Consider the following 57,671-nt stretch of genomic DNA (forward strand, 5'->3'; position numbering starts at 1 on the left):
GGCTATTCAGGTTATTAATGCTGTTGGTGCGTATATACAGCGTATGCAGCCCGGGCATTGCACCCGGAAACGAGAGCGTAACGGTATCATTATAGCTTTGCGTATTGGGCGGAAAAGTATAGGTATAATGCGTGCTGTTCAATGAATCAAGAAAATAATCAAAAGCCGTGATAATAGGTTTGGCATAGTTATTGTTGCCCGATGTAAGGAAAAACTGTTTGGATTGAGACGTACTCCAGTCACCGCTTGTATCCTTGAACCGGAAAAAAACGGTATGTACCCCAAGGCTCAGCGAAGTTGTATTGAGATGAAAAACATCATCGACGGCGGCGGCAGGCGTAATCGCTACATAGGTAGCGTTACCCGGCCCCGGGTCGGTATCGAAGGCGTATTCCATGCCCTGTATCTGCTGTGCTTTGCTTCCTAAAGCCCAACATATACAAAGGATGGCTAAAAATATTCTTTGCATAATCGTTCGTTTTATTTAGGAAATGTTTACTGGTTGGCTTTTGCCTTGATGTGCACATCAATACCGTAGCCGGTAGTACCAATGGTTGGCATCTGGATAAAGGAAATGTTCGGTATGATGCTTAGCCCTGAAATAGAGTAGGGGCTGCCGCCGCCGTACATGCCGCAATTACTGCCGCCAACACCGGCACCCAGCGCAGGGCTTCCTGCCTTATCCTGACAGATGTAATCGTAGGCATAGGCGGTACTGCCCCAATGTTGAAATAAATTTGTAACCGCCGCATTGTTGACAGCACCATTGGTCGTATTAAAGGAGGAATCGTACATAACGTTATTTGTCATGCTGATAGTAGCGTAACTTCCGCCTACATTTGTAGCGAAATCACTGGTAGCAGGGGAGTTTAGCTTGTTGGCTATAATATTGTTCCTTACAATGAGCTCTGCCTGTGCTGTGCTGCTTGAAGAACCGCAATAAAAAGCGGTGGAGGAACTACTGTTAGTGCCGTTGTTCCATAAAAGAGTATTGAATTCTGCCGTTACGGAGCTAAGATTCGGAAAACTGCCTGAAGATGCATTATAAACATCTATGAAATAACCATAGTTGCTCTTTTCTATCAGGTTGTTGTTGATGGTTATACCGGTAGAATAATCAATATCAATAACACCGGAAGTATTGGCATTTTGAATCTGGCATTTGTTGATGGTATTGTTGTTGCTGCGAAGCAACTTGATACCTAACTGGCAAAAATTACTCTGGAAAAGAATGTTGTTTACGGTGTCAAAATTTACCTGGGTGCCAAAATGCATACCGGAAATGATGGCTCCCGCAGCACCGGCTTTAATGGTAAAGTCAGCAACGGAGGCGCTCAGTCCGTCGGCTTGCGTATGCGGAGCCGGATTTTGGTTCAGGTTATAGCCAGGCCCCAGCAATACTATCTGCTTGTCGAGCACAACGGTTCCGTAAGAAGTGCCGGAACCCTGCACCAATAATACGGCACCTGTAGGTACAGTATTGATAGCGGTCTGCAGGTTGTCGAAATTGGCGGCATAATTACTATTGTTATTTACCGTAAATATCTGGGCAGAGGCACCTATGCTAAGCATTAATGAAGCAACAATGCATGTTAATTTCTTTTGCATAAAAATATGTTTTTGAAGGGATTAAAAATGAATAATATCTGGAATCAAAAGTACCGGCACGGTTCATTCTGTGCAATAAAGCATATGCGTTATTTTTTTATAATCTACATGCATTATTTTTGCATGAAAGGTATTGCTGATGCGGATATATTGGACCTTAATATTAAGTTGTGTATTGACTATTAGTTTTGGGCAAACGAGTAAGTTGAACGGCCTGAAGAAAGCGCTGAAAGAAACATCTGATGCCCGCCGGCAGGCAGTTTTATTGAACGACATATGCCGGCAGCATTATTCCATTCCCTCCGGTCAGCTGTTGCATTATTCTGACAGGCTTAAAATGCTAAGTAGCACACAGGCTATGGACTCTTTCGGGATGTATGCGGATTATTACAGAGCGCTCTATTATACCGGACAAGGCATGTCGGATTCAGCACTGGCCATTATTGGCCAATATGCTAAAACAAAAGGCTTGACGCAACAATTGTTTTTTGATTTCGAAGCACTTAAGTTTGATAATTACCGGCTGAAAGACAGGCAAGAGGCTGCATTCAGGCAGGCATTATATCTGTTGAATCTGGCAGGGAAAAGCAATATCGCCGGCCAGAAAATAACGGCAGCCTTAAGCACGGCCATTCAATATCGCTATTTGAATGTACAGGAAAGCTACTTAAGCAATTTATATAAAGCGGCTTTTGTGGGCGGAAATATAGATGCTTATCCCGCGGAAAAAGCGGAAGCCAATATATTCAAATGGCTGGCTGTTTATTACGATGAACATGAGGTAATTCCTGATTCCTTTAATTTTTATCTTGATAAAGCCATTGAGGTAGCCCTTAAGTCAGAAAATCTTGCATCACTCGCGCAGGCTTACAACTGGCGTGCCAATACTTTGGTGCGGCGGTTTGAGACCAAAGTGGCCGAACCTTATATTTATAAAAGTGATAGCTTATTTACATTACTGGACGACAGAAGATACGACCATCAACGCTTTCTGTTGAAATATGATTATTATCAGGTTACCAACCGTATAGATAAGGCTATAGCTCTGGCCAAAGCCGAAATAGAAAAGGAGCGGAGGCGGCCTACGGGAAGGCTGGCGAGACTTTATAATACATTACGTATTACTTACGATGAACAAAACGATGATAAGAACCATGCCGCTTATGCCGATTCGCTGATTTATGCACTGGTCGACAGATATGAAGAAACAAGCGCTGCTGAACGCGCTGATTATGAAGCACAATACAAGACTAAGGAAAGAGAATTAGCATTGATACAAAGCCGGCTGAATGCAGCCCGGGAAAAAAATATACGTTACCTGTACATGGCTGTTTTTACAATTGTGGTTTTTATAGCGTTGTTTTCATTCTTTAATTATAAAAAGCAACAAAAGAAACGGCTGGCTAATTTACTGAATGCAGAAGCTCTGGAGAAAGAAGCTGCAATACAACAAGCCAAAGAGAAGGAGCGCAACCGCATCAGCAAAGAACTGCATGATAATATCGGTGCACAGCTAAGCTATATCCGCAGTAATATCAATTTTCTGAAAGAAGCCCCGGCCGGTTTAAGTAACGAAACAAAGCTTGATTTTCTTGATAAAATTGAAAGCACCAGCCAAACAGCTATTTCGGACCTAAGAGAAACGATTTGGGTGCTGCATAAAGACTTCGTTCATTTTGAAGAGTTGGCGGATAAATTGAAGGCACATATTGAAAGGCGGTTAGACAAAAATATCAGCTTAACGGTAGAAGAAGATATCGCATGCCAATGGCAGATGAGTTCGGTAGCCGCCTTGAACATACTGCGTATTTTTCAGGAGGCATTGACTAACACGCTTAAATATGCACAGGCAAGGGAAATTATTCTGACCATCATTTCTCCAAAACCTGAAATATTTGAAATCAGGTTGAGGGATGATGGTATAGGTTTTGTAAGCCAAAACAATCAAAAAAAGAATCATTATGGCTTATCGAATATGCAGGAAAGGGCACAGGATTTTAAATATATTTTCAATATAGAATCAGTACCGGATAACGGAACGGAAGTTATTTTAACAAGCTAAAACTTTATCTATGAACTTGAAAATTGCCATAGTGGACGATAACAGGCGCAATCGTTATTCGCTTGCAGAACAGTTAAGAATCAGCGCAGGGATAGCAGTAATATTGCAGGCCGGGGATGGCGGCGATTATTTGGAACAAATGAAGGTACTGGAACCGGAACAATATCCCGATGTAGTGTTGATGGATATAGAAATGCCGGGCATGAATGGCATTGATACAGTAAGAAATAGTAAAACGCTTTATCCTTCTGTAAAATACCTGATGCTCACTGTATTTGATGACGATGACAAAATATTTGAAGCTATCCGTGCCGGTGCCAATGGCTACCTGCTTAAGGATGAAAAACCAATGGCCATTATTGAATGTATTCAACAATTAGCCGAACTGGATGCGGCTCCTATGAGTCCTTCCATTGCACGTAAAACCCTTGCGTTATTGTCGCAGGCTACCTTAGTTACTTCTGTTGATAAACCGGCTTCTGTGCAGCTATTATCCGAAAGAGAATTGGAGGTATTGAAACAAATGGCTATAGGCAAAGATTATAAACAAATTGCAGCAACCTTATTCTTAAGCACCCATACCATTCGAAAGCATATTGCTAATATTTATGAAAAATTACACGTTACTTCAAAAATACAGGCCGTCAATATTGCACAAAAAAATAATTGGGTTTAGTGCCTGAAAGCTGTATTGTTGAAATTTTGTTCATCGCCTTCTCGCCGGAATAACACATATGTGTTATTGTACCAATTACAATAACAGAATAGTTTTGACCTGATTATTTATTAAAATAAAATTCAGGGTTATGAAACATTTTTATCTGTTATTGTTTTTCTTGTTAGCAGGAGCTGGCTTTTTTACTGCAAGCGGCGCGCCTGTAAACGATGATTGTTCCGGTGCACTGCCCTTAACTATGAATGTTGAGGTTACCGACAATACGCTTACCGCTACTGCTTCCGTACCTGTACCCGCCTGTGGCACTGCAAATGCAGATGTTTGGTATAGCTTCCAGGCTCCCGTGTCCGATTTATATCTCATTGCAAAAGACGTAAGTGCAGGCTCGGTTTCTGTTTATTCCGGCAGCTGTGCCGGGCTTTCCCTCCTGCAGTGCAAACCTCTGTCAGGCTATTCTGCAACTCCGATCTCCCTCACAGGATTATCTGTCGGCAATACTTATTTTGTCCGTATTGTTTCGTCTTATTCATTTTCGTTGCAACTAAAAGAACAGAATATCATAACATCGATGCAAAGCGGTAATTGGAACGATGCTTCCACTTGGGTTGGGGGCGTTGTTCCTTCTTTGGTAGATACAGCAATAATTGCCGGAAATCATACTGTAACAATTGCGGCCACTGCTGAAGCAGGAAAGGTTATCGTTCAGGCAAATGGTAATATTACGCTCAATGATTTTCTTGTTGTACATGATTCTTTGAATAATATGGGAACAATCAATGGTGGAGGGCACATTGGTTTTGGTGGTTTTGGAGATACGGGGCCTGTTTGCTTTTTAAACTCCGGAAATGTGAATCTGAATGCTGCTACAGGTGACCCCGGCATATCGGTTTACAGTACCGGAGGATTGAAGATATTGCTGGATGATATTACAGGTGTGAATAATTTCAACATCAAAACTATTTATCCCGACAATGGTTCGGTTACCGTAAAGAACCGGAATACGGATGTTGCAACTTTACAGGTACATCGTATCAATAAAAATTCTTTTGACGATGTGCCGGTGAACTTCGTGCTGGAGGATGCCGTTAAGCTGAAAATTTCAGGAAATATTACATTCAATCAGGGGATGAGCAGCTTTATAGATACTTTTTCTGTTGCGCCTACGTCATCAATTATTTTTTCCGGTTATGATAATCAATACCTTACAGTTACCAATGGTGTTTTTATAAATACAGGGACGCTTAAAACGGAGTTATCCGATACATTATTCATAAAAATGACAAACCCGCCGGGCGCCAATCCTGTATTGGCCGATTCATTATTTGAAATCTCCGAATATTCGGTAGTGAGCTTTGACAATGAAAATCTATATCAATGCAGGAATATTACTTATTATAATGATGGATTGCAATACGCCAAGGTACTGTTGAATAACAGCGACCTGAAAGTTTTACAAAATTCGGTAATAAACCAGTTTAGCCTGGTTGGGGGCGGTGGCGGAGGTTTTATTCCTTTTAATTTGTTCTACACAAACGGCAGCGGAGGCCTGATTCGTTATGTAACCAACACGCCTGTTGACTATCCTGTTTATACATCCATGGAAAAGCCGGCAACAGTAAAAATCACTAATTCAGGCACCGGAGATTGGATAAAAGTTATTGCAAGAGACAGTTGCCGCACAAACGGAACTTCGGGCCCGGCCATCACGGATAGCGTAGTTAATCAAACCTGGCATATAACAGAAGCAGTCAATGGTGGCTCGAATCTTACCCTGGCTTTCTATTGGTCTGCCGGCAATCATACTGCCGGCTTTAATACTTCTCAATGCGCAATAAGCCATTATACAAATGGCGCCTGGGATGTTTCTCCGGCATTGGTGATGGCCAACTACGATAATGCAACAGGGTGGTATTACGTTTCAAGAAACAATATCACTTCGCTTTCGCCGTTCAGGGTAAGTTCGGCCACGAGTGTTCCTTTGCCTTTGACAAGTATGAAACTTACAGCAGCAGCGGTAAGTAATTCAGAAATAAGTTTAGCAACAGAGGTTATAACAGATAAAGATATAATTGTAGTACTGGAGTATTTATCGGCCGGGAAATGGCAGGACCTGACTACTTTGCAGTTTAGTACAATGAACCGCCAATTCACCTATTTTCATAATGGGCTCAACAAAGGAAATCATCAATATCGTTTGCATGCCATTGATAACAGAGGTGCATCACATTACAGCCATATTGCTTCCGTAAACTTGCCGGGTAGTAACGACGGAGCATTACGGGTTTATCCTAATCCGGCACATACAATGCTTTTCTTTAGTTGTCCGGCAATACCTGATGAAATTAAATGGATTACAGTAACTGACCTGAGTGGTAAAACTATTGCGGAATGTAATAATTGTACTTCATTTGAAGTAGCAAAATGGCCTGCAGGTATTTATTTTCTGAGTGTGGAAGATAAATATGGTATTTCGAAGATTAAGTTTGTTGTAAGCAAATGATAGTGCCATTTTTATGAAATCGTTTGAAGTAAACAAAAAAGCCCTCGCATTGCTGCAAGGGCTTTCTTATTATAATAATATTTCTAAACTATTTAAACTGAGGAACCAGGCCATGAGCTAAAGCTACCATTTTGTTCAAACCGTCTTCAGGTAAGTTTCCTTTCTTGAATTCAGCTAACAATTCCGGCATTTTAGTTTCCATTTCAGTCATGAATGCATCTTCAAATGCTTTGATTTTCTTAACCGGAACTTCTCTTAAAAGATTATTAGTTCCTAAATAAATCATTGCAACTTGCTTTTCAACAGAATATGGATTGAACTGTGCTTGCTTAAGGATTTCCACGTTACGTGCACCTTTATCAATTACAGTTTTTGTAGCAGCATCCAAATCACCACCGAATTTAGAGAATGCTTCCATTTCCCGGTACAATGCCTGATCCAGTTTCAAAGTACCAGATACTTTCTTCATGGATTTGATTTGCGCACTACCACCCACACGGCTAACGGAGATACCTACGTTAATTGCCGGACGGATACCTGCGTTAAATAAGTTACCTTCTAGGAATATCTGACCATCCGTGATGGAGATTACGTTGGTTGGAATATATGCAGAAACGTCACCCGCTTGTGTTTCAATAATAGGCAATGCTGTTAAAGAACCACCGCCTTTTACCATGTGCTTGATACTTTCCGGTAAATCGTTCATGTTCTTAACAATCGCATCGTTATTGATAACTTTCGCAGCACGCTCCAGTAAACGGCTGTGCAAGTAGAATACGTCACCAGGATAAGCCTCACGACCCGGAGGACGACGAAGCAACAATGATACCTCACGATAAGCTACGGCTTGCTTAGACAAATCATCATAAACAACCAATGCAGGACGTCCTGTATCACGGAAGAATTCACCAATTGCAGCGCCCGCAAATGGTGCGTAGAATTGCAATGGAGCAGGGTCAGCAGCAGAAGCACACACGATAGTTGTGTAAGCCATTGCACCGTTTTCTTCCAAAACTTTCATTACGTTCGCAACAGTAGAAGCTTTCTGACCGATTGCTACATAGATACAATATACCGGTTTGCCGGCAGCGTAAAATTCTTTTTGGTTGATGATGGCATCAATACAAATAGCTGTTTTACCGGTACCACGGTCACCGATAACCAACTCACGTTGACCACGGCCGATTGGAATCATGGCATCGATTGATTTGATACCTGTTTGCAATGGTTCTTTTACCGGCTCACGGAACAATACACCCGGAGCTTTACGCTCGATAGGCATTTCATACAATTCACCTTTGATTGGACCTTTACCGTCGATAGGCTCGCCTAATGTGTTTACCACACGGCCAACCATACCTTCACCTACCATGATAGATGCGATATTACCGGTACGACGAACTTTTGAACCTTCTTTGATAGAAGCACTTTCACCCATCAATACCACACCCACGTTATCTTCTTCAAGGTTTAACGCGATAGCTTTTGTACCATCTTCAAATTGAACAAGCTCACCTTGACGTACACCGCCTAAGCCGTAAACGCGGGCAATACCATCACCCACTTGCAGTACAGTTCCTACTTCCTCTAAATCGGCAGAGCCGTTAAAGTTGCTTAACTGTTGGCGCAAAATCGCCGATATTTCATCCGGTTTGATCTCAACCATTTTCTATGAGAATTAAAAAGTAAAATGAATGTTTTGTATTTTCTGTTTTCTTTGGATTTGACAACTTTTGAAAAGTTGTCAAATCTTTATGTGGCTGATTAAATCTCAGCAACATACAAATTTTTCGTGAATTGATTTTTGATATCGTTCAAATCCCTTCTGATGCTTGCATCAAACAATTTGTCGCCAACTTCCAGAGTGAAACCGCCGATAAGGTCAGCATCAACTTTAGTATCCAATTCAATATGGCCGTCTTTTACAGAAGCAGCCACTTTTTCTTTAATGCTGTTTTTAAGCGATTCATCAATTGCAACTGCTGTAGTTAACTGAACCGACTTGATATTTTTAAGCACTTTATATTGCATGGAGAAAGTATCTGCAATCTCCGGCAAATAAAATTCACGGCCTTTATTAATCAATAAAGACATGAATGCCATTGTAACATTTTGAACTTTTCCATCCAGTATTGCATGAAGCACCGCTGCTTTTTTGTCAGCCTTTACTACCGGGCTTTTAAGCATCAAAACAAAGTCCTGATTACCTGAACAAATTTGCTGCATTAACTCCATATCACCTTTAACAGCTTCAAGAACATTTTGCTCCTGAGCTATATCTATAAGTGATTTTGCATAACGGGATGCGAGACGTGGGTTTTGCATTTTAAATTATTGTGATTAGTGATTAGTTGTTAGTGGTTAGTCGATTGATAAAATTATTTTCACTAATTACTATCAACTATCGACTGTCAACTATTTACTAATTAAGTTTAATTTCTTCAGCCAACATCTGAACATAATTGTGTTGTTCACCCTGGTTAGCCAATTGTTTACGTAAGATTTTTTCAGCAACTTCTACAGCCAGTTTGCCAATTTCGTTTTTCACCTCAGTCATGGCAGCATTTTTAGAACGCTCAATCTGGTTGCGCGTATCTTCCATGATTTTATTGGCTTCCACTTTTGCTTGTTCTTTAGCCTCGTTGATGATTTTATCTTTTGTTTCTTTCGCTTCTTTAAGCATCATAGTACGTTCTTCACGAGCCTGCATCAACAAACTTTCGTTCTGACTTTGCATAAGCTTCATTTCTGCTTTTACTTTTTCTGCAGATGCAATGCTTTCAGCGATACCGCTTTCACGCTCTTGTAATGTTTTTACAATCGGACCCCAGGCAAATTTTTTCAGGATGAAAAGAACTACGAGGAACGCTATTAATGTCCAAAAGAATAAACCGAAATCAGGAATAAGCAAGCCCATTGCTATTAAAATTTTGAATTGTTAATTTTAAAATGGCGGATAATTCTATCCTATAAATATTATTGACAGTGACAACACTAACAATGACATAAAATCAATTTGAATAATAGCGTTCTCGGCCCTTTGCGTTGAACGCTATTATTATTTCCTTTCGTATCGAAAAATTATTTCAATACAACAGCAAGCAAACCAGCGATTACACCGAAAAGTGCAACCCCTTCTACGAATGCTGCAGTAAGGATCATGTTAGAACGGATATCACCGGCAGCTTCTGGTTGGCGAGCGATAGACTCAACCGCACCTTTACCGATTTGACCGATACCAACACCAGCTGCTAAAGCTGCAATACCAGCACCAATTGCACCAAGACCAGTTCCAAGACCGTCTGCTGCCAACATAACAGTGTTCAATAGAGACATTGTATATATATTTAAAAATGAAAAAACTGATTAATAAAATTCAAAAGGCAAAAATAAATCTCAAACTCAATTCACTTTTCTGCCAAACATATCTAATATCTAACGTCTGACTACTAATATCTAACCTTAAGCAACTATAGTATCTTCAGAAACATTGTATTCCTGACCGGTTTCTGGATTGTGAGCATGATAACCATGTTCGTGTTCGTCATGATGATGTGCTTCCTCAATTGCCTGACCGATAAATACTGCCGCAAGGTTGGTAAAAATGAATGCCTGAATAGCACCTACCAATAATTCAAGGCAGAACATGAAAATGGTGAACGCCATTGACACCGGAACAAATCCCCAACCAGCTACTGTACTTAATGCACCGAATATGAATATCATTGAAACTACGCTCAGTATGATGATGTGGCCTGCCAGAATATTGGCAAAAAGACGTATCATCAATGCTACCGGCTTAATAAACAGGGAAATAATTTCAATTGGGACCAATAACAATTTGATACCGAAAGGAACGCCCGGCGGATTGAATAAGTGTCCCCAGAAATGTTTGTTACCACTAAATAATATAACGATGAAAGAAATCAGGGATAAGGCTGCAGTTACTGCGATATTACCTGTAAAGTTTGCGCCGCCAGGAATAAGACCTAAAAGGTTATTAATCCAGATAAAGAAGAATAAGGTTAATAGCAATGGCATGTAGCGCATATATTTTTTACCCAGATTTGGTTTTGCTACCTCATCACGAACAAAAATAATAACAGGCTCAATTGCATTCTGAAAACCTGACGGGGCTTTCATTACGCCGTTCTTTTTATACTTATTGGCTATACTAATCATAATGACCAATAAAAGAATTACAGAAATAAGCATGGATGCTACATTCTTTGTAATAGATAAATCGTGGTATTGAGCGTTGGCAATAATGTTATCATTTGCATCAACCGGAACAATTTTACCGATCATTTCATTTGGTAAACTGTGTTCAGTCGCATAATGTTTTTCAATTAATCTGTAACCATTATAGGGTACATGGCCGTGTTCAAATTTGTCAGAAAGGAAACACGAAATCCCCTTGCCGTTTTCGTAAATAATAACAGGAAGTGGAGTAGCGTAAGCGTGACCGTCAATATCGAACCAATGCCATGAATGGTTATCGCCTATGTGGCCAAATATTACTTCCGATGCGTCAAATCCCTTTTTTTCTTCACCGTTTTCATGTCCATGCTCTTCCTGAGCAAAAACGCTGAAAGTGGCTACCATTAAGAATAAGACGGCAAATAATCGTTTACATATAGTTAACACAGCACTGAAATTTTGCGCAAAGGTAGGGATTAAAAGTTTAAAAAAAAGTTTCTGCTGAAAATTCAGGATAAATTTGCGTGTTTTTTTTATTCACCTTTTAAAAGTATCCTATTCAATAATTTAATGGATTATTATTTCATTAAATTTATGCTTTAAATATAGAATGGCAAAGGGGTTGTATCGTTTTAAGATAAATAAGTTGCTCATTCTGCCGCTGATTTAATACGACTGATACAGTTTAAAAGAGCAGGATATTTCGTTTTTGGAAAATAATGGAAGGAATACAAGTTCTTTCCGCTTTTTAATCAACAGATTTCTAATTTGTATAAAATATTTTTACCTTTGCCTGTTTTTGCAAACAGATATTTTAATCTGTCTGCATTGCATTGTATTAAAATTTTGTTTAAAATCACATGAATTACGAGGAAATAACGAATCGCATTAATGATTTTTTAGTGGAAGATTTTGAGGTGGATGCATCTGCTATAACCCCTGAAGCAACATTAAAAGAAACACTTGATTTAGATAGTCTGGACTATATTGATTTGATTGTCGCCATTGAAAGTAATTTCGGTTTTAAGGTTAAACCCGAAGATTTTCAGGGAATGGTAACAATCAAAGATTTTTATGACTATGTAGCCAACAGGCTTCAAACCAAAATTTCTGCATAGAGATGTCCGCCTGGAATGGTCAATCTAAAGGTAATCGGTTAGGTTATTCCATATTTATATTCTTACTTAAATATGCCGGCGTAGGTCCGGCATATTTTTTATTGCGGTTTGTTGCCCAATATTACATTTGGTTTGTGCCTAAAGCTACCAAACCTTTGTACGAACTGTATCAAAGTCATCTTCATTTTTCACGTAAGCAATCAAAAAGACTTGTCAGGAAAAATATCCTGATTTTCGGGCAGACGCTTATTGATAAAATTGTGGTGATGAGTGGTTTGAAACATTCTTTTACTGTTGAAAGAACGGGTGGGCATTATCTGAATGAATTGGCAGATGCTGGCAATGGCGGCATTCTCGTAAGCGCGCACCTGGGAAATTATGAGCTGGCAGGGCATTTATTACAGCGATTAAACTCAACTATAAATATTGTGATGTATGATGGCGAAGCTGAAGCTATCAAAGAATATCTTAATAAAGTTACCGGCCCGAAAACCTTCAATATTATTTTTATAAAAGAGGACCTTTCCCATATTTACGAAATGTCTGCCGCTCTTCGCCGCAACGAATTTATTTGTATTCATGCCGACAGGTTTATTAAAGGCAATCGTACTATTGAACATAATTTTTTAGGTGCCAATGCACATTTCCCTTTAGGCCCGTTTATGCTGGCATCAAAACTGAAAGCGCCTGTTTGTTTTGTTTTTGCAGTCAAGCAAAGTAAATACCGTTACCATTTTTATGGTTATTCTCCTAAAACTTATGAAGGACGCGGAGATACGGGTGCCCAAAGTATGTTGAAAGATTATGTACATTGCCTTGAAGAGAAAGTAAAAGAATATCCCGAACAATGGTTTAACTATTATGATTTTTGGGAGAAGCCGAAGTAATCCGGGGGATTATAATAACTTTATCTTCCATAAAATTGAAGCATGGAATATATACCGCAAGCCGCTCCGTTTGAAATGATCGATACATTGGTTATAGCTAATGAAACGATGTCTGTAACTCAATTTACCATTCGGGAAGGCCATCTTTTTGTAAATAATAATCACTTTTCAGAACCGGGTTTAATTGAAAATATGGCACAGACTGCTGCTGCAGGAACAGGTTTTTATGCAGCTCAGAATGAGTTACAACCACCCGTTGGGTTTATCGGTGCCATTAAGAATTTTGAAGTTACTCAATTGCCAAAAATCGGCGATACCATCCGGACTACGACAGAAGTCTTGCATACAGTAATGAATGCAACAATTGTTCAGGGTATTATTCATTTAAATGATGAAAAAATAGCTGAAGCTGAGTTCAAAATTTTTCTGGAGAACTGAGCATTGTTTGTCTATAGTCGCAATCTAAAAAGAGATGAAAGAATCAATATGGAAAACTCTGGCCGAAGAACTTAACGGAAGTTATATTCAAAGACAATATGATCATTCTGACAAAGCAATTATTAGCTTTGACAAATTTCACATAATATTTGACAACTATACATTTTACAGAACAGTTAATTTGGCAACCTTAGAAGCAACTTATACAAGAATTGTTTGTCCGTTCACTTCAAATGGCAATTTTAAATTTCAAATTTACCGTAAAAACTTTTTGGATATAATCGGTAAGCTATTTGGGTTACAAGATATAGTGACAGGTCATGAAGAATTCGATAAAGAATTTATAATCAAATCTAATGATGACTACAAAGTATCAGAATTTTTGAATGATTCTGAGCTTCTTGAATTAATCAGGAAACATGGACGTTTTCACATAGAGATTTCAGATCAGAAAGAAATTTGGGGAGAAAAGCTTCCGGAAAGTAATTATGAACTCTCCTTTTATCTTAAAGGAAAATTAAATTCAATTGAAACTCTCATACAGTTATACTTAATTTTTACTAAGTTGATTACTCAATTATCAAAAGTTGAAATAATTAATCCGGTTAATGAATAATACAGAGTGTTAGACGGAACATTTTTTTAAGTTGATTTCCCGATTAAATAAGTAGATTTATTCTCTTTAAATAAAAATACATTGCAAAATATAGTAGCTGTCAGTCATGCCATTTTAAGCCCTCTGGGCATCAGTTCACAGCAATGTTTCGAACAGGTAAAACAGCAGGCTGGCGCAATAAAAGAATATCAGGACTCCTCCATATCGAAAGAATCTTTTTTTGCTTCCAGATTATCTACGGATGTCTGGATGATGTTACAAGCCCGTTTTGGAGGCGGCAAACAATTGCTCAGCCCATTTGAGCAGATGTGTATTTATGTGATAGAGGAAGCTCTTTCAAAATGTAATATTGATGTCAGAAGTAAAGATTGTGTGTTGATTTTATCTTCTACAAAAGGGAATATTGAATGGCTGGGCGAGCAAAGTGACGAACGTATTTCGTTACAGCATTCCGCAAAACTAATTAATGATCACTTCGGAATGAAAACAAAGCCGATTGTGGTTTCCAATGCCTGCATTTCAGGTTCTTTGGCTTTGATTACAGCAGCCAGAATGATTGAAGCCGGCAAATTTAAAAGGGCTATTGTTGTTGGTTGTGACAGACTCAATTCTTTTGTTTTCTCCGGGTTTAAATCTTTTAAAGCTTTGGCAGAACGGGCATGTAAGCCTTTTGATAAAAACAGGACAGGTATAAACCTGGGGGAAGCAGCGGCAGCCATTGTCTTGTCAAATGAAATTACCGATATAGAAGAACAGCCGCTGGGATATCTTTCGGGTGGAGGTGTAACAAATGACGCCAACCATCTTTCCGGTCCGTCAAGGACAGGTGCTGAGTTGTCGGAGGCGATAAACAGGGCCATGAAAGAATCGGGTATTAATGCTGCGGATATTGGAATGATATCGGCGCATGGAACAGCAACTGTTTTTAATGATGAAATGGAAGCAAAAGCGCTGCATCTTTCGGGAATGGGTAATGTGCCGTTACATAGCCTGAAAAGCTATGTGGGGCATACTTTGGGCGCTGCGGGTATTATAGAATCTATCATTGCCTGTATGGCTATGAATAAGGATTTACTCCCGGCTTCTTTAGGCTTTGATGAAGCTGGTGTTTCTGAAAAGATAAATGTAACCAATAGATTGCAAAGCCAATCTTCCGGATATGTTTTAAAAACAGCTTCGGGCTTTGGTGGCTGTAATGCCGCTTTAATTTGGAAGAAATATTAGTCGATATTAATTATGGAAAAGAAAAAGATTGTTATTCTTACCGGTGCCGGAATGAGTGCAGAAAGCGGTTTGCGTACTTTCAGAGATGGTGATGGCTTATGGGAAGAACATCATATAGAGGATGTTGCGACTCCTGAAGCCTGGCAAAAGGACAGAAGTCTGGTACAGCGTTTTTATAATGAACGCAGAAAGTCTGTCTTGCAGGCGCAACCTAATGACGGACATAAAGGGCTTGCATTGCTGGAACAGCGTTATGACGTACATATTGTCACACAAAATATTGATGATCTTCATGAACGTGCCGGTAGTACAAAAGTGATGCATCTGCATGGTGAGATATTGACGATGAGAAGTGAAAAAGATCGGCACAGTATTTATCCGATAACAGAAGATATTAAAGAAGATGCAAAAGCTGTGGATGGCAGTTATTTAAGGCCCAATATTGTTTGGTTTGGCGAAGAAGTACCTATGATCGAAAAAGCGATTCCACTGATGGAAGCGGCAGATATTTTTATATTAGTCGGTTCTTCATTGGCAGTTTATCCTGCGGCGGGATTATTGCATTATGTGGATGCATCTGTTCCAAAATATATTATTGACAAGAAGATTCCCAAGGTGTCTATACAAAATGTGATTCCGATTGAAAAGCCTGCTACAGAAGGCGTTGCGGAGTTATTGAAAATATTGATGCCGTAGTCCTGCAATTTTTCTGAACGTATATTTGATATAATATTAGCTTTGTTTTCAAACAAGGTAATATGGAAATCTTTACTTTCCGGATAGTCAGGTTTAAATATTTATAATCATGAAAAATTCGATGCATAAAAGGCAGGCGAAGGAAGTTGATAATTCAGGTTTTAGTCCTAATAGCGCTGCCGAAGGTTCCAGGCTTTTGAATAAAGACGGAAGTACCAATTTACGCAAAGTTGGTATGGGTATTTTGCAACGTTACAGTGTTTTTCATACACTGTTAAGAATGTCGGGAACCACTTTTTTGTTTTTAGTGTTTTTGTTTTACACTACCACCAATATTCTTTTTGCCTTTATTTATCTGGCTCTTGGAATTGAAAATTTACATGGTGTCGATGTCAGCACAAATTTTATTACCAATTTCACACAGGCATTTTTCTTTAGCTCACAAACGATGACCACAGTGGGTTATGGACATGTGGCTCCTTCCGGTTTTATCGCGAATGCTATAGCTTCTATTGAATCCTTTTTGGGCATTATAACATTTGCATTGGTAACCGGTATGTTCTACGCCCGTTTTTCAAGACCCAAAGCATATATCAAATTCAGCGAAAATTTCCTGATTGCCCCTTACAAAGAAGGAAGAGCAATTATGTTCCGCCTGGCAACTTATAAAAACAATGATTTGACCGAAGTAAATGCAGAAGTTACTGCAGCCATTCACCATATGGAAGACGGAAAACGAATTTCAAAATTCTATCCTGTTCCATTGGAAATTAGCAGAATCAATTCTTTGGCCTTAAGCTGGACTTGCGTTCATTACATTACAGAAGACAGTCCGTTTTGGCTAATGACAGAGCAGGAATTAAGAGAATCCAAGGTTGAATTGATGGTTACCATTAAGGGCTTTGATGATCATTACTCCAATACGGTACAGCAACGAACCTCTTATAATCATGCTGAAATGGTATATGGCGCTAAGTTTGAGTCAATGTATCATCGCTCGGAAACAAATAATATAACAGAAGTGAATCTGAATAAAGTAAATGCACATGTTCCATTTACTTTTGCCAATGATTTGGAAACGGCTTAGTCCTTTATCTTAAAAGTAATGCGATGATAAGGCGTATGCCCCAATTCTCTTACTTTGGATTTATGAAACGGAGTAGGGTAGCCTTTATTTTGTTTCCAGTTATAATCTTCATGAACTGAATGAAGTTCCTCCATAAAAACGTCTCTGTGTGTTTTGGCCAGAACGCTCGCCGCTGCTATAGCAGCATATTTGCCATCGCCCTGTATTATGCATTCGTGCGGAATGCCGAAATAAGGCGCAAACCGGTTACCATCTATCAATAATAATTCGGGAATAATTTTTAGTTGCTCAATAGCAAGATGCATAGCTTTGAAAGATGCTTTCAGAATATTTATTCTGTCTATTTCATGGTTGTCAACGAAAGCCACAGCCCATGATAATGCATGTTCTTCAATTATTGGCCTTAGTAATGTTCTTTCGGATTCATTCAATTGTTTGCTGTCATTTAAGAGCGGATGGTGGAAATCCTTTGGCAGGATAACGGCAGCGGCTGTAACAGGACCGGCCAGACAGCCTCTGCCTGCTTCATCGCAGCCTGCCTCAATTAAAATGTTATGGAAATACGGAGCCAACATGAAACACAAAAGTAGGCATTTCAAAAAAGCAGAAAAATTTATTGCATCAATTTCTTTGTCGCATCAATAAATTTATCAGCAGGCTTCATCATCTTCCTTGCCTTTCTATTAAGCGTAAATCGGTGAGCTACAGTGAGCCTGTAGTTTCCGCTGCTTATTTTATAGTTGGCATCATTGTAAGAGCCTTTCATTACGGCTGTGGTATTTACCCATGAAGCTGTATATATCCATCTGCGCGAATTATAACCAATTGCAAGACGCGTCATATAATCAGGTGAAACAGCAAAATGATTCCTATATCCAATAATTGTATTTTCTCTGATGAAATCGAGCGAGGCATTAAGGGTAATAGAGCCTGTTGCAAACCAATGGCTGTCGTAAACGAAGGTATAGGCATAGCCAAAGCTGGGACCTATTTTTGCAAAACGCAGCCTGTTGACAGCTCCTTGTGGGTATTGCTCTGAAATTTGCAGTGGTATCAATGCAGAATCACCTTTTACAATGCCATAGCAAAGTTCACCACCTAATAAAAAAGTACCTGCTGATTTAAGCTGACGTTCACTTTGGATCATACTTGCACGGTAAGAAAACTCCTTATTGTTAAATACATAGTAAGCTGACAAACCAACCAATCTTACACGCAGATCAGGACGCAAAAAATAACCACTATATCCGGGAACAAAGTCCTTTGGCGATATATAATATCCTTTATAAAGTTGCCCCAGGAAATCTACGGCGAATTTTCTTGAATATATGTGGCCTTGCAGATCAAGATAGGTCGTATTGCCTTTCTCAGTTTTGCCTGCATTCAATAAAGGCGTGCCATAAGCAAGGTTAAAAGTAAAAGAATGATAAGTTGCGCCAATGCCTATAGCCAATTTAGTATTGGGCATATAAGTAAAAGACGGATGATTTGCTGAACCCGGAATTTTTACGCGGGAATATTTATTTGAAAGAAATAACCTTCCGGTTAAGTCCTTAGTGTAAGGATTTATGTAATTTGAATCAACGATATCTTTATGTGGTTGTAAAAATTTGATGCCCTGCATATATCCTTTCGATATGAAAAAGATACACATGCATGCACTCAGAATAATGCCTTTTACTGTCAATTGGTCGCTTTGTTTGGTTAAAACTGTTTATATAACTATTCAAAATGAAATCTGTGAGATTATAGATAACGTTATTTTTCCTTTCCGGTTCAAAAAGACTTAATTGATAGGATAACAGGAACTAATCTTAATATGTGCATATTATTATTTGAACTACAATTTCTCCTTTTGTTAATGAAATGATTATTGATAAAAAAAGTGCAAATCTCATATTAATGTATATTTTTGCTCTATCTAAAGAGCATTCTCACATTCTGTCAAATGAAAGTCTTATTAAGAATCGTTACAGGTTTCTTATTGTTAACGATTATATTTATTCAACCAAGTCGTGCACAAGTTAGAATCGGGCCGGAAGCCGGGGTAAACTTCGGAATGCAAAGTCAAAATATAAAAGCCGGTTCATCCACAGAAAACAGGAACAGCACACTCAAGGTTGGTGCAATAGCCGGAGTAAATGCAGATATAAAAATTCTGTCAAATCTTTACGTTCAGACAGGCTTCTTCTATGTTTATGACAATGTAAAGTTTAAAAACGAAGTAGATTTCATCCCACTCAGTTTCGGTAATCCAAAACAGGAAATTAATGATGATATTCATGCTTTCAGAATACCGCTGTATATAATGTATAAATCAGGTTTTGACGGCTTTGGGCGTTTTATTACAGGTATCGGCCCATATATCGGTTATTCATTTATAGCGAACAGAAGTATATCAACTCCGATTCTTATATATGATAACAATGGCACTGCTGTTTCCTATTATAATAATAAAGTCAATTATGAACTTGAGCTTGGTAATAATCCATTAAAAGATGAAATGAGGAAATGGGATTATGGAGTAAATGCCTGCATAGGTTACGAATCAAATGTCGGTATGTTTTTCAGAGGATATTTCAATTACGGGCTTCAGAATCTAACTCCGGGAGGCTCTTCTGATTACAAACTTAAAAATTGGGGCGCCGGTGTTACCATAGGTTTCAATATTGGAAAAGATAATTGGTAAAAGCCTGAAACTATTCAATTTATTTGCACCAACCCTATGAACGTTATTTCATAGGGTTTTTATTATTCCAAAAGATATAATAGGTTAACAAACGGATTGTTTCGGCAAAAAGAAACATCTTTTTAAGCTTTGGTCTTACCTTTGCGCAAAATTTAACCTGTGGCACAATCAGATTTAATTATAACCGCAAATCAGGCTGAGCAAGCTGACATCATGAGGAAAAACAAAATGGTGGCTTACTGGCTCATTATCGGTGTAGTTATGATTATTGTTCAAACCCTGCTTGGCGGCATTACACGTTTAAGTGGCTCAGGGTTGTCAATTACAGAATGGGACGTGGTGACCGGAGCATTGCCGCCGTTGAATCATGAAGCATGGGTAAAGGAATTTGCCAAATATCAGCAATCTCCTCAATTTCAATACCTTAACAACGATTTTACATTAAGTGATTTTAAATCCATTTTCTTTTGGGAGTGGTTCCATCGTTTATGGGCAAGAAGTATCGGAATTGTATTTGCCATTCCCTTCGTTTATTTTCTGGTGAAAAAATACTTTAATAAGGAAATGATTCTTCCTTTTATTATCATGTTTATCCTTGGCGGATTGCAGGGAGCCATCGGGTGGATTATGGTAAAAAGCGGTTTATCGGGCGATGCTATTTACGTGCGTCCGACCAAATTAGCTATCCACTTTGTATTTGCAATGGTTTTGGCCTGTTATGTGCTTTGGTTTGCGTTGCAATTATTAATTCCAAAAGAAGATAAAATCATTAATACAAAACTGAAATATTTTTACCTTTTCGCTTTTGTTGTTCTATTAATTCAGTTAGTGTATGGTGCATTGATGGCCGGCAACAAAGCTGCCACAGCTGCTGCTACATGGCCAACTATTAACGGAGACTGGATACCTGCAGGCATGGGCCAATCCAACACAGGCCACCCTCTGCTTGAAAACAAAATCACCATTCATTTTATTCACAGAGGCATTGCTTATTTGTTGACATTGCTTGTTATCATGGCTTCAGTGATAGCATTCAAAATGAAACAAGTCTCCAATGTTTTTAAAAAATACAGGAGTCTCCCGTTGGTATTAGTGTTGCTTCAGGTGTTATTGGGTATTTGTACGGTAATGATTAGCCCTCAGATTGTTCCGAATAAATGGGGTTTATTTGAAACATTTGCAGAAATGCATCAATTAGTAGCTATGTTTTTATTGATGTCGCTTGTGGTACAGCTTTATATTGTTGAAAAGAAAGTTGCATAAGTCCGATTAAAGGAAGATTTTAAGATGGTTATTTGCATTTGGCTACCGGATTGTTAAATAGATATGAAAATTTGACAATTGAAAATACTTAACCTGTGATTAACTGTTAACAACAAATGGAATTTTATCTTTGTTTTCAAACAAAAAATAAAAAACAATTACGTTATGAAAAAATCTATCCTTTCTCTTGCTGTTTTGGCTTTTGCTGCAACAGGTGTTTTTGCTCAGGGTAAAAAGTTGGAAGCTGCTCCCAAAGCGACTACTACTCCACAAGTAGTAAATGTTTCTCCAACAGATAACAAAGCTGCAGAGCCGACTACAACAATTAAATTCAAAGAAGAAACACACGATTTCGGAACTTTGAAAGAAGGCGATCCTGCTGAATATGAGTTTTCATTTACCAATACAGGTAAAAAACCTTTGATTCTTACTGACGTTCATCCTGGTTGTGGTTGCACTACTCCTACATGGTCAAAAGATCCTGTAATGCCGGGTAAGACAGGTGTTATCAAAGCTTCTTATGGTACTAAGGGTAGAGTAGGTGCTTTCAATAAAAATATTACCGTTACTTCTAATGCAGGTACTAATGTAATTTACATTAAAGGAACTGTTGAAAAAGCACCGGAAGCTTCTGCTCCTCAGAATGAAAGTGTAATCAAGTCAAACTAAGAGAAACAAGTTAATAAATGTGAAATTTCGATTATCGGTTTGTTAAATAGATAGGAAAACGTAATAAATCCCAACGCTTAACCTGAGGTTAACAGCCGAAAACGATACCTGATTATATCTTTGTTTCAACAAAAAATAAAACAAATTCATTTATGAAAAAGTCGATTCTTGCTGTTGCCATTCTTGCATTAGCATCTACTGGAGTTTTCGCTCAAGGTAAAAAGTTAGAAGCAGCTCCAAAAGCTACATCTGTAGTTCCTGCTGTAGCGCCTACAACTACTGCCACACCTGAAACTACCATCAAATTCAAAACTGAAACGCATGATTTTGGTACTTTGCAAGAAGGTGATCCTGCTGAAGCTGAATTTGTATTTACCAATACGGGTAAAAAACCTTTGATCATTCAAAACGTTCAACCTGGTTGCGGATGTACTACTCCTTTCTGGTCAAAAGATCCTGTAGCACCGGGTAAAACAGGTGTTATCAAAGCATCTTACGGTACTAAAGGAAGAGTTGGTGCTTTCAATAAAAATATTACTGTTACATCTACCGCAGGTACTAACGTAATTTATATCAAAGGAACTGTTGAAAAAGCGCCTGAAAGTTCTGCGCCTCAAAACAATTCAATGATGAAAACAAACTAAGATTAATCTTTTGCAGAAAAGATAGTCTAATACCCAATGCCGCAAATTTATTCTTGTACAATAATGGCATTGGGTTTTTTATTTCTAAAATACATTTCAAAAAATGAAAAAAATCTTAGCATCACTTATTCTTGTAGCATTCGCTGCAATCGGAGCACATGCACAGGCAAAATTTGAATTTACGGCGGGCGATTCGTATGATTTCGGCACTGTAAAAGATGGCGAAAAAGTAGTTCACGTTTACGAATTCAAAAATGTAGGCAATCAACCATTGATGATTCAAAAAGCAGAAGCAGGGTGTTCCTGTACTTCAGCAGATTGGACTAAAACACCGGTATTGCCCGGCAAAACAGGTAAAGTCACTGTTACTTTTGATTCAAAAGATAAAGTAGGTCCTGCAATGAAAGAAATTACGATTAAATCAAACGCAGCATTACCCAATCCTAATATGGCACGTTATTCTATTTTCCTGAAAGGTAAAGTAGTGGCGAACAAATAAGCATTTGAAATTTTATTTTACAATCCGGAATCATAAATGGTTCCGGATTTTTTTATTTTAAAAAGCGCTCTATTTTTACTTATCAGGATTACCTGTTATCTTTGCGCAAAATTTTTAAACTAACATTTTCATGAGCTTTATTACTGATGTCCATGCCCGCCAAATATTAGACTCGCGCGGCAATCCAACTGTTGAAGTTGATATTTATACTGATAATGGTGCTTTCGGACGCGCTGCTGTTCCTTCCGGAGCTTCTACAGGCGTTCATGAAGCAGTAGAATTGCGTGATGGCGACAAAAAGAAATATTTAGGTAAAGGCGTGTTGAAAGCAGTGAAGAATGTAAATGAAACGATTGCAGAGGAATTATATGGAATGAGCATTATGGACCAGGCTGGTATCGACAAAATGATGTTGGCTATGGATGGTACGCCAAACAAATCTAAATTAGGCGCCAATGCAATGCTTGCCGTAAGTATGGCTGTTGCAAAAGCTGCTGCTGAAGAAGCCGGTATGCCTTTGTATCGCTATGTTGGTGGTACCAATGCAAAAACATTGCCTGTTCCGATGATGAACATTTTGAACGGTGGTGCGCATGCTGATAATAAAATCGATTTTCAGGAATTTATGGTAATGCCAATCGGCGCTTCTACTTTCAGCGAAGGTTTGCGTTGGGGCGTTGAGATTTTCCACTCTCTGAAAACAGTTTTAAAAGATAAAGGTTACAGCACAAACGTTGGTGATGAAGGTGGCTTTGCACCAAATATCCAAAGCAATGAAGAAGCTATTGAAATTGTTTTGAAATCAATTGAAAAAGCAGGTTATAAACCGGGCGATCAGGTTGCTATTGCAATGGATGCTGCCAACAGCGAATTATACGATGCAAAAAGTAAAAAATATGTGTTCCATAAATCTGATGGTAAGAAATTAAGCAGTGAAGAATTGGTGGAATATTGGGTAAAATGGTGCAAGAAATATCCGATCGTAAGTATTGAAGATGGTATGGCGGAAGATGATTGGAAAGGCTGGAAAATGCTGACTGAAGCTTTGGGTAAAAAAGTACAATTAGTAGGTGATGATTTGTTTGTTACAAACGTACTTCGTCTTGAAAAAGGTTTGAAAGAACAAGTTGCAAATGGCCTCTTGGTAAAAGTAAATCAGATTGGTACTTTAACTGAAACAATTGATGCCGTTTCCATGGCTCAAATGAATCGTTATAATACTATCATGAGCCATCGTAGCGGTGAAACGGAAGATACTACCATAGCTGATTTGGCAGTTGCTTTGAATTGCGGCCAGATTAAAACCGGTTCCGCATCACGTAGCGACCGTATGGCTAAATACAACCAATTGATTCGTATTGAAGAAGAATTAGGAAGCCTTGCTTATTATCCCGGCAAGAGCCTTGTCTTCGGAAAATAAGATATTTAAAATATAACAAAAGGGAGCCATCATTGATGGCTCCCTTTTGTTATTAATGCTATTCTCCTTTACTTTGGATTGAAATGTTCGCATCATCAGGAAGTGTCCTTTGTTTTCCCGCTTCCTCTTTTATAAACGCCAATTGCTGTAACATGGCTTCATCTCTTTTTAAATCGTCAGATGCGCCACCTGACTGGCTCTCCGGTAAATCATTTATCCAGATTATATCCTGTTTCAAATTTGCTTCTAATGTTTGCGAAAGTTTATTTCCTTTCTCAAACGCATCTGCGTGATAATAGGCCATCACCATCATCATCGAAATCTGGTCGTGCGGATAAGATTCAGGTGTAATATTTTGAAGTATAATATCCAAAAGATTTTCGGCATCCTTCTTTCTATTTGATGCAGAAAGTCTTTCTGCAAGTTGAACACTGTTAATGCGGTAAGCCATCAGCATCACACGGTTTTTTTCATCAAAATAGACATGCTGCTTTTCAGCTCCGCCATATTGATATAGTCTGGTGAAATGCTCCAGGCTCTTTGCTGCGTCTATGTTGTTAACTTCATTAGTGGCAGCATTATAATCTTCTTTAGTGAAAGGCGCTAATTGATAAACAATACCTTCCATGCGCATATATGGACTCAATCCCAGTATATCTTCACGATTTGGATAGCTCCCGTTAAAATAAATCGGACGTTTCCATCCGTTATGGGCGTTGGCAGCAAGTATATTCATGATAGTGATATCGTTCTTCATAAGCCCGTCATCTTTAATTTTAAAATAGATCTTATCCATCAATGCAGTATCTTTCAAAACACTTGGTGGTAAAGGCATTGATAAATTTTTTGTCGGCAGATAACTTATAAAATTGCCATTGTTTGCCTGCATTTTGTTTTCAGGCTTAAACATGAATTTACAGACATCATAAAGGTCAAAAGTTCTTTCAGCAGGTATTTTAGGATTATTGTAGTAAGTGATATAATTACTTGCTTCGCCCATATAGTCGCCTTTTCCCCAAACCATCGGAACAGCATAAGCATCATTTATTTTATAATTAAGCTGATCGATATACCAATCAGCGCTCAGTAATTCCCTTATAATAATTCTTACATCCGGCCTGATGCCTTCCACCTCTTGCAGGTACCATAACGGAAAAGTATCATTATCACCTTGCGTAAATAATATAGCATTCGGTTTGCAGGACAATAGAGTATTAAGTGCAGTAGCTCTTGCCAGTGTTTTAGGCGCACGATTATGATCGTTCCATTCTTCCTTTGCCATTAATGCAGGAACAGAAATAAAGCATAATGCAAAGGCCATAATTAGGCTGATTTTCGGAAGCCATTTTCTGATAAAACTTTCAATCATTAATAACCCTATCCCGATCCATATTGCAAATGCATAGGTGCAACCGGCAAATGCGTAATCCCGCTCTCTTGGCTGCAAAGGATTCATGTTCAGGTAAATACCGATGGCTATGCCTGTAAAGAAAAAAAGGACACTGACAATAATGGCATCTTTTTTGTTGTGCTTAAAATGAAAACAAAGCCCGGCAAAGCCCAACAGCAAAGGCAAACAATACAATTCATTTCTGGCATCATTGTTTTTATAAGGCTTGCTCATTAAGTTAACATGCCCTGCCCGCGGGTAATCCAGCAATGGAATGCCGCTTATCCAGTTACCGTTTCTTGCCTCGCCTTGCCCTTCGTAGTCATTCTGCCGGCCGGCATAATTCCACATGAAATACCGGAACCAAAGCCAATTCATCTGATAGTTGAAAAAATAACTGAAATTATCTCTGGCAGTAGGTTTGGAATCTTTATCAATATCAAGATAGCTTCTATAGAAATTCGTATGGCTCGGATCGGAATTATCCCAGATTCTTGGAAAGAAACGTTTGCTGCCGGGCGCATATTCATAATTTGATTTATGCCCTGCGACACTGTAACTATGCTCTTTTTCATTTTTATAATAGAAATTCTTTCCTGTATTAATACCCGTTATTTCAGAATCAAAATCTTGCCCGTATAATAAAGGCTGTTGCAGGTATTGTTCTCTTTGTAAATAAGAAACCAGGCTCATTACATTGTCGGGATTATTGATATCAACCGGAGTGTCTGCATTAGAGCGGATTACAGTTACAATATAGGAAGAGCCACCAATAACAATAAATACAAGACATAGCGTAGCTGTATATAAGGCAGGCCATTGTTTTCTTTTAAAATGTCTGAGTGCGAAAAAAATAGACGATGCGAATAATATGATGAATGTAAGCGCACCCGACTGAAACGGCAGATGAAAGCTGTTTACAAAGTACAATTCCATATTGGAAGCTATAATGGGAATAAACTGTATAACCCCAAACTGTACTATTCCCAATAGTAAGCATCCTGTGACGAAGGCAATAATAATACCTCGTTTTGATGCATCATACTTTCTGAAATAATAAACCATTGTAATAGCCGGAATTGTCAGTAAATTCAATAAATGGATTCCAACCGAAGCGCCTATCAGCAATGATATCAGCAAAAGCCACCTGTTAGAATAAGCTTCATCCGCAACCTGTTCCCATTTCAGGGCAGCCCAGAATACCAATGCCGTAAAACAAGACGATGTTGCATACACTTCGGCTTCTACAGCCGAAAACCAAAACGTATCGGAGAACGTATAAGCAAGCGCTCCGATGATACCGGCAGACATAATAAGTAATGTCTGCCGGTTATCGGGAACATTCTTTCCCGCCAATAATTTCCTGCTTAATAAAGTAGTAGTCCAGAATAAGAACAGGATGGTTATTGCGCTTGCCAGTACTGAAAAAGTATTGATAGCAAATGCTGCGTTTTTATTGGGAAGCCCTGTGAATGCTGCAGTACCTGAAAATAACGAACTCAATCTTTGTAGCATCATAAACATAGGCGCACCGGGCGAATGGCCGACTTCAAGTTTGTAGGCTGCCGCTAAAAATTCTCCGCAATCCCAGAAGCTCGCAGTTCGTTCCATCGTTGCGAAATAAACTGTAAATGCAACCGTTGCTATAAACCAGCCGCATAAATTGTTTATTTTATTGTAATTCCATTGTTTCATAAGCCGGAAAATCATTTGAGATTAAGGCTTCAAAACTATTGTGAATAAGAAAGTGCCTGAGTTAATCGAAAGAGAACTATGGTTAATTAAGGTTAATAATTTTCACATTGATTAACATTAAATGTAAATTGCATTATCAATTATGAAACACAACAAAGGGAAATATAAGCTGAAACATATTCGTCTATTGATGGTAGCGGGATATCTGTTGTTAGTAATCTTTGCCGGACAATGGTTGATGACGCAATATGACAAAGACGAAAATAGCTTGCAAAAAGAGCTGAGCAAACTATTTGACCATGTGCAGGAAGGTATTACCGATTCACTTTTGCTGGTTTCCATAACAGACCCGGGTAAGCAACCGGTCAGCACTAAATCCGAAGCGACTTTAATGCTAAATGACGATACGCTCAATCGTTTGTCAAGCCTGCTTTACAAAGAAAACAATAAAGATCTTACGCGTCAGGGCGTTACCATGATGGTTCGCAAAGTGCGTCAGTTGACACCCGGTGAAAAGCAGGTATTATTTCATATTGATACCTCCGTCTTTAATAATGATTTCGCAAATGACATGCGCAGGAAGGGCTGGAACTTTCCGGTGGAATGGGTTACGGAAGCAAAAGGCAATAAAGTTGCGGGCAATGCCATTTTTATTCCAAACAGATTTATCCAGTCGGGTCATGGCGTCTTAATCTCCGATTACCGTAATTATCTGTTGAAAGGTCTTTGGCCGCAGGCAGCTTTTGTATTTGTATTGTTAAGTGTGATTTTACTGGCCTTTTATATCACATACCTGAGTTTGCTGCGTCAGATTCAGTTGAGCTCTATGAAAGATGATTTTGTAAGCAATATCTCACACGAATTAAAAACGCCGATTGCAACCGTGAAAGTAGCTTTGGAAGCCATTCAGCATTTTGAAGCCGCGGGACAAAAAGAGTATACAGCAGAATACATGCATATGGCAAGCCTTGAAATGGAAAGACTGGAATTATTGGTAAATCGTTCTTTGCATACCTCTCTGTTGGAATCCGGCAGGCTTTCATTACAGTTAGAACAGGCTAATATTAGAACTATTATCGAAGATGTACTGCTCGCGTATCAGGTGAAGTTTCTGGCTTACGAAGCCGATGTTCATTTTGAAATCAAGGGAACGGACTTTGATACAATGGTTGACAAATTACATTTGCAGGGTGTGTTGGTCAATTTGTTGGATAACAGCCTGAAATATGGGCAGGGAAAGATTTCTATCTCTGTTGAACTGACATCGTTCAATGGTAAAGTCAATATTAATGTAACCGACAACGGCCCCGGTATTCCCGAAGAATACAGAAAGAAGGTCTTTGAAAAATTCTTCCGTGTGCCTATGCATAACAGGCACAACGTGAAAGGTTATGGACTTGGACTGACTTATGCGGCTCAGGTTATGGAACAGCACAACGGTAAAATAAGCGTAGTGAATGTTCCGCAAGGCGGCTGCACCTTCACCGTATCTCTCTAATCATTTCCCATGTTCAGAAAGAAAATACTTTATATTGAAGATGAGCCTTATCTGGCACGTATTGTAAGCGACACGCTGACATTGAAAGGATATGAAATACTGCACAAAAAAGATGGAACAAGATTGACTGAAACAATTAAACAATTCAATCCTGATCTCATTGTTTTGGATGTTATGTTGCCGCATATTGACGGCTTTACATTAGGGAATGTTGTCCGTAACTTATTTCCAAAGCTTCCTATAATATTTCTTACCGCAAAAAATCAGCCTAATGATATTGTGCAGGGTTTTGAAAGCGGCGGAACGGACTATATGCGCAAACCTTTTACCATGGATGAATTGGTGGTTCGTATAGAAAATCAATTACGTTTGGTTGCTCAACACACACCTGTTCAGAATCCTTTGCCTGATGAAATGCACTTGAACGATTTTGTATTTTATCCTGCTAAAATGGAATTGCATTTTAAGGATGTCGTAAAGAGGCTATCTCAAAGAGAAAGCCAGGTATTGAGTTTGCTTTGCCTGCACCGCAATAAAACATTGGACCGCAGAATGCTGCTGCAATCGGTTTGGGGTGATGATTCTTTTTTTAATTCCCGCAATCTGGATGTTTATATCCGTAAATTAAGAGCCATGTTTGCCGCTGATGAAAACATACAAATCATTACATTAAAAGGCCAGGGCTATCTTTTTTCCTGTTAACCTGTTAGTTTCCCTATATCACGCTTCTCAACTTTTGCATCAATTATTTGTTGGTGTTACAATGAAATTTTGCGAAATTTAGAAAGCATTATTTTTGATTTAAAAGATTAAATATTATGGCCTTTATCGATTACTATGAAGTATTAGGTGTGAAGAAAACTGCCACTGCTGAAGAGATTAAGAAAGCATATCGTAAAATGGCAAGGAAATATCATCCTGACGTAAACCCTAATGATGAAAGTGCAAAACTTAAATTTCAACAAATCAACGAAGCGCAGGAAGTATTAACCGACCCTGAAAAACGAAAGAAATATGATAAGTACGGAGAGAACTGGAAGCATGGAGAAGAATATGAAAAAGCGCAGCAGTCGCGTGGGCAACAATATCAGGGTGGGGAAAGCTGGCAGGATTATTCAGGCAATTTCGATGACGGGCAGTTCTCTGATTTTTTTGAATCTATGTTTGGAAGCCGTAGTGGTGGCGGACGTCAGTCTATGTTTAAAGGACAGGATTATAATGCGGAACTGAATATCAGTTTAAAGGACGCTGCTACCACTCATTCGCAGTCTTTTACCATAAATGGTAAGAATGTCAGGATCACCATTCATGCCGGCGTAGTAAACGGACAGAAAATAAAACTGAAAGGTTATGGTGGAGCAGGTGCAAATGGCGGTCCCGCAGGCGATTTATACCTGACTATAAATATTGCAAATGATACAGAATTCAGAAGAGAAGGCAATGACTTATATCTGAATTATGATTTGGATTTATATACTGCTGTACTTGGCGGAGAAATTACTTTGCCGACATTGGACAGTCAGGTAAAGCTCAAAATAAAACCTGAAACACAGAATATGTCTAAAGTCAGGCTTAAAGGAAAGGGCTTTCCTGTATATAAGAAAGATGGCCAATTTGGTGATTTATATGTTACCTATCACATTAAAATACCAACCAATCTTACCGGCAAACAAAAAGAACTATTTCAACAATTAGCGCAATCATAATTTTTTTTATCATGGCAGCAGAACTCATCTCAATCGAAGAATATTGCAGGCATCATCATACTGAAATTACGTTTATAAATGCATTGAAAGATAACGGCCTGATCCAGGTTATTTATGCTGAAAGCAGTCCCTGTATTGATGCGGAGGAACTGGAACAGTTGGAGAAATATACAAGGCTGTATAATGAACTGGAATTAAATATACCCGGTATAGAAGTTGTAAACGTTTTATTGGAAAAGATGGAGACCATGCAGCATCGTATTCAGGAACTGGAATATAAATTGCATTTTTATCAGGAGTAAAGCACGTTTTTATTTCAATAAATTTACCAGCGAAGCTATATCATCCGTTTGTATAGCATCGGGGTTCATTTTAACCGCATCTGTATTGTCTCCGCTGCCGGAAGTGCCCCATACCTGTACATATTTGCCATGACTGTGCGCTTCCTGAATCTGAGCAGCAGAAATATTTGCAACATCCATTATGATGCCATAAATATTCATACTGTCAATTATTTTCAATCCATCATCAAAGTTATCGGGATTCAGGAAAAACTTGTAGTCCTTCAATTGCTTAAACTGAATCAGGAAGCCGGCGCTATGAGATTCTATGAATACATTTTGCTCCATTCCATATTTTTCCAAGACTTTTATTACAGCGCTTATAAATGCCGGATAGGAAGACGGTTCAAAGTAAAGTTTATTATCAAAAGAGAAAGTCAATGATTTTAAATTGCTGACATGTGCAAACAGGCTATCCACCGAAACAATATCATAACGTACATAAGGAGCCGGATTATATTTGAATTCCTGCAACTCGCTCCATGTATAGTCAATTATTCTTCCTTTTCCGGTTGTCTGCGTTTCCAGTGTTTCATCATGATAAGCTACTAGTACGGAATCTTTAGTCATCTGAATATCCCATTCCGACCCGTCGGCACCGCTGTTAATACAGTTCAGTAAGGATTCATAAGTGTTTATCGGATAAAAGTTGAGATCGCCGCTACCGCCATGCCCAAGCACAATAACCTTATTTTCCATATTTTGGATATCAAATGATTCGTTCGTTTTTTTACACGAGCTTATACATGCAAAGACACTAATAGCAATCAGGAAGAAGCACCGTTTCATATTTAGAATTTATATCCAACTGAAAATCCCAGCCAGTTTATATAATGATTGTAATTTTCGAATATCGGAGTGTATGCCAGTTGCAGATTTATTCTTTTAAAATTTATTCTATACCCCAGCATTACATTTGCTGATAATTTATACGACCTTTTCGCTTCAAAATCTTCAGGATTTAAATAAACTGTACTGCTTATTGTTTGTCCCAGGCCAAATACAAACATGTGTCTGGAGCCATAATACATTCTTAAACCAAGCGGAATGATTACATCCGGGTTGACAGTGCCTGTAAAATCTTTTGTTTTAAATGTGCTGATGCCGATTGATGGGAATATTGTTATCTTCTTGTGGGAAAATATAATCCTTTCATAATTGAAAGATGCGTAGCCTCCATTTCCTAATAGCTCAAGAAATACATTGTTTTTAAACGTCGCTTTAGCATCTTGTTGTGCAAAAGCAACATTGGTCAACAAACAAACAAACAACATCAGCTTTTTCATAATGAAAACGAAAACATTCATGAAATTAAAAAACAAAAGCCATTCTATATGGAATGACTATTGTTTTTATCTAAATAATTGCTGAAAAGTACATTAACTCAAATCCGCTGCAATCAATCTTAAGAACTCTGAACGTGTTTCATTTACATGAAATTGACCGCTAAATGCAGATGTTGTAGTTACACTATTTTGTTTTGAAACGCCGCGCATCATCATACACATATGCTTTGCTTCAATCACAACTGCTACACCCTGTGGTTCCAATGCATCCTGAATGGCTTGTAATATCTGATCCGTAAGTCTTTCCTGCACCTGTAGCCTTCTTGAAAAACAATCTACAACACGTGCCAGTTTACTCAAGCCGGTAATATAACCATTCGGAATATAAGCGATGTGGGCTTTACCTATAAATGGTAACATGTGATGCTCGCAAAGCGAATACAGCTCAATATCTTTTACAATAACCATTTCACTGTACGGTTCCTTGAATTTGGCGGAATTCAGTATTTCAGCGGCATCCATCTGATAACCTTGTGTAAGATACTGCATGGCTTTTGCTACGCGTTCAGGCGTTTTCTCCAACCCGTCCCTGCTTATATCCTCACCCAATAAATTCAAAATAGAAGTATAACTATCTTTCAAAGAATTCGTTATATCCTCGTCATACTGTTCAATTTTTTTATAAGCCATTCCAAAATTTATTGTAGATAAAAGCTGTGGTAAATTTTAACCGAAATACTCAACGTAAATTTTCGTTGTTTCATACAACCGGATACCATGAAGCGTAGCGCCTTCTTTTTCTATATGTGGCTGCAATTCATTCCAGATACCAATTGCAAGATTTTCAGCGCTGGTAAATTTTCCTTTCATGAAATCAACATCCATATTCAGGTTGCGATGGTCAATCTTTTCAATAATCACATCTTTTACCAATGTGCCCAAAGTCTTGGCATTAAAAATAAAACCTGTCTGCGGATGTGGTTCACCCTTTACAGTTACATGCAGTTCATAATTATGCCCATGCCAGTTTGCATTCGAGCATTTACCAAATACCTCACGATTTTCTTCTTCCGTCCAGTCGGGGTTATATAGTTTGTGAGCAGCGTTGAAATGCTCCACCCGAGTCAGATATACCATAATCCTAATAATAATTTTGGCAAAGGTACTACCTTAGTAAGGTTTAGCAAAAAACATTCATTATTAAGCTATAAAGAGATTAAATTTGCAATAATAATAATGAATTATGCGCTTATTGGTTGCAGCTGCCACAACATTTGAATTAGACATTTTTACAAGTCATTTGCGTCAGCATTTTCAGGAGATTAATGAAAATCACTTTTGCAAAGAAAATCTTGAAGTCTATATATGCATCACCGGTATCGGTAGCATGCAGACCGTTTTCAGTTTAATGGAAGCAATGACCATCTACAATCCGCACTTTTGCCTGCAGGCAGGCGTGGCCGGTTCTTTCAACCATGAAACCGCATTAGGTTCCCTGGTGATTGTCCGTGAAGAAATGTTAGGTGATTTAGGTGTTGACGATCATGGACGATTCAGGGACATGTTTGAAATTGAATTGATGAACCCCAATGAAAAACCCTATGTAAAAAAGAAACTGGTAAACATGTTTCAGGATTTTCCCATGAGACTGAACCTCCCTTATGTTACAGGAATCACGGTCAATACGGTTTCCGGCTCTAATAACTTGATTGGGCACAGGTCGGAATATTTTGACTGTGACGTTGAAACGATGGAAGGCGCAGCTTTTCATTATGTTTGCCTGAAGAAAAAAGTTCCCTTTTTACAGGTAAGAAGCATTTCAAATTATGTTGAACCACGTGACAGAAGCAAATGGCAGATGAAGCTGGCTATCGAAAATCTGAATGAATGGATGATTGCCAATTTGCCGGAATCGTAATCCATTTAAAAAGATAAATTCTTATGATAAATCTGACCACACTAAGAACCTTTGATAATTACGTTACTGCCCATATTATAAAAGCAAAACTGGAAACGGAAGGCATTGAAGCGGTTTTGATAGATGAAAACACCGTTACCATGCAATGGCATATTGCAAATGCAATTGGCGGCATTAAATTAAAAGTCGCTGCATCAGACGTAGAGCGTGCGTTGCACATTTTAGAAACTACCGAACAGGAAGCTATTGCAGAAAGCCAGACTCCCGGCTTCTGGGACGAAGAAGACATTGACCAGCTAAATCCTGATAACCGCATCTGCATTCATTGTGGCAGCCAGAATACCCGTAAAGACGATTACGATAAAAAGCCCGCAATCTTAAGCTGGCTTTTACTCGGATTTCCTCTCTTCTTTAAATCCGATAAATGGCACTGTTTCCATTGCGGCAAAAAATTCTGATTTATCCTTGCCCATCATTTATTTGATGCAGATCATGGCTTTGATTTTATGAAAGCTTAATTTTGCGCCAATTCTTGAAAATTCAAATAGAGAATAATAATCTCAATGCCAAATAGTGTAGGCTTTCTAATGTCTAAAGTCTAACATCTAATATCTAAAGCCTAACATCTCAAAATGCGTATTGATATAATTACCGTACTTCCCGAGCTTTTAGAAAGCCCTTTTGCGCATTCCATTATGAAACGCGCACAACAAAAAGGTTTGCTGGAAGTTTATTCACACGATTTAAGGCAATTTACGACTTATGCGCACGCACAGGTAGATGATTACCAATATGGCGGCGGTGCGGGAATGGTTATGATGCCTGAACCTTTAATAAGAGCCATCGAGCATTTTCAGGTTGAAAGGACCTACGATGAAATTATTTACATGACACCCGACGGAGAAAGGTTTGAACAAAAGGTTGCCAACCGTTTGTCCATGAAAGGAAACCTGATGATTATCTGCGGGCATTATAAAGGCATTGACGAACGTATTCGCGAACACTTTGTAACCATGGAAATTTCCATCGGCGATTATGTATTGAGTGGGGGAGAACTGGCAGCTGCAGTAGTGGTAGATGCTATCGGCAGGTTGTTGCCGGGTGTTCTGAATGATGAAACATCTGCATTATTCGACTCTTTTCAGGACGATATGTTAGCGCCGCCCGTTTATACCCGCCCTGCCGATTTCAGAGGTTGGAAAGTGCCGCAGGAATTACTCAGCGGCGATCCTAAAATAGTAGATGCATGGCGTTTTGAAAAAGCATTGGAAAGAACGCAGCAAAGAAGGCCTGATTTATTGGAGGATTAATAAATTGTTGAATTGTTGAATTGTTGAATTGTTGAATTGTTCAAAAATGAAGCAATAAAATTCTTTGTTTCGTACTACAAAAGCCAACTTACTATTTTTGTAATTGTTTAATATTTAAATGCTTTGTTGTTTAACATCTTTAATAAACTATTTATGCTTTTACTGTCAATTATAGGGTTATAGTCTTGGAGCTGAAGCTCATTGTTTCTTTCGTCCTCACAATTAGAGCAATCAAAAGGAAAGTTAGAGCCATCATATAATAGAGATTTAATGGAGAATGTTTTGAAATAGGAAGTTTGCTGCTTTGTTTGAATATCAATTCTTAAACCCTCATAAAAAGTTATTGTGTCCATACCCAATGTTACAAATTGGGCTTTTAATACAAACGAGTAAAACAATAATACAATAAAAATTATAGGTATTTTCATTTAAGCATTAATTGGTCAGATATTATTTAGCATTTAACCATTTATCCATAAAACAATTTAGCAATTAATTAAAGCAAATCCCCCCATTCACCGGCGCCTTCCCTTATCAGCACAGGCTCATTATTAGTGCAATCTATCACAGTAGAACCTATCATCCCTCCTATGCCACTGTCAATAACCATGTCAACCTGGTTTTCAAAAATATCATGTATAATTTCAGGATCCGTAAAATATTCAACATCCTCATCTGTCGGTAACGAAGTACTCATAATCGGATGGCCTAATTCCTGAATAATCGTTTGGCAGATAACATGGTCAGGCACACGGATGCCCACCGTATCCTTTTTGGTTTTAAGACTTTTAGGTACTTCTTTTGTTGCCTCCAGTATAAAAGTATAAGGCCCCGGCAATGCCTTCTTTAGCAAACGGAAAGTAGGCGTACCAATGTTTTTGGCATAATCGCTCAAATGGCTCAAATCACGGCAGATAAAAGAGAAATTTGCATTTTTTGCCGCAATGTTTTTAATCCTGCAGATACGTTCTATTGCCGCTTGGTTGTAAATATCGCAGCCAATACCATAAATAGTATCGGTAGGATAAATAATAACCCCGCCCGAACGCAGGCAATCCACCACAGTCTTAATATTGCGCGGTTGCGGATTGTCAGGATGTAAATGTATAAGCATATCAGGTTTCTTTTTTATTTTGTTCGTTTTTCTCCGCTACTTTCTCCGCCAGTTCAACTTGTTTCTTTGTGGGCAATAAAATAAGTCGCAATGTTGTATCATTTGTAAAATAACTGATCGCCCAGTTTATAAATATAAACAATTTATTTCTTACGCTCAATATCAGCATCAGATGCAGGAACATCCATGTAAACCAGGCAAGGCGTCCCTGAAAGCTGAACCACGGCAAATCAACTACCGCCTTTCTTTTACCCACAGTCGCCATAGAGCCAGGATCTTTATATTCATATTCCTTCCATTTCCCGTTATGTAAGGATGCTTTCAGATTCGTAGCTAACAGCTTCGCCTGATTGATAGCTACATTAGCTAACTGAGGATGCCCTTTAGGATATTTAGGCGTTTCCATCAAAGCAATGTCTCCCAATGCAAATACATTATCAAAGCCTTGTACCTGGTTATAACGGTTTACCTTCAGCCTGTTCCCCCTTTCAATAACATCTGTATTAAATCCCGTTGGAATATTACCGGTAACACCCGCCGCCCATATTACGTTATTTGTAATAATCGTTCCGCCTCCTTTTAGCTGAATGGTACGACCGTCGTAGTTTTCAACTAATGTATTTGTCATTACAATCACACCTAATCTTTCCAGATAAACCTTTGATTTTTCCTGTGATGCCTTCGACATAGGGCCTAAAGTGTGCGGCCCTCCTTCCAGCAAATAAATATTTAATTCGCTGAAATCCATATCCGGATAGTCCTTCGGTAAAATATTCTTTTTCATTTCCGATAAAGAACCTGCAAGCTCAACCCCTGTAGGCCCGCCACCTACCACCACAATATTCATAAGCGCCTTCAGGTCATCGCCCGTCGCATATATAGCATCTTCAAAATTCAAAAGAATACGATTGCGCAAAGCAACGGCCTCAATCGTGCTTTTCATCGGAAAACTGTATTTTTCAATCGCCTTGTTCCCGAAGAAATTAGTAGTACAACCCGATGCCAATACCAGATAATCATATACAAGCTCCTCATCAGCCGTCACCACAATCTTTTTGTCCGTAATAATATTTTGAACCTCCGATATGCGTACATGGACATTCTCCTTATGCTGAAATATTTTTCTTAACGGAAAAGAAATACTGCTTGGCTCAAGCCTTGCTGTTGCCACCTGATAAAATAGCGGCTGGAACTGATGAAAATTATATTTGTCAACTAAATAAATTTCATATTTGGAATGACCCAATTGTCTGGCCAATTGCAATCCGGCAAAACCCGCTCCAACTATTACAATCCTGTTTTGAGATGTCATAATTAAATGGCTTTTAGATTATACAACAAAGTACAACAATTGTTCTATAGCTCTTTGCATTAATATTCGGAATAATTGAACCCGCAATTGATAAAACATATTTTGTAATCGATAGTTAAGAATTACTTTGCTACCTTTAATTCCATTTAATTTGTGATTCTATTTCATTGACAATAAATCATCGAAAATTTAACGCGATCAGGAAATGAAAACATGCATTTATAAGGCGCTTTTAGGACTGTTACTTTTTATCGGTTTCCAGGCTAAAGCCCAGGATATCTTTTATTCCAAAGCACAAAAATTCACATTACAAAACGGCGACCTGAACATTGTAGGTTGGTGTGGCGACAGGCTTTACACCTATCGTTCTTCAAAAGAAGGTTATTTCCTTGACGCCTATAACGATTCCATGCGTTTACTGGCTACTATAGCGCTCGACTTTTTTCCCAAAAAGATTTTTGAAACCCAGTTTTATGCTACCAGCGAATCTATAGTCGTATTGTATCAGGCCATTCAGCACAATGAAGTTGTTCAATATGCTGCCAGGCTTGACGACAAAGCAAGAATAGTGGGCAAACCAAAAGCACTGGATTCCGTGAAAGTCGCCTGGTTTTCGAGCGACAAGGAATATTATAACTCCGTTGGCAGTGCTGACAGAAGTAAAATAATGATTTACAGCATTGGCAGAAGGAAAAACAAAAGAATCAATATCAATACCATACTCTTCGATAAAGATTTAAACGTGCTTGGAAAAGGAGCTCCCTATATCGAAACAAACGATGATGTAAATATTGAACAATCCTTATTGTCAAACGACGGAATGCTTTACCTTTCAGGGAGCCCTGACCATGAATACAAACAATTTGCCGACAATGCATGGATATTCAGGCTGTCGCCCAGCGGCCAGCAATTTGATGTCGTTCCGGTGCCCCTTACAGGCAGTTATGTAAGTACCCTTTATATGAAAGTCAATGACCAGACAAAAGAAATTTACCTCGGAGCTTACTATTCCGACGATAAATCAGATAACAACGAAGGCGTGATATATGGTGTTCTCCCCCCTATAGCCCTTGAATTCAGTACATTCAAGAAAATTCCTTTTGATGAAGACCTGCGCAACGTATCTGATGAAAGAAATAAAAAAAGAGCCTTCAATAATTATGAAGTCAGGAAAATTATTGTCAAAAACGACGGAGGCTTCATTTTAGTCGGCGAAAATTATACCATAGCCGTACGCAGCTACAACTACGGTATGGGGGCAGGTTATTACAATTACTATAATACCGGAGGCTATAACAATACTACTGTAAGAGAATATCATTACGGCGATATTATGGTACTCAGTTATGATAAAGATGGTAACCGCAAATGGCATAGCTTCATCAGGAAAGACCAGAACTCTACCGACGATGGCGGTATGTTTTCCTCCTACGCTTTGTTGAATTCCGGGGCATCCCTGGTTTTCATGTACAACGATTATTCACTGAGCAAATCTGTTTTAAGCATCGCCGCAGTTGATATTGACGGTAACCTGCAAATGAAAAAAGTGAACCCCTCCGGCATAGGCCTGGGCGATTGGGTGACACGCACCGGTAAACAAACGGACATGAAAGAAATTATCATACCCGTTCTCAAAAAAGACAACCTTAGCTTTGCAAGAGTGGCTTTTTAAGATGACAATAATAATCGCCAACGAATAAGGATGTCATATTTTGCAAGCCCTGAAAAGGCGAAATGCAATAGGATTAAATCAATGTCATTAACTTAAGCCTCAAAGCGAAGCTTTGCTATCTGGAGCTACTGTTTCTTTTCCATAAATCTTAATTCTATGTATCTATGTGTTTTATTTAAACCACATAGATACATAGGTGAATTATTTAGAATTGGAATTGTGATGAAAGGGTACATAGAAAACAAGTTTTAAACATAGCCAATAGACCCCTAACTACCGCTCTTCCAACCGGTTCCACTGTTCTCCCAACCGCTATATCCATATTCCCAATCGCTTTTACCACGCCTCCAACCGGTTTTACCACGCCTCCAACCGGTTTTCCCATGCTTCCAACTGCTTTTACCACACTTCCAACCGGCTTTACCACGCTTCCGACTGCTTTTACCTTGCTTCCGACTGGTTTTACCTTGCTTCCGACTGGTTTTACCTTGCTTCCGACCGGCTTTACCTTGCTTCCGACCGCTTTTACCACGCTTCCAACTGCTTTTACCACGCTTCCGACCGGTTTTACTTTGCTTCCGACTTGTTTTACCATGCTTCCGACTTGTTTTACCACGCTTCCGACTGCTTTTGCCACGCTTCCGGCTGCTTTTACCACGCTTCCAACTTGTTTTACCCTGCTTCCGATCGGTTCGGCCATGTTTCCAACTGGTTCCGCCGTTCTCCCAACTAGTTCCACACCGCTTCCAAATGGTTTGGCCATGCTTCCTACCGGTTTCGCCTCACTCCCGACTGCTAACTGTCGTTTAAAACGACTTTTAGAAAGCCACTAAATATTTACGTAGAATTTTTGCCAGTTATTGTAATTTCGGGCCTTTAATGAAATTTATGGAGATTTCTTTTTCCTTATCCGATATAAACAAGGCTGCTGCGGAATTCTGGCAATATGCCAAAGATTTTCATGTTATCGCATTTAACGGAGGATTAGGCGCAGGTAAAACAACTTTTACCCGTGCGTTATGCAATTATTTGAGTGTGGAAGACATTGTAAGCAGTCCTACTTTTTCCCTGATTAACGAATATCATTTTAAAGATGAAACCGGCAAAGAGCAGATTATCTTTCATTCCGACTGGTACAGGTTGCAAGACGAAGAAGAAGCTATTCAGGCCGGAATAGAAGATATGTTGGCTCAAAAGCAATCATGGTGCATTATTGAATGGGCTGAACGAGCCTCCGGCCTGTTGCCGGAAAACATACTGAACGTTGATTTTTTTGTAGAAGATGCAGATAACAGAATCATTCGTTTCGCTCCTTAATGTAGGATAAGTTTATTAAGTATTGAGATTTATCCAATGTAATAGAAATTACCTCGCAAAGGAGTATTTTACAATACATGCTTATTATTCTGAAAGCTTTGAAGTATATTCGTTTCCTTAAATTTTTCAATTCCAAACTACCTATTCAAATATGATCCTTTCTATTAAAAACCTTAAGAAATATTATGCAACCCAAAAGGCCGTTGATGATATCAGTTTCGATATCGAACGTGGTTGCATCTTTGGGTTATTAGGCCCTAACGGCGCCGGGAAAAGTACCTTGCTTCGTATGATTACAGGTATTTTCTATCCAGATTCAGGCGAAATATTATTCAACGGACAAAAATTTGATTCGGAAAAACATATTGAGGAAATGGGTTACATGCCCGAAGAGAGAGGCCTGTATAAAAAAATGAAAATCGGCGAGCAAGCCGTATATCTTGCGCAACTTCGTGGATTGTCAAAAGCAGAAGCCACAAGCCGTAGTAAAGATTGGTTCAGGAGGCTCGATATGGTATCCTGGTGGGATAAAAAAGTAGAAGATTTAAGTAAAGGTATGAGCCAGAAGTTGCAGTTCGTTACAACTGTAATTCATAATCCTATGTTGCTGATTCTCGATGAACCCTTTAGTGGTCTTGACCCAGTAAACGCCAATATCCTTAAAGATGAAATCTTCAGATTGGCACAGGAAGGCACCACCGTTATTTTCAGTACACACAGAATGGAGCAGGTAGAAGAAATTTGCGATAAAATAGTATTGGTGAACCAGGGGCAAAAAATACTTGATGGAAGCGTAAAACAGATTAAGCAGGACTTTAAAGAAAATATTTTTACCATAACATTGGATAAAAGCGATGTCGTATTGCCTTCTTCTATTCAGTTGTTAAAACAGGAAGGAAACCGTATCGTGTTTCATTTAAATCCCGAGCAAAATTCAAACGACGTCCTGAAACATTTTATACAAATGGGAAACACAGTCCTTGCTTTTGAAGAAATGCTGCCTTCATTGAATGATATATTCATTCGCCTGGTGCAAGACACATCGGCAGCACGCGCTTTTCAGGAAGTAAAATAAAAGAAACTCAATATAAGTTATCATACATTTTACACCTACCGTCTAAAATCTCATATTTAAAGTCTAACATCTGATATCTAAACTCCAATGAACAAAATATTTATCATAATCAAACGCGAATACCTGACAAGGGTAAAAAAACGCTCCTTCATAATCCTGACCCTGCTCATCCCCTTTTTATTTATCGGCTTTGCCGCTTTAATGGGTAGTATCGCATCGTCAAAATCAGAGAAGAAAAATATTGCCGTTGTTGATGACAGCCACATGTTTGAAGGCAAACTTAAAAACAACGAAAACGTTTCCTACACCATCATCCGCGGTAACGTAGATTCACTGAAACACAATATAAATAATGACGATTACAATGCCTTATTGTATATCCCTGCTTTTGATCCTAATCAGAAAGACATCAATTTTAACCTGTACTATAACGAACAGGTTGGTATCATAACAGAAAAAACAATCGGTGACAACCTGAACAGCATTCTTACAGATGAAAGAATGAGCAAAGCAGGTATCAGCAATGAACAATTGGAATTCCTTCAATCGGAAAGCATACACATCAGTTCTATAAAAGACGGTAAAGAATCAAGCAATGCATCCTCTATCGCAATAGGTACCGGCTGCGGATTTTTACTGTATATGTTTATGTTATTTTACGGTATGAGTGTTATGCGCAGCGTAATGGAAGAAAAGACAAACAGAATTGCCGAGATCATCGTGAGCTCTGTAAGGCCATTTCAACTTATGATGGGTAAAATTATTGGCGTTGCTTTAGTGGGTCTGACTCAGGTATTAATATGGATTATATTGTTCGGAGTGTTTGCACTCATTGGCTTGCCGATGTTAACCGGTGGTATGCACACAGCAATGGATCCGCAGGCTATGCAACAAGCAAGCGAAAACACCAATATGCATGCTTTGGAAAGCCTGTTACATGGTCCTAACTGGATTGCAATTGCGCTTTGGTTCTTATTTTATTTCTTGGGAGGCTATTTCCTATATGCAGCACTGTTTGCATCAGTCGGTAGCCTTGTCAATGAAGATCCTCAGGAATCAAGTCAATATACATTACCCATTACACTCCCTATCATTTTAGGATTTGTAATAATGAGCAAAGCTATTTCAGATCCTAACAGCCCTCTGGCAATCTTTGGTAGCCTGTTCCCGCTTACATCTCCCATTGTAATGATGGCAAGGATTCCGTTTGGCGACGTTCCTGCATGGCAGTTAATCACATCGGCTGTATTGCTGGTACTCGGTTTCATCCTTACCACCTGGATGGCCGGGAAAATATACAGGACAGGTATCCTGATGTACGGTAAGAAAATTACCCTGAAAGAAGTAGGGAAGTGGCTGGTAAGAAAATAACGATTAGAAATCTTTAAAAGATATGCATTGCAGCGTTGCCAACTTTCAAAAAGTTGGCAACGCTTTTTAATTTATGATAGTTCTTTCTCATTATTTTTGATAACAGCAGTAATTTCAGATTTGTCAACTTTTTAAAAGTTGACAAATCTTTTTAATTAAGACAACACTCCTCTTTTTTTTATCTTTCAGCAAAGAATAACAACTTTTAAAAATTGACAAATCTTTTTTGATTAAAGTAACAGTTCTCCTTTTTTGCCCTGAAAAGGAATATTCATTTACCTTTGCCCCTGTTTTTAAATTCAGATTTGAAAATTCTACATTGAAATAATAATTGAAAATATGAAACTGGTAACGTACATCAACAACAGCAGGGAGCAGGTAGCTTTCTATATTAACGGAGACCTTTATAATCTGAGCGAAGCAGACATCCGTTTGCCTCAGACCATGATGGAAATGCTGAACGATTGGGAAAACCTGTCGCCCATTGCCAAAGAAGCAGAAGCAAATATTAAAGCCGGAACATTGGAAGTCGCTTCCCGCGATTTCAGCAGCGTAGAAGTATTGGCGCCTGTTCCAAGGCCCACTTCCTGCCGCGATGGTTATGCCTTCCGTCAGCACGTTGCAGCAGCACGCCGCAATCGTAAAGTAGATATGATTGCTGAATTTGATCAATACCCCATTTTCTATTTCACCAATCACAATGCCATTCAGGGGCCCGGTAATATCGATTGCATGCCCGATCACTTTGAAAAGCTGGATTTTGAATTGGAAGCAACCGTTATCTTAGGTAAAAAAGGCCGTAACATTAAAGCTGCAGAAGCAGATAGTTATATTGCAGGTTACTGCATCATGAATGATATGAGTGCGCGTCGTTTACAAATGGAAGAGATGTTATTGAATCTCGGACCCGCAAAAGGGAAAGATTTTTCAACCGTTATAGGGCCCTGGATGGTAACTCCCGATGAACTGGATGCTTATCGTATTCCGGCAAAAGAAGGACATGTCGGTGCAAACTTCAATTTAAAAATGACCTGTAAAGTGAATGGCATTCAGGTGAGCGAAGGCAATATGGGCGATATGGACTGGACATTTGCCGAAATCATTGAACGTTGCGCTTACGGTGTAGATGTTTATCCCGGCGACGTTATAGGCAGCGGCACAGTCGGTACAGGCTGTTTCCTTGAACTAAACGGAACAGGACTATTAAATAACCCCGATTATAAAGTGCAATGGTTACAACCAGACGACGTAGTGGAAATGGAAATCGAAGGCATGGGTAAACTGGTAAATACCATTAAAAAAACAGATACCGATTTTTCTATTCTCGCATTAAAGAAAATGTAAACCAATCAGTTATTTATGAAGCGTTGTCAACTTTCTCGAAGCTGACAACGCTTTTTTTAGCCCTGAAAGGGCGAAATATAATAGGATAGGGTGCAAACCCCATCCTAAATATAAGGTGCTAACCCTATCCTATATATAAGTTAACCCAGTCATTACGTAATATCTTCTATGTAGTTTTCATTCATCAAAGCGCTAATTTTTGTAATCTTGCAATGCTAACATCTAATGTCTGACACCTAACATCTAATTCTTGCGCCGCTTTTTTGTTCAAAATATTGTTTTCCTCCTTCTTGTAAACCTGATTGTAAAACCATTATGGATTTTCGGTATAGATCGTAATGTACAACTCGCTGTCGGTCATGAAGCTTACGGACAATATGTGGCATTGCTGAATTTCAGCGTCATTTTTCAGGTATTGCTCGATTTTGGATTGCAGAATTATAACAACCGCATCATTGCACAATCGCCCAATGCAATGAAAAGCCTTTTTCCCAATGTCATCATTGCAAAAGGAATACTCTCATTCGGTTATTTCATTTTAGTATTGATATTAGGTTGGTGTTTAGGCTACAAAGGTTATTCCCTTTTCCTTTTGACCCTCCTGATTTTTGTGCAGATACTCAATTCATTTCTCTTATATCTGCGCAGTAATGTTTCTGGTATGCATTGGTTCAAAACCGACAGCCTCCTTTCCGTAAGCGACCGTTTGTTTATGATATTGATATGCTCCGTACTGCTTTTTTACCCAGCATTTTCAGGGCGTTTTAAGATAGAATGGTTTGTTGAAGCACAAATTGTAGCTTACTTCATTACATCCGTATTTGCTTTCATCGTCTGTACCAGGCTCACAAAGCTCGATTGGTCACATTTTGACCTCAGGAAAGTCCGGGCCATCTGTTTACAAAGCTTTCCTTACGCATTGCTTATCTTTTTAATGGCAATTTATATCCGCTCCGATGTTTTTTTAATGGAAAGACTTTTAAAAAACGGAAAAGAAGAAGCAGGCGTTTATGCTGCATCTTACCGCTTTCTCGATGTTTCCAATAATGTTACCGGCGTTTTGTTCGCCGGTATATTACTGCCCTTATTCGGAAGTATGCTGGCAAAAAAAGAAGATGTACGCCCTCTGGTAAAATTAAGCCTCAACATATTATTACCCGTTGCCCTCACCGCAATGTTTGTCGCTGTTTTTTTTGGACAAGGTATCATGCATCTTCAATTAAAAAATCTGGCTACAGATTATGACGGGAAAGTTTTCGCATTGTTGATGATGTCATTTCCCGGGTATTGTATCGGTTATGTTTATGCTACTTTGCTTACCGCTAATGGAAGCATCAAGCCCCTGATAATTGTATCATTGATTGCCGTATTATTGAACGTGATACTCAATTTTGTATTGTTACCTTTATATGGAGCCATTGGCGCAGCTATAACTTGTGTTATTACGCAGGCATTTTTATCTGTTGTTAATATCTTACTGGCGAAGAAAATCATAGGTATGAACACTGATTTTGTCTGGATATTAAAATATATTTTATTTGCAGCAGTTATTTGTGCCCTTTGTTTCGGCGTGTTGAAATTAGACATAAAACTATGGCAACAAATACTCACTGTGGGTTTGGGCGCAGCCATTACAATGTTTATTTGCGGTTTTTTGCCCTTTCACCGTTTAAAAGAGTTAATGCAAAACAGATGATATTTTTGGCAAAATGTTGTTTTTCCAAAATATAACGTAATCTTGCAGCGTTCAAAAATTTGCAGTAAAGCAAATGTTTTTTGATTATTAAGTTTAAAAGTAAAAATATTATTCCTCGCAAAAAGGAATGCAGCGTTAAAATAATGGCTAAAAACCTATTGATTGTGGAGTCGCCTGCGAAGGCAAAAACCATTGAAAAAATTCTTGGTAAAGACTTTGAAGTGAAATCCAGTTTCGGGCACATCCGCGACCTGGAGAAAGAAGGCATGGGCATTAACGTGGACCAGGGATTTGAACCTATATATAAGGTATCGGACGATAAAAAGAAAGTGGTTGCAGAACTGAGAGCCAAAGCCAAAGGAGCCAACGAGGTTTGGCTAGCAACGGATGAGGACCGGGAAGGAGAATCCATAAGCTGGCATTTATGCGAAGTGCTTGGATTGGACCCGGCAAATACAAAACGCATTGTTTTCCACGAAATTACCAAACCCGCTATTCAGAAAGCTGTAGCATCGCCTCGTTTAGTCGATATGAATCTGGTGAATGCCCAGCAGGCCCGCCGCGTATTGGACCGTTTGGTAGGTTTTGAAATATCACCCGTTTTATGGCGCAAACTAAGCGGACGTGGTCTTTCTGCCGGACGCGTACAATCTGTTGCTGTAAAATTGATAACCGAACGTGAACGCGAAATAAATGCTTTTAAATCCGAAAGCAGTTATAAGACTGAAGCAATTTTTGAAGCAAAAGATATCAACAATCGTATCGTAAACTTCAAAGCAGAAGGTAAAAGATTTGAAACAAGTACCACAGCAAGAGTTTTTTTAGATAAATGCATCAATGCCACATTCAAAGTGGAAGATGTACAGGTTCGCCCGGGTAAACGCTCTCCGGCAGCACCTTTTACAACATCTACCTTGCAACAGGAAGCAAGTCGGAAGTTAGGCTATGCCGTTTCTCGTACCATGCGTTTAGCACAACAATTATATGAAAACGGGCATATCACCTACATGAGAACAGATTCTGTAAACCTTTCCGAAACAGCTTTGGAAAATGCAGAAACTGCTATCAAGAGCCAATATGGCGCTCAATATCATCATCGTCGTCAGTTTCAAACCAAAAATGCATCCGCACAAGAGGCGCACGAAGCTATTCGTCCGACCGAAATGGGTATGAGCAGTATTGGCGATGCGGAAGGCCAAAAATTATACGAATTGATATGGAAGCGTACCCTCGCTTCGCAAATGTCAGACGCGCAGTTGGAAAAAACAACCGCGAAAATCGGCATCTCAACACATGAAGATAAACTGACCGCAACCGGCGAAGTCTTGAAATTTGACGGTTTCCTTAAATTGTATATTGAAGGAAAAGATGACGAAGACGAAGATGAAAATGCAGGTATGTTACCGCCATTAACTATCGGTCAAACTTTACCATTGGTTGAAATGCTGACCACCGAAAGATATACACGTCCTGCCCCAAGATATACGGAAGCCTCTCTTGTAAAGAAACTGGAAGAGCTTGGCATTGGTCGTCCTTCTACTTATGCGCCTACTATCAGCACCGTACAGCAAAGAGGTTATGTTGAAAAACGTGATAAAGATGGAGTTGAGCGTAAGTATGGTATTCTTACTTTAAAGAATAATGAAGTAACAGAACAAACATCAACCGAAATTACCGGCGCGGAAAAAAATAAATTGTTTCCTACCGATTTGGGAATGGTTGTTACCGACTTTTTGAATGAGCATTTCACACAAGTGATGGATTACGGCTTTACGGCCAATATCGAAAACGAATTTGATGAGATTGCAGCCGGTAAAAAGGTCTGGAACACTATGATTGGCAACTTCTACAATCCTTTTCATAAGACTGTAGAAGATACCATGGAAAATGCAGAACGAGCCAAAGGCGAACACATTCTCGGTACAGATCCTGAAAGTGGAAAACCTGTATCTGCAAGATTGGGCAGGTTTGGTCCTATGGTGCAGATTGGGAGTGTGGAAGATGAGGAAAAGCCGAAATTTGCAACCTTAAAACGTAACCAGAGTATTGAAACCATTACGCTGGAAGAGGCATTGGATTTATTTAAGCTGCCTTTTACTCTTGAAGATTATGAAGGCAAAGAAGTAAGTGTTGGTGCAGGCCGTTTTGGCCCTTATGTGAAGTGGGGTGAGGCATTTATTTCTATTCCACGCGGCGAAGATCCGTTGACTATTGATATAGACAGAGCCATTGCAATTATTAAAGAAAAGCAGGAAGCAGACGCACCTATAGGTTATTACGAAGGTAAGCCTGTAAGTAAAGGCAAGGGCCGTTTTGGTCCATTCATTAAATGGGAAGATTTGTTTATCAACATACCACGTGCTTACGATTTCGATAACCTGAAACAAAGCGATATTGATGAACTGGTGAGTAAAAAACTGGATAAAGAAGCCAATCGTTTTATCCAGCAATGGCCTGAAGAAAAAATTGCCATAGAAAATGGCCGTTGGGGCCCTTTTATTCGCTTTGGGAAATTGATGTTGAAATTGGGACGTAAAGAAGACGGTGAAAAATATACAGCCGAGGATCTTACAAATGTTTCATTGGAAGAAGTAAAGAAGATGATTGTCGCTATTGATCCGACAGCTTTTGAAAAGAAAACAAAGAAAGCAGCCACAAAAAAAGCTGCAGCTCCCAAAAAAGCAGCGGCGAAAAAAGCTGCACCTAAAAAAGCTGCGGCAAAAAAGAAATAGAAATATTTGTCAGGCACCTCAAAGCTATCAGACAAATACTTATTAATACAAAAAGCTCCGAACTGTTTCGGAGCTTTTTGTATTAATATATTTAACCGGATACTATACTACGTTTTTGCCGAAAGGCATCAAAGAAAGTTCTATCAACTTAAAATGTTGTTTTGCAAACGGAATACCTATTATGGTCAACGTAAGAATAATGCCCCATACCAGGTGATTCAATGCAGTCCATAAACCGCCGCAAAGTATCCATATAATATTGGCAAACAATGTAAAACAGCCAGCTGAAGCACTGTCGTTTACAACCTGCTTTCCAAAAGGGAAAAGCACTGCCCCTGCAAGCTTAAAACATTGTAAACCGAAAGGAATGCCTACAACTGTAATGCACAAAACCAGACCACCCACAAAGTAGCCGAGCGCAGCAAAAAAGCCGCCGAAAATGAACCAGATGATATTGCCGAGGAAGTTCATAATACTTTGTATTGAAGGGTAAAAGATAAATTATTGAATGATAACCAGGTAAAACAGATTATTTCACAATCCCGTTTTTCATAGCATACATCACCAAACCTACACGGGTTTTAATCTGTAATTTTTCGCAAATCTTTTCACGATGATTTTCTACTGTTTTGGGACTAAGGTTCATTTTATCGGCAATTTCTTTATAAGTCATTTCGCTTGCCATATATTTCAGTAATTCCATTTCCCTTTCAGAAAGAACTGATGCATTCTTTTGCTCGTTTTCTTTGTCGTTTATCAGCAAAGAAATTTGCCGTGCCACCATGGGCGTATAATAGTAGCCGTTATCCTTCGTTTCCTGAATAGCTTTTATTAATTCCGACGGTTCTGTGTCTTTTAGCAAATAACCTTTCGCGCCACGTCTCAACATGCGTATAATACATTCCTCGCTGTCATACATCGAAAGCGCAATCACCTTTACCGAAGGGTAATGCTTATATAACCATTCCGTTGCATCATAACCATCCATCAATGGCATATTGATGTCCATTAAAACTACATCGGGCAACAGTTGTGATTTTATTTTTTTCTGAAGGTCTATGCCATTATCCGCCTCAAATACTACTTTAAAATTAGGGTTGCTTTTTATGAAATTGCTCAGGCCGTTTCGCAACAGCTTGTGATCATCTACCAAAGCAACCGATATTGTTTCACTCATGGTTATAGTTTATTCTGCATTTATATCAATGTCCCGCGTAAGCGTAATGGATAGGGTGGTGCCGGTTCCCGGCTTGCTTTCAATATTAAATTTGCTGTCAATCATTGCTGAGCGTTGTTTGATGTTCATCAGGCCAATGCCATCCCGTGTTTTTTCAATGTCAAATCCGTTACCATTGTCAGTGATTTTTATATCAAGACGGTTATCGGTATAACTCATATCAATCACAATATGGGTTGCTCCCGCATGTTTCACAATATTGTTTAGGCTTTCCTGAATAATACGGTATAAGATAAGCCTCCTTTCCGCCTTAATGAAAAACGGAGTTCCGTTGATAGTAAAGTCTGCAGAAAATTTGCGGGTCCTGCGCAACATAGCCAGCTCACGGTCAATCGATTCCTTAATGTCTTTTTCTTTTACGTATTCGGTATTCAATGTTTTTGAAATATCCCTTAAATCGTTAATAGCAATATTCAATAAATTCTTTGTCTGGGAAACCATTTCATTGCTTTCAGTATCGATACTATTCATTTCTATGACTGACATATTTAGCTTCGCCAGACTCAAAACCTGACCGATATTATCATGCAGTTCCTGAGAAAGGCTGTGGAATGTTTGTTCCTGCGTTTCCAGTTGCGCCTGCAATAATTCTTTCCTGAAATTCTCTTCCAAAATTAATTTCTGATTAAAGTATTCCTGTTGTTTTCTCCGGTAAATAATAATTAGAAAAATGAGCGTGATACCCAAGAAGATGAATATCGCGGAACCGCCCAGAATAGCTATGGCAATTTCATTGGATTGCTGATGGTGCACTTTGAAAAATTAGATAGTTGAATGCACAAATCTATAAATACCTAAGCAAAATATTAATTGAAATTTTTACTTCTTGTTCCGGTCCATGATAAAGGCAATTAAATATAAAACATAGATTAACAGATTCAGGAAATAATTCAAAGGCCTTAGGTTTTGCCACAATTCAGGATTCACGCTTTCAAGGTATCTGTTCAACCCGAAAAGAAGTATTGTGCCCGGATAATAAAGGATATTGCCGCAGTTTACCCAAAAATTTCCATCAATGTTAATATTGTAACGTATAGGTTTCTGAATGAGTTCATAAAAGAAAAGCCCCGTCCAGAATGTAATGCAGACATCCATGAATACGCCGTCAATAAAGTTCTTCTGCCAGAAGAAGTCATTATCTACATTCCATGCAACAAATAAAGCAGTAAAGAAAAATGTTAAGCCACCGTATAGAAATATCCTTTTTTTCTTATTGAGCAGATAATAGAAATAGAGGAACTGAAACATCATTTCAATAGGTATATTCAAATGTGTTCCGAATGATTTCCATTGTTCATCACACAGCTTCCTGAATATTTCAATTAAGAACACCCAGCAAAGCAGACCAAAAAGCCATTTGATGGGTGTCCTCAGCTTGCCCCATCTTATGAGTGCGAAAACAAGATTCAGTAATAAGAGCAGGATATAGATATACCACAAAAACATCTGGAGCGGCGTATGAATTTTTTAAAGTATTACTGGAATACTGTGTTGAAATTTTGAACCGTATTATAATTTTTCCAGCATTGTTCCCCATTAAGAGGATTGCCCTGGTTATCTTTTACAAACTCAAAATTACTGTCGGTAGCCAATAAAGATACTGTCAGTTGTTTTTCGGATGACGAATTTTCATAGACACCCATTACCGCTGCAACGTAACCATTTGCAGGAACAAGGTTCATAAGATTGGAAACCTCATTCCTTTCCATATATACCAGCATCATTTCTTTTTCATAATCCGGCTGTGCAACACCGCTTTCTAATCTTTGCAAAGCCTCTACATAAGCTCCGCAAAAGGTTTTTATTTTTTCATAAGGTGTGTCGGTTTCGTGTGGGGTGCCATGCGGCGGATGTCTGTGCCTGTTAAGTATTTCCAGTGTTTCAAGAATAACGCCCGGCTCTAATGAAGATGCATTTAATGTTACAGTTATCTGGTCGATCTGGTCTGGTGTGAGTGCCATTTTTGTGGTTGGTTTTTGGTGAACGGGCAAAAATACTCTTTAGAATTGAAGATGCATATAGGGGAAATCCCGAAATAAAAAAGGGGAAATTTCCCCATGCAGATTCAGGGAGTTCCCTTTTTATAACAGTAGTATGGGTGCTACATTTGTGTTACCAACATGAAATAAATATAAAGCCCCTGTAAAAAATATCTTTCAACGGAAAGACAACCTATCACCTTTTATTCAGCGGTTTTATACCCCTGAGGCAAACCCTCCCTCACCAAAGAGCTTTCTCACGCCCAAGAGAAAGCTCTTTTTATTGTATCGGAAATTTGTTTTTACGCAAATCTTTCGCAGCCTTATTTCTAAAAACAATAATAAGTATTTGCAACATAAGCGACATAAAGATAAAACCCATGCCAATATAGAAGCCATAACCAAGCTGGTTATTTTCTTTGTAAATAAGAAAGGCAAGTATAATGCCATACACAGGTTCAAGGTTTACAGATAGTGTTATCGTAAAGGCCGAAAGGTGTTTAAGCGCACTCATTGCTAATGACTGGCCCCAAACCGTACAACAATAACTCAAAAGGAAAATCCATAAATAATCCCAGCCCTGAGGTAATAACTGCAAAGTTTCACCCTGGTTATAAATATAAAATGGTGCCAAAACAGATAAGAATATCAGTCCTATAGTCATTTCATAAAACACGATGGTACGTGGCTGATATTTTTCAGCTAAAGGTTTGTTCAGCACTGTAAATATTGCACTGATAATTGCCGCAATTACTCCTAAAATTACGCCCCATTCAAAATGAACCATCCCGGCAGAGCCATTTGTAGCATGGGGTTGTAAGGCATAAATACAATACACACCCGCAATAGCAATGAAACTCAGGAATATTTCTATATAGTTGAATTTACCTTTATTCAGCAACGGATCAAGCAAAGCAGTAAAAACGCTTGCTGTGGCCAGGCAGACCATTGCAATAGAAGCATTGGAATATTTAATAGAAGCATAAAATGCAACCCAATGAATAGCATACATCACGCCGATTCCTATAATTCTTACTAAATCTTTACGGATAATTTTTATCCAGTCGCCACGATTTGTAAGAATAATTGCCAGAATACCTGCAGTGATCAGCATTCTGTACCAAACCAATACCGGCGCGGAAAGACTGATAGCTTTTCCTAAAATACCTGTAAACCCCCAAAGAAGTACTGCTAAATGAATTTGAGCATAGGCACGCTTCATAATTATTGTGGGTTTCTTTTGGGGGAAAATAAAGTGAATGCCTGCGAATGTATAAAATAACATCTATATTTTTAAAGCAGATGCCGCGTAAATTTGTATATTTAGTTACGATAAAATTTTTGGCACGATTTTTGCTCCATTTATTTGAGTTAATCTTAATCTTAATTAAAATCTAATCAAATGAACAGAATTTCTCTTATTATTTCAGCCGTTCTTGTTGCAATATTTGCCGTGTCGTGCAGCCATTCAAAAAAAATGACTAAACAACATCATAAAGATCTGCAGGATGTTTATACCACATTGAAAAATGAAATGCCCGAAGCCCTCGTTACTATGAGCGGAGAAAGAGTAAAAGTAGTTTTGCCGGAATCCGTATTATTTAAAGTGAATGATGCGGAGCTGAATAAAGAATATCTTCCGATTCTTCAAAAAATGGCAACTGTATTAAATAAATATGACAAGACTATGATTTTGATTACAGGCCATACTGATATTACAGGAACAGAAGCGCGCAACATGGAATTATCAAAACAACGCGCTGAAAATGCAAAAAAGGTATTTATTGACTTTAAAGTAAAAGAGTCGAGAATGTACACATGGGGGCGCGGAGCAACCGAACCGGTGAGTGATAATAATACGGAAACCGGCAGAAAGCAAAACAGAAGAGTGGAATACATAATTATGTACGATTACAAACCGGAAACGGAATAGATAATCAAAAATTAATACCCGGAAAGAACAACTTTCCGGGTATTTTATTGAGATTAGCCTATAACTAAAAATTGGGATTATTTACTATAAAGAAATGTACCTTTGCCACCATATAAATAACCAAAACATTCTTAAATAATTCTTTTACAGCCGTACAAGTAAATGAACAATACCTATAGTGGTCTGGTTGATCAGACGTTCCACTTCCCACAGGAAGGATTTAATGTTGAAGAAAATTACCTGCAGTTCAATGGGGTTGACATTAAAAAGCTAATTGACAAGTATGGTACCCCTTTTAAATTAACGTATCTTCCGAAGATTGGAGAACAGGTGGCTAAAGCCAAAAAGATATTTAATGATGCTATTAAAAAGCACAAGTATGATGGTAACTACTTCTATTGCTATTGTACCAAAAGTTCCCACTTTTCATTCATTGTTGAAGAAACACTGAAGCAAAATGTTCATTTGGAGACTTCTTTTGCTTACGATATTGAAATCATCAAGCAGCTTTATCTTAAAAAGAAAATAAATAAAGAAACGTTCATTATTTGTAATGGTTTCAAAACGAAAGCATATACACGTAACATTGCGCGGTTGATTAACGATGGCTTCAAAAATGTGATTCCTGTTTTGGATAATAAAACGGAATTTGAAGATTATCAGAAATCAATCCGTTCAAAAGAACCCGTAAATATTGGTATCAGAATTGCAACGGAAGAAGAACCTACTTTCGATTTTTATACTTCACGTTTAGGTATTCGTAGCCGCGATATTCTGGAATTTTATATTGATAAAATTAAAGGAAATTCGAAGTTTCAACTGAAAATGCTACACTTCTTTATGAATAAGGGCATTAAAGATGATGTGTATTACTGGAGCGAATTAAATAAAGTAATTAATCTTTACTGCCAGTTAAAGAAAATTTGCCCTGAGCTGGACAGTGTTAATATTGGCGGTGGTTTCCCAATCAAACATTCCCTTGGTTTTGAATACGATTATCAATATATGGCCAATGAAATTGTTTCCACCATAAAGAAAGTCTGCAAACAACACAAAGTCCCTGTTCCTGATATTTATACGGAGTTTGGTTCTTTTACTGTTGGTGAATCGGGTGCTGTAGTTTACAGCGTTTTGGATCAGAAAATCCAGAATGATCGTGAAATATGGTATATGATTGACAGTTCGTTTATTACTACTTTACCGGATACATGGGGTATCGGAGAAAAGTTTCTCATGTTGCCTATCAATCGTTGGGATGAAGAATACCAGGAAGTGCATCTTGGTGGACTGACCTGCGATAGCCATGACTTTTATACTTCTGAAGAACATATTAACGCCGTGTTTTTGCCAAAAGCAGATAAGGGGAAGAATGAAGAGCCTTTATACATCGGCTTTTTCCATACAGGCGCTTATCAGGATCAGCTGGCAGGTTATGGCGGTATTAAACATTGCATGATTCCATCACCCAAGCATATTGTAGTAGAACGTAATAAAAACGGAGAGCTGGAAGACTGGTTATATGCCAAAGAGCAATCCCCGCAAAGCATGTTGAAAATTTTGGGTTATATAAAATAACATCCGATATTCGCTAAAGGTTGCCAGCTTTTCAAGAGTTGGCAACCTTTTTTAAAATTCAAAAACTGTTTCTATGAAAAGAATCATCCTTCCTTTTTTCTTTATCGGAATAGCCTGTCATGCCTCGGCGCAAAACATGCGGCCACTTTACGAAGCTTATTTCTCTCATCCTGATGATATGGAGAACAATGAAGATGGTCCGGGCTATCATTTTAAAGTAGGTGATTCCTTGGTTGTTTCGATGAGTGATGATGGTTATTATAAACTTACAAACGACAAAGGGCAGGTGCTGGAAGAAGGTGATACAGATGAAGGAGACAACGCTTTTATGCGCCATGGCACATGGACTGAATACTACCGTAATGGTAAACCAAAGACAACCGGAAATTATTTTCAAAACAAGCCTTACGGACATTGGAAGTTTTTTAATGAAAGTGGAAACACGGTGTCGGAATGTGATGTTGTACCCATTGTAACAGAGGACGGAACAACTGCTTATTGTAAAGCCGGATTGGAATTGGTTTATTTTGATAATGGAAAAATCAAAGAAGAAAGATATTATATGGCAGAACCTTATGAAGAAGACAGCCGTATAAAAGTAGAAGATCCGGAAACTGAAAAGGCAATATGGAAAACTATAAAAGTTAAAGCCTATCGTTCAAAAGCCTTTGGAACCTGGGTTTATTATAATGAAGATGGAACGGTAGAAAAAAGGGAAGATAAAAAAGGGTAGGGAATGATGCCTGCCGGAGTATAACAATATGGGCCACAGACTAACTGTGGCCCATATTTATTTTACCAGCCTTTCTTCCATTTCTGCGCAATACGTATGGCCGTTTCAAGCATATCTGGTTGCCACGATTCTATATTCCAGGCTGATTGTTTTAAGGAAGAACTTTGTATCCTTTGCAATGCTTCATTATAATTGCTTGCATTTTCCAGAATATCGGAGAGCAATAATTGTTGTGCATACAAAATTTCATCTTCAATCGGGATGCCCGTTGGCAAAGGATTTCCCGGCAGAAAGGAATTGAATTCTTTTACTATACTTTCTTTTTCAAATGAAGTAATGACAGATTCCATCTTCAAAAAATCCTTCTGAAATTGATCCCTGCTTTCAATGGGTTTTAATCCGATGCCTAATTGTTCCAGAACAACATATTTCAATTGGGGACAAAGCGGCAAAGCTTTTTCTAACAGTTCAAATACTTCTTCCGGAACACTATCATCATGTGTATCTCTTCTGATTTGTTTTTCAGGAAAAATTGCTGATGATTCCCAACTGCCGCCCGAAATATGAATTTCCCTGACCAGCTCTAAAGGATACAAGTATATCAATTCCTCAAAAGGAATATTGAAATTATGAAGTTGGCAATAAAGATTATGTAAATCCAGAATTATAAAACCGTTTACAGGATTCAATAATTCCTGCAAGAAATGACCATGTTGTTTTACCTCTTCTAATGAATAGGAAAAAGCAAGGTTCTCCAGGCCTACCGGACATTTACAAACTTCCTGAATACGCGCAAGCCTGTCTCTGCCAATTGCTAAAGTTGTGGCTGTATAAGGAATGCCGAGCGGAGCTCCGGTATGAAAGTCTGTGCCAGTCATAAAACCGAAATGCTCTGTAATATGGTCGAATTGAAACTGTTTGCAAAGCTCTTGCAAATGTTGTAGCCATGCAATCTGCTCCGGCAGCCATTTTCCCGAGAACAACGAAAAAAATACGCCATGTCCGATAAGCCTTTGCTCCTTGCTAAATGCCAGTAATAATTCATCAAACCATCCGGGTATTTCTTTTACTTTAAACAAAGCATCAAACGACCATTCAATTGCTTCAATTTTTTCCTGTTCGAACAAAGGTAATGCAGCCG

Annotated in this window: 57 protein-coding genes (2 of these 57 cut by a window edge); 33 read left to right on the forward strand and 24 right to left on the reverse strand. The window is 38.6% G+C overall.

Features of this window, described 5'->3' with window-relative positions:
• Together F0919_RS10200 and F0919_RS10205 are read right to left on the reverse strand one after the other, a co-directional pair.
• On the reverse strand, positions 1 to 469 hold the beginning of the coding sequence (locus F0919_RS10200) for a DUF7619 domain-containing protein (protein ID WP_150032640.1). Its footprint begins 2,879 nt before the window's first position; only the first 469 of its 3,348 coding nucleotides appear in the window; it begins with the start codon at positions 467 to 469; the stop codon falls past the left edge of the window.
• 26 nt (positions 470 to 495) lie between these two features.
• Positions 496 to 1,608 (reverse strand): right-handed parallel beta-helix repeat-containing protein, encoded by a 1,113-nt coding sequence (locus F0919_RS10205; RefSeq protein ID WP_150032641.1) that lies wholly within the window; start codon positions 1,606 to 1,608, stop codon positions 496 to 498.
• 175 nt (positions 1,609 to 1,783) lie between these two features.
• Between F0919_RS10205 and F0919_RS10210 the strand changes: the two genes are divergently transcribed.
• The 3 genes from F0919_RS10210 (at position 1,784) to F0919_RS10220 (ending at position 6,846) form a co-directional block, all read left to right on the forward strand.
• Positions 1,784 to 3,670 carry a histidine kinase gene (locus F0919_RS10210; RefSeq protein ID WP_190277342.1) on the forward strand — a complete coding sequence of 629 codons (1,887 nt, stop codon included), beginning with the start codon at positions 1,784 to 1,786 and terminating at the stop codon, positions 3,668 to 3,670.
• Positions 3,671 to 3,680: 10 nt separating this feature from the next.
• The gene (locus tag F0919_RS10215; RefSeq protein ID WP_150032643.1) at positions 3,681 to 4,346 is read left to right on the forward strand and encodes a response regulator; all 666 of its coding nucleotides are present in this window, start codon (positions 3,681 to 3,683) and stop codon (positions 4,344 to 4,346) included.
• 130 nt (positions 4,347 to 4,476) lie between these two features.
• Positions 4,477 to 6,846: a T9SS type A sorting domain-containing protein gene (locus tag F0919_RS10220; RefSeq protein ID WP_150032644.1), complete on the forward strand. Its 2,370-nt coding sequence runs from the start codon at positions 4,477 to 4,479 to the stop codon at positions 6,844 to 6,846.
• An 88-nt stretch (positions 6,847 to 6,934) separates the two neighbouring features.
• On the opposite strand, the gene atpA is transcribed toward F0919_RS10220, so the two are convergent.
• The 5 genes from atpA to atpB all read right to left on the reverse strand — a co-directional run bounded on the left by atpA (position 6,935) and on the right by atpB (position 11,493).
• The gene (gene atpA, locus F0919_RS10225) at positions 6,935 to 8,512 is read right to left on the reverse strand and encodes a F0F1 ATP synthase subunit alpha (protein ID WP_150032645.1); all 1,578 of its coding nucleotides are present in this window, start codon (positions 8,510 to 8,512) and stop codon (positions 6,935 to 6,937) included.
• Between the two features lie 98 nt (positions 8,513 to 8,610).
• Positions 8,611 to 9,171 carry an ATP synthase F1 subunit delta gene (gene atpH / locus F0919_RS10230; RefSeq protein ID WP_150032646.1) on the reverse strand — a complete coding sequence of 187 codons (561 nt, stop codon included), beginning with the start codon at positions 9,169 to 9,171 and terminating at the stop codon, positions 8,611 to 8,613.
• A gap of 97 nt (positions 9,172 to 9,268) precedes the next feature.
• A complete protein-coding gene (gene atpF / locus F0919_RS10235; RefSeq protein WP_150032647.1) occupies positions 9,269 to 9,763 on the reverse strand; it encodes a F0F1 ATP synthase subunit B in 495 nt (164 codons plus the stop codon).
• A 164-nt stretch (positions 9,764 to 9,927) separates the two neighbouring features.
• Complete coding sequence (atpE, locus tag F0919_RS10240) at positions 9,928 to 10,182, reverse strand: ATP synthase F0 subunit C (RefSeq protein ID WP_150032648.1); 255 nt, start codon at positions 10,180 to 10,182, stop codon at positions 9,928 to 9,930.
• Positions 10,183 to 10,308: 126 nt separating this feature from the next.
• Positions 10,309 to 11,493 (reverse strand): F0F1 ATP synthase subunit A, encoded by a 1,185-nt coding sequence (gene atpB, locus F0919_RS10245; protein WP_235903490.1) that lies wholly within the window; start codon positions 11,491 to 11,493, stop codon positions 10,309 to 10,311.
• A 413-nt stretch (positions 11,494 to 11,906) separates the two neighbouring features.
• Between atpB and F0919_RS10250 the strand changes: the two genes are divergently transcribed.
• The 7 genes from F0919_RS10250 to F0919_RS10280 all read left to right on the forward strand — a co-directional run bounded on the left by F0919_RS10250 (position 11,907) and on the right by F0919_RS10280 (position 17,112).
• The gene (locus tag F0919_RS10250) at positions 11,907 to 12,164 is read left to right on the forward strand and encodes an acyl carrier protein (protein WP_150032649.1); all 258 of its coding nucleotides are present in this window, start codon (positions 11,907 to 11,909) and stop codon (positions 12,162 to 12,164) included.
• Positions 12,165 to 12,166: 2 nt separating this feature from the next.
• Positions 12,167 to 13,051, forward strand: coding sequence for an LpxL/LpxP family acyltransferase (locus F0919_RS10255; protein WP_150032650.1), 885 nt, complete (start codon positions 12,167 to 12,169; stop codon positions 13,049 to 13,051).
• A gap of 42 nt (positions 13,052 to 13,093) precedes the next feature.
• Positions 13,094 to 13,489, forward strand: a complete 396-nt coding sequence (locus F0919_RS10260) for a 3-hydroxyacyl-ACP dehydratase (RefSeq protein ID WP_150032651.1) — start codon at positions 13,094 to 13,096, stop codon at positions 13,487 to 13,489.
• A gap of 34 nt (positions 13,490 to 13,523) precedes the next feature.
• The gene (locus F0919_RS10265) at positions 13,524 to 14,105 is read left to right on the forward strand and encodes a hypothetical protein (protein ID WP_150032652.1); all 582 of its coding nucleotides are present in this window, start codon (positions 13,524 to 13,526) and stop codon (positions 14,103 to 14,105) included.
• An 81-nt stretch (positions 14,106 to 14,186) separates the two neighbouring features.
• Positions 14,187 to 15,329 carry a beta-ketoacyl-[acyl-carrier-protein] synthase family protein gene (locus F0919_RS10270; RefSeq protein WP_150032653.1) on the forward strand — a complete coding sequence of 381 codons (1,143 nt, stop codon included), beginning with the start codon at positions 14,187 to 14,189 and terminating at the stop codon, positions 15,327 to 15,329.
• Between the two features lie 12 nt (positions 15,330 to 15,341).
• The gene (locus tag F0919_RS10275) at positions 15,342 to 16,025 is read left to right on the forward strand and encodes an SIR2 family NAD-dependent protein deacylase (protein WP_150032654.1); all 684 of its coding nucleotides are present in this window, start codon (positions 15,342 to 15,344) and stop codon (positions 16,023 to 16,025) included.
• A 109-nt stretch (positions 16,026 to 16,134) separates the two neighbouring features.
• Positions 16,135 to 17,112 carry an ion channel gene (locus F0919_RS10280; protein WP_150032655.1) on the forward strand — a complete coding sequence of 326 codons (978 nt, stop codon included), beginning with the start codon at positions 16,135 to 16,137 and terminating at the stop codon, positions 17,110 to 17,112.
• Here F0919_RS10280 and F0919_RS10285 read toward each other — a convergent pair.
• Positions 17,109 to 17,711 (reverse strand): ribonuclease HII, encoded by a 603-nt coding sequence (locus F0919_RS10285; RefSeq protein WP_235903491.1) that lies wholly within the window; start codon positions 17,709 to 17,711, stop codon positions 17,109 to 17,111. The two genes, F0919_RS10280 and F0919_RS10285, sit on opposite strands and share 4 nt — an antisense overlap.
• Before the next feature lie 14 nt (positions 17,712 to 17,725).
• A complete protein-coding gene (locus tag F0919_RS10290; protein ID WP_150032656.1) occupies positions 17,726 to 18,799 on the reverse strand; it encodes a DUF4421 domain-containing protein in 1,074 nt (357 codons plus the stop codon).
• A 261-nt stretch (positions 18,800 to 19,060) separates the two neighbouring features.
• Between F0919_RS10290 and F0919_RS10295 the strand changes: the two genes are divergently transcribed.
• The 6 genes from F0919_RS10295 (at position 19,061) to eno (ending at position 24,296) form a co-directional block, all read left to right on the forward strand.
• Entirely contained in the window at positions 19,061 to 19,801 is a 741-nt protein-coding gene (locus tag F0919_RS10295) for an outer membrane beta-barrel protein (protein WP_150032657.1), read from the forward strand.
• Positions 19,802 to 20,014: 213 nt separating this feature from the next.
• A complete protein-coding gene (locus F0919_RS10300; protein ID WP_150032658.1) occupies positions 20,015 to 21,064 on the forward strand; it encodes a COX15/CtaA family protein in 1,050 nt (349 codons plus the stop codon).
• 165 nt (positions 21,065 to 21,229) lie between these two features.
• Positions 21,230 to 21,733 (forward strand): DUF1573 domain-containing protein, encoded by a 504-nt coding sequence (locus tag F0919_RS10305; protein WP_150032659.1) that lies wholly within the window; start codon positions 21,230 to 21,232, stop codon positions 21,731 to 21,733.
• Positions 21,734 to 21,885: 152 nt separating this feature from the next.
• Positions 21,886 to 22,377 (forward strand): DUF1573 domain-containing protein, encoded by a 492-nt coding sequence (locus tag F0919_RS10310; protein ID WP_150032660.1) that lies wholly within the window; start codon positions 21,886 to 21,888, stop codon positions 22,375 to 22,377.
• Positions 22,378 to 22,480: 103 nt separating this feature from the next.
• Positions 22,481 to 22,876, forward strand: coding sequence for a DUF1573 domain-containing protein (locus tag F0919_RS10315; protein WP_150032661.1), 396 nt, complete (start codon positions 22,481 to 22,483; stop codon positions 22,874 to 22,876).
• Positions 22,877 to 23,006: 130 nt separating this feature from the next.
• The gene (gene eno / locus F0919_RS10320; RefSeq protein ID WP_150032662.1) at positions 23,007 to 24,296 is read left to right on the forward strand and encodes a phosphopyruvate hydratase; all 1,290 of its coding nucleotides are present in this window, start codon (positions 23,007 to 23,009) and stop codon (positions 24,294 to 24,296) included.
• Positions 24,297 to 24,354: 58 nt separating this feature from the next.
• Here the strand turns inward: eno and F0919_RS10325 are convergent, their stop codons facing one another.
• A complete protein-coding gene (locus tag F0919_RS10325; RefSeq protein ID WP_190277343.1) occupies positions 24,355 to 27,381 on the reverse strand; it encodes a glycosyltransferase family 117 protein in 3,027 nt (1,008 codons plus the stop codon).
• Between the two features lie 142 nt (positions 27,382 to 27,523).
• On the opposite strand from F0919_RS10325, the gene F0919_RS10330 reads away from it, so the two are divergent.
• From F0919_RS10330 to F0919_RS10345, 4 genes are all read left to right on the forward strand, one after another.
• A complete protein-coding gene (locus tag F0919_RS10330; protein WP_150032664.1) occupies positions 27,524 to 28,879 on the forward strand; it encodes a sensor histidine kinase in 1,356 nt (451 codons plus the stop codon).
• 9 nt (positions 28,880 to 28,888) lie between these two features.
• On the forward strand, positions 28,889 to 29,581 hold the full coding sequence (locus F0919_RS10335; RefSeq protein ID WP_150032665.1) for a response regulator transcription factor: 693 nt from the start codon (positions 28,889 to 28,891) through the stop codon (positions 29,579 to 29,581).
• A 116-nt stretch (positions 29,582 to 29,697) separates the two neighbouring features.
• Positions 29,698 to 30,585, forward strand: a complete 888-nt coding sequence (locus tag F0919_RS10340) for a DnaJ C-terminal domain-containing protein (protein ID WP_150032666.1) — start codon at positions 29,698 to 29,700, stop codon at positions 30,583 to 30,585.
• Positions 30,586 to 30,596: 11 nt separating this feature from the next.
• Complete coding sequence (locus F0919_RS10345; RefSeq protein ID WP_150032667.1) at positions 30,597 to 30,887, forward strand: chaperone modulator CbpM; 291 nt, start codon at positions 30,597 to 30,599, stop codon at positions 30,885 to 30,887.
• Positions 30,888 to 30,896: 9 nt separating this feature from the next.
• Here the strand turns inward: F0919_RS10345 and F0919_RS10350 are convergent, their stop codons facing one another.
• From F0919_RS10350 to F0919_RS10365, 4 genes are all read right to left on the reverse strand, one after another.
• On the reverse strand, positions 30,897 to 31,625 hold the full coding sequence (locus tag F0919_RS10350) for a glycerophosphodiester phosphodiesterase (protein ID WP_190277344.1): 729 nt from the start codon (positions 31,623 to 31,625) through the stop codon (positions 30,897 to 30,899).
• 92 nt (positions 31,626 to 31,717) lie between these two features.
• The gene (locus tag F0919_RS10355) at positions 31,718 to 32,212 is read right to left on the reverse strand and encodes a hypothetical protein (protein WP_150032669.1); all 495 of its coding nucleotides are present in this window, start codon (positions 32,210 to 32,212) and stop codon (positions 31,718 to 31,720) included.
• A gap of 93 nt (positions 32,213 to 32,305) precedes the next feature.
• Positions 32,306 to 32,902 carry a GTP cyclohydrolase I FolE gene (gene folE / locus F0919_RS10360; RefSeq protein ID WP_150032670.1) on the reverse strand — a complete coding sequence of 199 codons (597 nt, stop codon included), beginning with the start codon at positions 32,900 to 32,902 and terminating at the stop codon, positions 32,306 to 32,308.
• Between the two features lie 36 nt (positions 32,903 to 32,938).
• Complete coding sequence (locus F0919_RS10365; RefSeq protein ID WP_150032671.1) at positions 32,939 to 33,349, reverse strand: 6-pyruvoyl trahydropterin synthase family protein; 411 nt, start codon at positions 33,347 to 33,349, stop codon at positions 32,939 to 32,941.
• Positions 33,350 to 33,455: 106 nt separating this feature from the next.
• Here F0919_RS10365 and mqnB point away from each other — a divergent pair, with 106 nt between their 5' ends.
• The 3 genes from mqnB (at position 33,456) to trmD (ending at position 35,440) form a co-directional block, all read left to right on the forward strand.
• The gene (gene mqnB, locus F0919_RS10370) at positions 33,456 to 34,130 is read left to right on the forward strand and encodes a futalosine hydrolase (RefSeq protein WP_150032672.1); all 675 of its coding nucleotides are present in this window, start codon (positions 33,456 to 33,458) and stop codon (positions 34,128 to 34,130) included.
• 23 nt (positions 34,131 to 34,153) lie between these two features.
• On the forward strand, positions 34,154 to 34,588 hold the full coding sequence (locus F0919_RS10375) for a putative signal transducing protein (RefSeq protein WP_150032673.1): 435 nt from the start codon (positions 34,154 to 34,156) through the stop codon (positions 34,586 to 34,588).
• 174 nt (positions 34,589 to 34,762) lie between these two features.
• A complete protein-coding gene (trmD, locus tag F0919_RS10380; RefSeq protein WP_150032674.1) occupies positions 34,763 to 35,440 on the forward strand; it encodes a tRNA (guanosine(37)-N1)-methyltransferase TrmD in 678 nt (225 codons plus the stop codon).
• A gap of 496 nt (positions 35,441 to 35,936) precedes the next feature.
• Here trmD and F0919_RS10385 read toward each other — a convergent pair whose 3' ends face one another.
• Together F0919_RS10385 and F0919_RS10390 are read right to left on the reverse strand one after the other, a co-directional pair.
• Positions 35,937 to 36,554, reverse strand: coding sequence for an L-threonylcarbamoyladenylate synthase (locus tag F0919_RS10385; protein ID WP_150032675.1), 618 nt, complete (start codon positions 36,552 to 36,554; stop codon positions 35,937 to 35,939).
• A gap of 1 nt (position 36,555) precedes the next feature.
• A complete protein-coding gene (locus F0919_RS10390) occupies positions 36,556 to 37,866 on the reverse strand; it encodes an NAD(P)/FAD-dependent oxidoreductase (RefSeq protein WP_150032676.1) in 1,311 nt (436 codons plus the stop codon).
• 205 nt (positions 37,867 to 38,071) lie between these two features.
• Here F0919_RS10390 and F0919_RS10395 point away from each other — a divergent pair, with 205 nt between their 5' ends.
• Positions 38,072 to 39,538 (forward strand): hypothetical protein, encoded by a 1,467-nt coding sequence (locus F0919_RS10395; RefSeq protein WP_150032677.1) that lies wholly within the window; start codon positions 38,072 to 38,074, stop codon positions 39,536 to 39,538.
• A 205-nt stretch (positions 39,539 to 39,743) separates the two neighbouring features.
• On the opposite strand, the gene F0919_RS18440 is transcribed toward F0919_RS10395, so the two are convergent.
• Positions 39,744 to 40,301 carry a collagen-like triple helix repeat-containing protein gene (locus F0919_RS18440; protein ID WP_190277345.1) on the reverse strand — a complete coding sequence of 186 codons (558 nt, stop codon included), beginning with the start codon at positions 40,299 to 40,301 and terminating at the stop codon, positions 39,744 to 39,746.
• Positions 40,302 to 40,426: 125 nt separating this feature from the next.
• Between F0919_RS18440 and tsaE the strand changes: the two genes are divergently transcribed.
• The 6 genes from tsaE to topA all read left to right on the forward strand — a co-directional run bounded on the left by tsaE (position 40,427) and on the right by topA (position 49,073).
• Entirely contained in the window at positions 40,427 to 40,855 is a 429-nt protein-coding gene (tsaE, locus tag F0919_RS10405) for a tRNA (adenosine(37)-N6)-threonylcarbamoyltransferase complex ATPase subunit type 1 TsaE (protein WP_150032679.1), read from the forward strand.
• A gap of 151 nt (positions 40,856 to 41,006) precedes the next feature.
• Positions 41,007 to 41,930: an ABC transporter ATP-binding protein gene (locus F0919_RS10410; protein ID WP_150032680.1), complete on the forward strand. Its 924-nt coding sequence runs from the start codon at positions 41,007 to 41,009 to the stop codon at positions 41,928 to 41,930.
• 87 nt (positions 41,931 to 42,017) lie between these two features.
• The gene (locus F0919_RS10415) at positions 42,018 to 43,301 is read left to right on the forward strand and encodes an ABC transporter permease (RefSeq protein WP_150032681.1); all 1,284 of its coding nucleotides are present in this window, start codon (positions 42,018 to 42,020) and stop codon (positions 43,299 to 43,301) included.
• A gap of 339 nt (positions 43,302 to 43,640) precedes the next feature.
• Positions 43,641 to 44,645 (forward strand): fumarylacetoacetate hydrolase family protein, encoded by a 1,005-nt coding sequence (locus F0919_RS10420; RefSeq protein ID WP_150032682.1) that lies wholly within the window; start codon positions 43,641 to 43,643, stop codon positions 44,643 to 44,645.
• A 250-nt stretch (positions 44,646 to 44,895) separates the two neighbouring features.
• The gene (locus F0919_RS10425; RefSeq protein WP_150032683.1) at positions 44,896 to 46,341 is read left to right on the forward strand and encodes an oligosaccharide flippase family protein; all 1,446 of its coding nucleotides are present in this window, start codon (positions 44,896 to 44,898) and stop codon (positions 46,339 to 46,341) included.
• A 143-nt stretch (positions 46,342 to 46,484) separates the two neighbouring features.
• Positions 46,485 to 49,073: a type I DNA topoisomerase gene (topA, locus tag F0919_RS10430; protein ID WP_150032684.1), complete on the forward strand. Its 2,589-nt coding sequence runs from the start codon at positions 46,485 to 46,487 to the stop codon at positions 49,071 to 49,073.
• Between the two features lie 102 nt (positions 49,074 to 49,175).
• Here topA and F0919_RS10435 read toward each other — a convergent pair whose 3' ends face one another.
• From F0919_RS10435 to F0919_RS10460, 6 genes are all read right to left on the reverse strand, one after another.
• The gene (locus F0919_RS10435) at positions 49,176 to 49,544 is read right to left on the reverse strand and encodes a YccF domain-containing protein (protein WP_150032685.1); all 369 of its coding nucleotides are present in this window, start codon (positions 49,542 to 49,544) and stop codon (positions 49,176 to 49,178) included.
• Between the two features lie 58 nt (positions 49,545 to 49,602).
• Positions 49,603 to 50,250, reverse strand: coding sequence for a response regulator transcription factor (locus tag F0919_RS10440; protein WP_150032686.1), 648 nt, complete (start codon positions 50,248 to 50,250; stop codon positions 49,603 to 49,605).
• Between the two features lie 9 nt (positions 50,251 to 50,259).
• Positions 50,260 to 51,063: a sensor histidine kinase gene (locus F0919_RS10445; protein ID WP_150032687.1), complete on the reverse strand. Its 804-nt coding sequence runs from the start codon at positions 51,061 to 51,063 to the stop codon at positions 50,260 to 50,262.
• Between the two features lie 66 nt (positions 51,064 to 51,129).
• Positions 51,130 to 51,756 carry a hypothetical protein gene (locus F0919_RS10450; protein ID WP_150032688.1) on the reverse strand — a complete coding sequence of 209 codons (627 nt, stop codon included), beginning with the start codon at positions 51,754 to 51,756 and terminating at the stop codon, positions 51,130 to 51,132.
• 29 nt (positions 51,757 to 51,785) lie between these two features.
• A complete protein-coding gene (locus tag F0919_RS10455) occupies positions 51,786 to 52,271 on the reverse strand; it encodes a hypothetical protein (RefSeq protein ID WP_150032689.1) in 486 nt (161 codons plus the stop codon).
• Between the two features lie 298 nt (positions 52,272 to 52,569).
• Complete coding sequence (locus tag F0919_RS10460; protein WP_190277346.1) at positions 52,570 to 53,511, reverse strand: DMT family transporter; 942 nt, start codon at positions 53,509 to 53,511, stop codon at positions 52,570 to 52,572.
• Positions 53,512 to 53,691: 180 nt separating this feature from the next.
• Here F0919_RS10460 and F0919_RS10465 point away from each other — a divergent pair, with 180 nt between their 5' ends.
• The 3 genes from F0919_RS10465 to F0919_RS10475 all read left to right on the forward strand — a co-directional run bounded on the left by F0919_RS10465 (position 53,692) and on the right by F0919_RS10475 (position 56,530).
• A complete protein-coding gene (locus F0919_RS10465) occupies positions 53,692 to 54,222 on the forward strand; it encodes an OmpA family protein (protein ID WP_150032691.1) in 531 nt (176 codons plus the stop codon).
• Between the two features lie 162 nt (positions 54,223 to 54,384).
• Positions 54,385 to 55,797 (forward strand): type III PLP-dependent enzyme domain-containing protein, encoded by a 1,413-nt coding sequence (locus tag F0919_RS10470; RefSeq protein WP_150032692.1) that lies wholly within the window; start codon positions 54,385 to 54,387, stop codon positions 55,795 to 55,797.
• Positions 55,798 to 55,870: 73 nt separating this feature from the next.
• Positions 55,871 to 56,530: a toxin-antitoxin system YwqK family antitoxin gene (locus F0919_RS10475; protein ID WP_150032693.1), complete on the forward strand. Its 660-nt coding sequence runs from the start codon at positions 55,871 to 55,873 to the stop codon at positions 56,528 to 56,530.
• 62 nt (positions 56,531 to 56,592) lie between these two features.
• On the opposite strand, the gene F0919_RS10480 is transcribed toward F0919_RS10475, so the two are convergent.
• A protein-coding gene (locus F0919_RS10480; RefSeq protein WP_150032694.1) for a multinuclear nonheme iron-dependent oxidase crosses the window boundary here: on the reverse strand, positions 56,593 to 57,671 show its 3' portion. The gene runs 55 nt beyond the window's last position; the window shows 1,079 of its 1,134 coding nt (coding positions 56-1,134); its start codon lies off the right edge, out of view — the gene reads right to left on this strand; the stop codon is at positions 56,593 to 56,595.

This window comes from Taibaiella lutea (genome assembly GCF_008629695.1).
In the GTDB taxonomy this organism is placed as follows: Bacteria; Bacteroidota; Bacteroidia; order Chitinophagales; family Chitinophagaceae; genus Taibaiella; species Taibaiella lutea.

What these genes read in the sequence shown, in the direction of transcription:
- atpA (WP_150032645.1), bottom strand. Translation starts at nt 8,512, where the DNA reads ATGGTTGAGATCAAACCGGATGAAATATCGGCGATTTTGCGCCAACAG.
- F0919_RS10265 (WP_150032652.1), top strand. Translation starts at nt 13,524, where the DNA reads ATGAAAGAATCAATATGGAAAACTCTGGCCGAAGAACTTAACGGAAGT.
- F0919_RS10355 (WP_150032669.1), bottom strand. Translation starts at nt 32,212, where the DNA reads ATGAAAAAGCTGATGTTGTTTGTTTGTTTGTTGACCAATGTTGCTTTT.
- F0919_RS10450 (WP_150032688.1), bottom strand. Translation starts at nt 51,756, where the DNA reads ATGTTTTTGTGGTATATCTATATCCTGCTCTTATTACTGAATCTTGTT.
- F0919_RS10335 (WP_150032665.1), top strand. Translation starts at nt 28,889, where the DNA reads ATGTTCAGAAAGAAAATACTTTATATTGAAGATGAGCCTTATCTGGCA.
- F0919_RS10275 (WP_150032654.1), top strand. Translation starts at nt 15,342, where the DNA reads ATGGAAAAGAAAAAGATTGTTATTCTTACCGGTGCCGGAATGAGTGCA.
- tsaE (WP_150032679.1), top strand. Translation starts at nt 40,427, where the DNA reads ATGGAGATTTCTTTTTCCTTATCCGATATAAACAAGGCTGCTGCGGAA.
- F0919_RS10365 (WP_150032671.1), bottom strand. Translation starts at nt 33,349, where the DNA reads ATGGTATATCTGACTCGGGTGGAGCATTTCAACGCTGCTCACAAACTA.
- F0919_RS10440 (WP_150032686.1), bottom strand. Translation starts at nt 50,250, where the DNA reads ATGAGTGAAACAATATCGGTTGCTTTGGTAGATGATCACAAGCTGTTG.
- F0919_RS10305 (WP_150032659.1), top strand. Translation starts at nt 21,230, where the DNA reads ATGAAAAAATCTATCCTTTCTCTTGCTGTTTTGGCTTTTGCTGCAACA.
- F0919_RS10420 (WP_150032682.1), top strand. Translation starts at nt 43,641, where the DNA reads ATGAAACTGGTAACGTACATCAACAACAGCAGGGAGCAGGTAGCTTTC.
- folE (WP_150032670.1), bottom strand. Translation starts at nt 32,902, where the DNA reads ATGGCTTATAAAAAAATTGAACAGTATGACGAGGATATAACGAATTCT.
- mqnB (WP_150032672.1), top strand. Translation starts at nt 33,456, where the DNA reads ATGCGCTTATTGGTTGCAGCTGCCACAACATTTGAATTAGACATTTTT.
- F0919_RS10260 (WP_150032651.1), top strand. Translation starts at nt 13,094, where the DNA reads ATGGAATATATACCGCAAGCCGCTCCGTTTGAAATGATCGATACATTG.
- F0919_RS10395 (WP_150032677.1), top strand. Translation starts at nt 38,072, where the DNA reads ATGAAAACATGCATTTATAAGGCGCTTTTAGGACTGTTACTTTTTATC.
- F0919_RS10205 (WP_150032641.1), bottom strand. Translation starts at nt 1,608, where the DNA reads ATGCAAAAGAAATTAACATGCATTGTTGCTTCATTAATGCTTAGCATA.
- F0919_RS10375 (WP_150032673.1), top strand. Translation starts at nt 34,154, where the DNA reads ATGATAAATCTGACCACACTAAGAACCTTTGATAATTACGTTACTGCC.
- atpH (WP_150032646.1), bottom strand. Translation starts at nt 9,171, where the DNA reads ATGCAAAACCCACGTCTCGCATCCCGTTATGCAAAATCACTTATAGAT.
- F0919_RS10415 (WP_150032681.1), top strand. Translation starts at nt 42,018, where the DNA reads ATGAACAAAATATTTATCATAATCAAACGCGAATACCTGACAAGGGTA.
- trmD (WP_150032674.1), top strand. Translation starts at nt 34,763, where the DNA reads ATGCGTATTGATATAATTACCGTACTTCCCGAGCTTTTAGAAAGCCCT.
- topA (WP_150032684.1), top strand. Translation starts at nt 46,485, where the DNA reads ATGGCTAAAAACCTATTGATTGTGGAGTCGCCTGCGAAGGCAAAAACC.
- F0919_RS10310 (WP_150032660.1), top strand. Translation starts at nt 21,886, where the DNA reads ATGAAAAAGTCGATTCTTGCTGTTGCCATTCTTGCATTAGCATCTACT.
- F0919_RS10460 (WP_190277346.1), bottom strand. Translation starts at nt 53,511, where the DNA reads ATGAAGCGTGCCTATGCTCAAATTCATTTAGCAGTACTTCTTTGGGGG.
- eno (WP_150032662.1), top strand. Translation starts at nt 23,007, where the DNA reads ATGAGCTTTATTACTGATGTCCATGCCCGCCAAATATTAGACTCGCGC.
- F0919_RS10475 (WP_150032693.1), top strand. Translation starts at nt 55,871, where the DNA reads ATGAAAAGAATCATCCTTCCTTTTTTCTTTATCGGAATAGCCTGTCAT.
- atpF (WP_150032647.1), bottom strand. Translation starts at nt 9,763, where the DNA reads ATGGGCTTGCTTATTCCTGATTTCGGTTTATTCTTTTGGACATTAATA.
- F0919_RS10345 (WP_150032667.1), top strand. Translation starts at nt 30,597, where the DNA reads ATGGCAGCAGAACTCATCTCAATCGAAGAATATTGCAGGCATCATCAT.
- F0919_RS10390 (WP_150032676.1), bottom strand. Translation starts at nt 37,866, where the DNA reads ATGACATCTCAAAACAGGATTGTAATAGTTGGAGCGGGTTTTGCCGGA.
- F0919_RS10280 (WP_150032655.1), top strand. Translation starts at nt 16,135, where the DNA reads ATGAAAAATTCGATGCATAAAAGGCAGGCGAAGGAAGTTGATAATTCA.
- F0919_RS18440 (WP_190277345.1), bottom strand. Translation starts at nt 40,301, where the DNA reads ATGGCCAAACCATTTGGAAGCGGTGTGGAACTAGTTGGGAGAACGGCG.
- F0919_RS10255 (WP_150032650.1), top strand. Translation starts at nt 12,167, where the DNA reads ATGTCCGCCTGGAATGGTCAATCTAAAGGTAATCGGTTAGGTTATTCC.
- F0919_RS10220 (WP_150032644.1), top strand. Translation starts at nt 4,477, where the DNA reads ATGAAACATTTTTATCTGTTATTGTTTTTCTTGTTAGCAGGAGCTGGC.
- F0919_RS10455 (WP_150032689.1), bottom strand. Translation starts at nt 52,271, where the DNA reads ATGGCACTCACACCAGACCAGATCGACCAGATAACTGTAACATTAAAT.
- F0919_RS10465 (WP_150032691.1), top strand. Translation starts at nt 53,692, where the DNA reads ATGAACAGAATTTCTCTTATTATTTCAGCCGTTCTTGTTGCAATATTT.
- F0919_RS10340 (WP_150032666.1), top strand. Translation starts at nt 29,698, where the DNA reads ATGGCCTTTATCGATTACTATGAAGTATTAGGTGTGAAGAAAACTGCC.
- F0919_RS10250 (WP_150032649.1), top strand. Translation starts at nt 11,907, where the DNA reads ATGAATTACGAGGAAATAACGAATCGCATTAATGATTTTTTAGTGGAA.
- F0919_RS10325 (WP_190277343.1), bottom strand. Translation starts at nt 27,381, where the DNA reads ATGAAACAATGGAATTACAATAAAATAAACAATTTATGCGGCTGGTTT.
- F0919_RS10470 (WP_150032692.1), top strand. Translation starts at nt 54,385, where the DNA reads ATGAACAATACCTATAGTGGTCTGGTTGATCAGACGTTCCACTTCCCA.
- F0919_RS10300 (WP_150032658.1), top strand. Translation starts at nt 20,015, where the DNA reads ATGAGGAAAAACAAAATGGTGGCTTACTGGCTCATTATCGGTGTAGTT.
- F0919_RS10350 (WP_190277344.1), bottom strand. Translation starts at nt 31,625, where the DNA reads ATGGAAAATAAGGTTATTGTGCTTGGGCATGGCGGTAGCGGCGATCTC.
- F0919_RS10410 (WP_150032680.1), top strand. Translation starts at nt 41,007, where the DNA reads ATGATCCTTTCTATTAAAAACCTTAAGAAATATTATGCAACCCAAAAG.
- F0919_RS10330 (WP_150032664.1), top strand. Translation starts at nt 27,524, where the DNA reads ATGAAACACAACAAAGGGAAATATAAGCTGAAACATATTCGTCTATTG.
- F0919_RS10385 (WP_150032675.1), bottom strand. Translation starts at nt 36,554, where the DNA reads ATGCTTATACATTTACATCCTGACAATCCGCAACCGCGCAATATTAAG.
- F0919_RS10315 (WP_150032661.1), top strand. Translation starts at nt 22,481, where the DNA reads ATGAAAAAAATCTTAGCATCACTTATTCTTGTAGCATTCGCTGCAATC.
- F0919_RS10435 (WP_150032685.1), bottom strand. Translation starts at nt 49,544, where the DNA reads ATGAACTTCCTCGGCAATATCATCTGGTTCATTTTCGGCGGCTTTTTT.
- F0919_RS10295 (WP_150032657.1), top strand. Translation starts at nt 19,061, where the DNA reads ATGAAAGTCTTATTAAGAATCGTTACAGGTTTCTTATTGTTAACGATT.
- atpE (WP_150032648.1), bottom strand. Translation starts at nt 10,182, where the DNA reads ATGTCTCTATTGAACACTGTTATGTTGGCAGCAGACGGTCTTGGAACT.
- F0919_RS10215 (WP_150032643.1), top strand. Translation starts at nt 3,681, where the DNA reads ATGAACTTGAAAATTGCCATAGTGGACGATAACAGGCGCAATCGTTAT.